The 56,078-nt window shown below is 64.9% G+C and carries 52 protein-coding genes (2 of these 52 only partly in view); 29 read left to right on the forward strand and 23 right to left on the reverse strand.

The genetic code is table 11. The features are described 5' to 3' along the window. Positions 1-654 carry the 3' portion of a LysR family transcriptional regulator gene (locus AC07S4_RS08275; RefSeq protein ID WP_494986183.1) on the forward strand. It extends 246 nt beyond the left edge of the window, so the window shows 654 of its 900 coding nt (coding positions 247-900); its start codon lies beyond the left edge, outside the window; the stop codon is at positions 652-654. An 84-nt stretch (positions 655-738) separates the two neighbouring features. Here AC07S4_RS08275 and pcp read toward each other — a convergent pair whose 3' ends face one another. The 4 genes from pcp to AC07S4_RS08295 all read right to left on the reverse strand — a co-directional run bounded on the left by pcp (position 739) and on the right by AC07S4_RS08295 (position 5,402). Beyond that, on the reverse strand, positions 739-1,386 hold the full coding sequence (gene pcp / locus AC07S4_RS08280) for a pyroglutamyl-peptidase I (protein WP_494986184.1): 648 nt from the start codon (positions 1,384-1,386) through the stop codon (positions 739-741). Position 1,387: 1 nt separating this feature from the next. Further along, positions 1,388-2,344, reverse strand: a complete 957-nt coding sequence (locus AC07S4_RS08285; RefSeq protein WP_494986185.1) for a DUF979 domain-containing protein — start codon at positions 2,342-2,344, stop codon at positions 1,388-1,390. Next, positions 2,341-3,081, reverse strand: a complete 741-nt coding sequence (locus AC07S4_RS08290; RefSeq protein WP_494986186.1) for a DUF969 domain-containing protein — start codon at positions 3,079-3,081, stop codon at positions 2,341-2,343. Before AC07S4_RS08290 ends, AC07S4_RS08285 begins: the two co-directional genes overlap by 4 nt. Positions 3,082-3,149: 68 nt before the next feature. Next, complete coding sequence (locus AC07S4_RS08295) at positions 3,150-5,402, reverse strand: TonB-dependent receptor (RefSeq protein ID WP_494986451.1); 2,253 nt, start codon at positions 5,400-5,402, stop codon at positions 3,150-3,152. 518 nt (positions 5,403-5,920) lie between these two features. Here AC07S4_RS08295 and AC07S4_RS08300 point away from each other — a divergent pair. The 8 genes from AC07S4_RS08300 to AC07S4_RS08335 all read left to right on the forward strand — a co-directional run bounded on the left by AC07S4_RS08300 (position 5,921) and on the right by AC07S4_RS08335 (position 12,434). Then, a complete protein-coding gene (locus AC07S4_RS08300) occupies positions 5,921-6,916 on the forward strand; it encodes a BMP family lipoprotein (RefSeq protein WP_494986187.1) in 996 nt (331 codons plus the stop codon). A gap of 85 nt (positions 6,917-7,001) precedes the next feature. Next, positions 7,002-8,531: an ABC transporter ATP-binding protein gene (locus AC07S4_RS08305; RefSeq protein WP_494986188.1), complete on the forward strand. Its 1,530-nt coding sequence runs from the start codon at positions 7,002-7,004 to the stop codon at positions 8,529-8,531. Then, a complete protein-coding gene (locus AC07S4_RS08310; protein ID WP_494986189.1) occupies positions 8,528-9,607 on the forward strand; it encodes an ABC transporter permease in 1,080 nt (359 codons plus the stop codon). Before AC07S4_RS08305 ends, AC07S4_RS08310 begins: the two co-directional genes overlap by 4 nt. 4 nt (positions 9,608-9,611) lie before the next feature. Further along, positions 9,612-10,583 (forward strand): ABC transporter permease, encoded by a 972-nt coding sequence (locus AC07S4_RS08315; RefSeq protein WP_494986190.1) that lies wholly within the window; start codon positions 9,612-9,614, stop codon positions 10,581-10,583. A gap of 34 nt (positions 10,584-10,617) precedes the next feature. Continuing rightward, positions 10,618-11,340, forward strand: coding sequence for a glycine-rich domain-containing protein (locus tag AC07S4_RS08320; protein ID WP_494986191.1), 723 nt, complete (start codon positions 10,618-10,620; stop codon positions 11,338-11,340). Positions 11,341-11,365: 25 nt separating this feature from the next. Continuing rightward, complete coding sequence (locus AC07S4_RS08325; protein WP_494986192.1) at positions 11,366-11,677, forward strand: hypothetical protein; 312 nt, start codon at positions 11,366-11,368, stop codon at positions 11,675-11,677. Positions 11,678-11,748: 71 nt separating this feature from the next. Further along, positions 11,749-12,159 (forward strand): VOC family protein, encoded by a 411-nt coding sequence (locus AC07S4_RS08330; protein ID WP_494986193.1) that lies wholly within the window; start codon positions 11,749-11,751, stop codon positions 12,157-12,159. Positions 12,160-12,179: 20 nt separating this feature from the next. Then, a complete protein-coding gene (locus tag AC07S4_RS08335) occupies positions 12,180-12,434 on the forward strand; it encodes a VOC family protein (protein WP_494986194.1) in 255 nt (84 codons plus the stop codon). Here the strand turns inward: AC07S4_RS08335 and AC07S4_RS08340 are convergent. After that, positions 12,373-13,026, reverse strand: a complete 654-nt coding sequence (locus AC07S4_RS08340; RefSeq protein WP_494986195.1) for an NUDIX domain-containing protein — start codon at positions 13,024-13,026, stop codon at positions 12,373-12,375. The two genes, AC07S4_RS08335 and AC07S4_RS08340, sit on opposite strands and share 62 nt — an antisense overlap. A gap of 23 nt (positions 13,027-13,049) precedes the next feature. Here AC07S4_RS08340 and AC07S4_RS08345 point away from each other — a divergent pair, with 23 nt between their 5' ends. From AC07S4_RS08345 to AC07S4_RS08355, 3 genes are all read left to right on the forward strand, one after another. Further along, positions 13,050-13,808 carry a DeoR/GlpR family DNA-binding transcription regulator gene (locus tag AC07S4_RS08345; protein WP_494986196.1) on the forward strand — a complete coding sequence of 253 codons (759 nt, stop codon included), beginning with the start codon at positions 13,050-13,052 and terminating at the stop codon, positions 13,806-13,808. A 53-nt stretch (positions 13,809-13,861) separates the two neighbouring features. Further along, entirely contained in the window at positions 13,862-14,677 is an 816-nt protein-coding gene (locus AC07S4_RS08350) for an isocitrate lyase/PEP mutase family protein (RefSeq protein WP_494986197.1), read from the forward strand. Positions 14,678-14,831: 154 nt separating this feature from the next. After that, positions 14,832-15,680: a hypothetical protein gene (locus tag AC07S4_RS08355; protein ID WP_494986198.1), complete on the forward strand. Its 849-nt coding sequence runs from the start codon at positions 14,832-14,834 to the stop codon at positions 15,678-15,680. A gap of 9 nt (positions 15,681-15,689) precedes the next feature. Here the strand turns inward: AC07S4_RS08355 and AC07S4_RS08360 are convergent, their stop codons facing one another. The 10 genes from AC07S4_RS08360 to puuE form a co-directional block, all read right to left on the reverse strand. Next, the gene (locus AC07S4_RS08360) at positions 15,690-16,781 is read right to left on the reverse strand and encodes a S1/P1 nuclease (protein ID WP_494986452.1); all 1,092 of its coding nucleotides are present in this window, start codon (positions 16,779-16,781) and stop codon (positions 15,690-15,692) included. Then, a complete protein-coding gene (locus AC07S4_RS08365; protein ID WP_494986199.1) occupies positions 16,781-17,998 on the reverse strand; it encodes a phospholipase D-like domain-containing protein in 1,218 nt (405 codons plus the stop codon). The genes AC07S4_RS08360 and AC07S4_RS08365 overlap by 1 nt, the downstream gene beginning before the upstream one ends. Positions 17,999-18,013: 15 nt before the next feature. Beyond that, the gene (locus AC07S4_RS08370; protein ID WP_494986200.1) at positions 18,014-19,705 is read right to left on the reverse strand and encodes a bifunctional metallophosphatase/5'-nucleotidase; all 1,692 of its coding nucleotides are present in this window, start codon (positions 19,703-19,705) and stop codon (positions 18,014-18,016) included. 160 nt (positions 19,706-19,865) lie between these two features. Next, on the reverse strand, positions 19,866-23,267 hold the full coding sequence (locus AC07S4_RS08375) for a TonB-dependent receptor (RefSeq protein ID WP_494986201.1): 3,402 nt from the start codon (positions 23,265-23,267) through the stop codon (positions 19,866-19,868). Between the two features lie 541 nt (positions 23,268-23,808). Then, positions 23,809-25,296: an adenosine deaminase family protein gene (locus tag AC07S4_RS08380; protein WP_494986202.1), complete on the reverse strand. Its 1,488-nt coding sequence runs from the start codon at positions 25,294-25,296 to the stop codon at positions 23,809-23,811. A gap of 17 nt (positions 25,297-25,313) precedes the next feature. Further along, positions 25,314-26,618 carry a guanine deaminase gene (guaD, locus tag AC07S4_RS08385; protein ID WP_494986203.1) on the reverse strand — a complete coding sequence of 435 codons (1,305 nt, stop codon included), beginning with the start codon at positions 26,616-26,618 and terminating at the stop codon, positions 25,314-25,316. 10 nt (positions 26,619-26,628) lie between these two features. Beyond that, positions 26,629-27,660, reverse strand: coding sequence for a xanthine dehydrogenase accessory protein XdhC (gene xdhC / locus AC07S4_RS08390; RefSeq protein WP_494986204.1), 1,032 nt, complete (start codon positions 27,658-27,660; stop codon positions 26,629-26,631). Between the two features lies 1 nt (position 27,661). Then, a complete protein-coding gene (gene xdhB / locus AC07S4_RS08395) occupies positions 27,662-29,992 on the reverse strand; it encodes a xanthine dehydrogenase molybdopterin binding subunit (protein ID WP_494986205.1) in 2,331 nt (776 codons plus the stop codon). Positions 29,993-30,002: 10 nt separating this feature from the next. Then, positions 30,003-31,481, reverse strand: a complete 1,479-nt coding sequence (gene xdhA, locus AC07S4_RS08400; RefSeq protein ID WP_494986206.1) for a xanthine dehydrogenase small subunit — start codon at positions 31,479-31,481, stop codon at positions 30,003-30,005. An 85-nt stretch (positions 31,482-31,566) separates the two neighbouring features. Further along, positions 31,567-32,520, reverse strand: a complete 954-nt coding sequence (puuE, locus tag AC07S4_RS08405) for an allantoinase PuuE (RefSeq protein ID WP_494986207.1) — start codon at positions 32,518-32,520, stop codon at positions 31,567-31,569. Between the two features lie 82 nt (positions 32,521-32,602). On the opposite strand from puuE, the gene uraH reads away from it, so the two are divergent. Beyond that, positions 32,603-32,956 carry a hydroxyisourate hydrolase gene (gene uraH, locus AC07S4_RS08410; RefSeq protein ID WP_494986208.1) on the forward strand — a complete coding sequence of 118 codons (354 nt, stop codon included), beginning with the start codon at positions 32,603-32,605 and terminating at the stop codon, positions 32,954-32,956. Continuing rightward, a complete protein-coding gene (bla, locus tag AC07S4_RS08415) occupies positions 32,956-33,819 on the forward strand; it encodes a class A beta-lactamase (protein WP_494986209.1) in 864 nt (287 codons plus the stop codon). The genes uraH and bla overlap by 1 nt, the downstream gene beginning before the upstream one ends. A gap of 76 nt (positions 33,820-33,895) precedes the next feature. Here bla and AC07S4_RS08420 read toward each other — a convergent pair whose 3' ends face one another. Then, entirely contained in the window at positions 33,896-35,113 is a 1,218-nt protein-coding gene (locus AC07S4_RS08420) for a glutamate carboxypeptidase (RefSeq protein ID WP_494986453.1), read from the reverse strand. 155 nt (positions 35,114-35,268) lie between these two features. Between AC07S4_RS08420 and AC07S4_RS08425 the strand changes: the two genes are divergently transcribed. Continuing rightward, the gene (locus AC07S4_RS08425) at positions 35,269-35,523 is read left to right on the forward strand and encodes a type II toxin-antitoxin system Phd/YefM family antitoxin (protein WP_494986210.1); all 255 of its coding nucleotides are present in this window, start codon (positions 35,269-35,271) and stop codon (positions 35,521-35,523) included. Further along, positions 35,513-35,806 (forward strand): type II toxin-antitoxin system RelE family toxin, encoded by a 294-nt coding sequence (locus AC07S4_RS08430; protein WP_494986211.1) that lies wholly within the window; start codon positions 35,513-35,515, stop codon positions 35,804-35,806. Before AC07S4_RS08425 ends, AC07S4_RS08430 begins: the two co-directional genes overlap by 11 nt. A 6-nt stretch (positions 35,807-35,812) precedes the next feature. On the opposite strand, the gene AC07S4_RS08435 is transcribed toward AC07S4_RS08430, so the two are convergent. After that, positions 35,813-36,244 carry an META domain-containing protein gene (locus AC07S4_RS08435; RefSeq protein WP_494986212.1) on the reverse strand — a complete coding sequence of 144 codons (432 nt, stop codon included), beginning with the start codon at positions 36,242-36,244 and terminating at the stop codon, positions 35,813-35,815. 114 nt (positions 36,245-36,358) lie between these two features. Here AC07S4_RS08435 and AC07S4_RS08440 point away from each other — a divergent pair, with 114 nt between their 5' ends. Together AC07S4_RS08440 and AC07S4_RS08445 are read left to right on the forward strand one after the other, a co-directional pair. Next, on the forward strand, positions 36,359-36,682 hold the full coding sequence (locus AC07S4_RS08440) for a PsiF family protein (protein ID WP_494986213.1): 324 nt from the start codon (positions 36,359-36,361) through the stop codon (positions 36,680-36,682). A gap of 6 nt (positions 36,683-36,688) precedes the next feature. Then, the gene (locus AC07S4_RS08445; RefSeq protein WP_494986214.1) at positions 36,689-38,002 is read left to right on the forward strand and encodes a sodium/glutamate symporter; all 1,314 of its coding nucleotides are present in this window, start codon (positions 36,689-36,691) and stop codon (positions 38,000-38,002) included. On the opposite strand, the gene AC07S4_RS08450 is transcribed toward AC07S4_RS08445, so the two are convergent. Further along, entirely contained in the window at positions 38,003-39,235 is a 1,233-nt protein-coding gene (locus AC07S4_RS08450) for a right-handed parallel beta-helix repeat-containing protein (RefSeq protein WP_494986215.1), read from the reverse strand. It abuts the gene before it with no gap. Between the two features lie 170 nt (positions 39,236-39,405). Between AC07S4_RS08450 and AC07S4_RS08455 the strand changes: the two genes are divergently transcribed. The 3 genes from AC07S4_RS08455 to AC07S4_RS08465 all read left to right on the forward strand — a co-directional run bounded on the left by AC07S4_RS08455 (position 39,406) and on the right by AC07S4_RS08465 (position 43,770). Continuing rightward, complete coding sequence (locus AC07S4_RS08455; protein WP_494986216.1) at positions 39,406-40,680, forward strand: HlyC/CorC family transporter; 1,275 nt, start codon at positions 39,406-39,408, stop codon at positions 40,678-40,680. Positions 40,681-40,805: 125 nt separating this feature from the next. Continuing rightward, positions 40,806-42,536 carry a type IV-A pilus assembly ATPase PilB gene (pilB, locus tag AC07S4_RS08460; protein WP_494986217.1) on the forward strand — a complete coding sequence of 577 codons (1,731 nt, stop codon included), beginning with the start codon at positions 40,806-40,808 and terminating at the stop codon, positions 42,534-42,536. A gap of 10 nt (positions 42,537-42,546) precedes the next feature. Further along, positions 42,547-43,770 carry a type II secretion system F family protein gene (locus AC07S4_RS08465; RefSeq protein WP_494986218.1) on the forward strand — a complete coding sequence of 408 codons (1,224 nt, stop codon included), beginning with the start codon at positions 42,547-42,549 and terminating at the stop codon, positions 43,768-43,770. A gap of 16 nt (positions 43,771-43,786) precedes the next feature. Here the strand turns inward: AC07S4_RS08465 and AC07S4_RS08470 are convergent, their stop codons facing one another. Both AC07S4_RS08470 and AC07S4_RS08475 read right to left on the reverse strand, forming a co-directional pair. Further along, positions 43,787-44,566 (reverse strand): 3-hydroxybutyrate dehydrogenase, encoded by a 780-nt coding sequence (locus AC07S4_RS08470; protein ID WP_494986219.1) that lies wholly within the window; start codon positions 44,564-44,566, stop codon positions 43,787-43,789. Between the two features lie 10 nt (positions 44,567-44,576). Next, positions 44,577-45,968, reverse strand: a complete 1,392-nt coding sequence (locus tag AC07S4_RS08475) for a GntP family permease (protein WP_494986220.1) — start codon at positions 45,966-45,968, stop codon at positions 44,577-44,579. 264 nt (positions 45,969-46,232) lie between these two features. Here AC07S4_RS08475 and AC07S4_RS08480 point away from each other — a divergent pair, with 264 nt between their 5' ends. From AC07S4_RS08480 to yacG, 5 genes are all read left to right on the forward strand, one after another. Further along, complete coding sequence (locus AC07S4_RS08480; RefSeq protein ID WP_494986221.1) at positions 46,233-47,642, forward strand: sigma-54 interaction domain-containing protein; 1,410 nt, start codon at positions 46,233-46,235, stop codon at positions 47,640-47,642. 52 nt (positions 47,643-47,694) lie between these two features. Then, positions 47,695-48,564: a prepilin peptidase gene (locus AC07S4_RS08485; RefSeq protein ID WP_494986222.1), complete on the forward strand. Its 870-nt coding sequence runs from the start codon at positions 47,695-47,697 to the stop codon at positions 48,562-48,564. A gap of 12 nt (positions 48,565-48,576) precedes the next feature. Then, entirely contained in the window at positions 48,577-49,212 is a 636-nt protein-coding gene (gene coaE, locus AC07S4_RS08490; protein WP_494986223.1) for a dephospho-CoA kinase, read from the forward strand. 64 nt (positions 49,213-49,276) lie between these two features. Then, the gene (zapD, locus tag AC07S4_RS08495) at positions 49,277-50,032 is read left to right on the forward strand and encodes a cell division protein ZapD (RefSeq protein WP_228895110.1); all 756 of its coding nucleotides are present in this window, start codon (positions 49,277-49,279) and stop codon (positions 50,030-50,032) included. A gap of 9 nt (positions 50,033-50,041) precedes the next feature. Then, entirely contained in the window at positions 50,042-50,212 is a 171-nt protein-coding gene (yacG, locus tag AC07S4_RS08500; protein ID WP_494986224.1) for a DNA gyrase inhibitor YacG, read from the forward strand. A gap of 1 nt (position 50,213) precedes the next feature. On the opposite strand, the gene mutT is transcribed toward yacG, so the two are convergent. From mutT to argJ, 3 genes are read right to left on the reverse strand one after another with little or no spacing between them, the layout of a single operon-like run. Next, on the reverse strand, positions 50,214-50,639 hold the full coding sequence (gene mutT / locus AC07S4_RS08505; protein WP_494986225.1) for an 8-oxo-dGTP diphosphatase MutT: 426 nt from the start codon (positions 50,637-50,639) through the stop codon (positions 50,214-50,216). Next, positions 50,640-51,521 (reverse strand): ATP-binding protein, encoded by an 882-nt coding sequence (locus tag AC07S4_RS08510; protein WP_494986226.1) that lies wholly within the window; start codon positions 51,519-51,521, stop codon positions 50,640-50,642. A gap of 1 nt (position 51,522) precedes the next feature. Continuing rightward, entirely contained in the window at positions 51,523-52,761 is a 1,239-nt protein-coding gene (gene argJ, locus AC07S4_RS08515) for a bifunctional glutamate N-acetyltransferase/amino-acid acetyltransferase ArgJ (RefSeq protein WP_494986227.1), read from the reverse strand. 312 nt (positions 52,762-53,073) lie between these two features. On the opposite strand from argJ, the gene AC07S4_RS08520 reads away from it, so the two are divergent. From AC07S4_RS08520 to AC07S4_RS08530, 3 genes are all read left to right on the forward strand, one after another. Then, entirely contained in the window at positions 53,074-54,291 is a 1,218-nt protein-coding gene (locus AC07S4_RS08520; RefSeq protein ID WP_494986228.1) for a porin, read from the forward strand. Between the two features lie 9 nt (positions 54,292-54,300). After that, complete coding sequence (locus tag AC07S4_RS08525; protein ID WP_494986229.1) at positions 54,301-54,708, forward strand: type 2 periplasmic-binding domain-containing protein; 408 nt, start codon at positions 54,301-54,303, stop codon at positions 54,706-54,708. A gap of 173 nt (positions 54,709-54,881) precedes the next feature. Further along, positions 54,882-56,078, forward strand: the 5' portion of a protein-coding gene (locus AC07S4_RS08530; RefSeq protein ID WP_494986230.1) for a porin. Its footprint extends 24 nt past the window's final position; the window shows 1,197 of its 1,221 coding nt (coding positions 1-1,197); its start codon is at positions 54,882-54,884; its stop codon lies off the right edge, out of view.

Consider the following 56,078-nt stretch of genomic DNA (forward strand, 5'->3'; position numbering starts at 1 on the left):
ACCATCCGCCAGATCGACCGTGGCGAAGTGGGCCGGCTGCGCGTGGGCATCGTCGGCTCGGCGATGTGGGGACCGATCCCCTCGCTGCTGGAGGAATTCCAGAGCAAGTTCCCGCGCGTGACGTGGACCATCCATGAATTCGGGCCGACGGTGCAGTACGACGCGCTGCGCGCCAAGCAGATCGACGTGGGTTTCTGGCGCGAGCCGAAACTGAACGAGGACGACCTGCGCAACGACAACCTGCGCCAGGAGCTGTGCTTCCGCGAGAACGTGTGCGTGGCGCTGAACGAACACCACCCGCTGGCCAAGCAGGACGCGATCGAGCTGACCGACATCGCCAACGAGCCCATGCTGACACTGGCGCTCGACAAGTCGGCCTTCCCGCGCTACCTGATCCAGTGCTGCGTGAAGGCGGGCTTCCAGCCCACCATATTCCAGGAGGCGTCCGAGCCGCAGACGCTGCTGGCCATGGTGGGCGCGGGGCTGGGCGTGGCGCTGCTGCCCGAGACCACCAGCCGCATCGGCTGGCCGGGCGTGGTGTTCGTGCCAATCCGCACCAACCCGCCGTCGGCCAACCTGTACATCACCTACACCACGCTGGACGACGCGCCGGTGGTGCGGGCCTTCCTCAACATCCTCAAGCCCGCCGCCTGATTCCACCTCGCCAAGCAAGCTGAGCCGCATTCGGGGTCTGACCCCGAATGCGGCTCAGGCCGCTTGGTGCCGGCGCGCAGCCGGCTACTGCGTCGCCCCGCCCTGCTCGCGCAGGTCGCCGCTGGTCGCGAGCGCAGTGCGCACTGCAATGCGCATACCCTCAACCATATTCGCCAGCGACATGCTGGCCGCGCCCGGATGCGCGGCAGCCTGCTGCGGCAAATATGGAATATGAATGAAGCCGGCGCGCATCGGCCGCTTGCTGGCGGCGGCCAAATGCATCAGCCCATAAAACACATGGTTGCAAACGAAGGTGCCCGCCGTCTGCGAAACCGACGCCGGCAGCTCCGCAGCGCGCAGCGCGTGCACGATGGCCTTGATCGGCAGCGTGGAAAAATACGCCGCAGGCCCGCCCGGCACTATCGCCTCGTCCACCAGTTGCTGCTGCCGGTTGTCCCTGATCGGCGCGTCGTCCACATTGATGGCCACGCGCTCCACCGACAAGTCGCAGCGCCCGCCCGCCTGCCCCACCGCGATCACCACGGCCGGATGGAGTTCGGCCACGGCCTGCGCCATCGCCTCGTTGGCTTCGCCGAATACGCAGGGCAGCTGGCGCGCCACCACCCGGAAGCCTTCCTCGCTCCAGCCGTCCAGCGCACGCACGGTTTCCCAGGCGGGGTTGATGGTCTCTTGGTTAAACGGCTCGAAGCCGGTCAGCAGTATGGTTTTCATCTCAGTAGTTCATCAGGAAGTACAGCAGCAGTATATTCGCCCCCAGCAGCGGCAGCGCGGTGGGGATCTGGGCCTTGATGACGGCGTGCTTGTCGTGCAGGTCCAGCAGCGCGGCGGGCACCATGTTGAAGTTGGCGGCCATGGGCGTCATCAGCGTGCCGCAATAGCCGCTGAACATGCCGATGGCGGCCATGACCGCCGGATTGGCGCCGTACACATTCACCAGCACGGGTATGCCGACGCCGCCCGCCATCACGGGAAAAGCGGCGAAGCCGTTGCCCATGACGATGGTGAACAGCGCCATGCCGCCGCAGTACACCGCCACCGCCGCCAGCTTGTAGTCCATATTGATGTAGGAGGTGCTGACGTGGGCCACGGCCTTGCCCACGCCCGCCTCCGTGAACAGCAGCCCAAGCACGGCCAGCATGTGCGGCAGCACGATGGCCCAGCCCATGGCGTCGACCAGGCGCCGCTGCTCGCGCGCTGCCTGCAGCGGCGTGGCGCGCAGCATGGCGCAGGCAACCGCCACCGCGATCACCGAGGCGCAGCCCAGCGCGGCCAGCGTGAGGTGCTTCTGCTCGAACAGGAACAGGCCGCCCAGCTTGACGTCCTTGAGCAGCGTGGCGCAGGCCATGGTGACGCCGGGGATGATGAGCGCGGGTACGAACAGCTTGTTGCCCAGGCGCTGGGCGCTGCTGCGGCGCTCGGCTTCGGGCAGGTGCTTGGCCGCTCCCATGCGCACGCCGCCGAAACCGGCCAGCAGCGCCATGGTGATCATGATGGCGCCCGCCGTGGCTTCCGGCAGCGCTTCGCCGGCCAGGTAGATGGCCGCGTACAGCGCCCAGAACAGCGCCGTCGTGTGGCGGCGCGGGTTGCTGCGGTCGGCCAGCGTGAGCAGCGCAATCAGCGCCAGCACGGCGCCCAGCAGCAGGTAGAAGTAATCCAGCTTGAAGATCATGGCTGGCCTCCGGGCTGCGCGGACGACTGTGCGGACGACTGCGCTGCGGCGGCAAGCAGTTCGCGTTCGATCTCGCGGTCCAGGCGGCGCAGGCGCCAGGCGTGGATGATGTAGGCCGTCACGGCGGTGGGAATGCCCCACATGGCCACGTGCAGCGGGTCCACCTCGATGCCTTCCGCGCGCAGGATGGTCTGCATCAGCACGATGGCGCCGAAAGCCACGAAGATGTCCTCGCCGAAGAACAGGCCCACGTTGTCGGTGGCGGCGGCCATGGCGCGCACGCGCTGGCGCAGGCGTTCGCTCAGGCCCGGGTGGCGCAGCTCGGCCGCCGCTTCGGCCATCGGCGCCACCAGCGGCCGCACCATGTTCGGATGCCCGCCCAGGCTGGCCAGCCCGCCGGCCGCCGACAGTTCGCGCACCGTCAGGTAGACTATCAGTATGCGCCCTGCGGTCGCCGCCTTCACGCGCGCGATGGCGGCTTGCGCGTGCTCGCGCAAGCCGTAGCGCTCCAGCAGGCCGATGGCGGCCAGCGGCAGCAGGTAGATCAGCGGCAGGTTGCGGGTCTTGACGAAGGCGCGGCCCAGCGACGCCAGCAAGACCTCCACCGGCATCATGGCCGCGAAGCCCGTTGTGAAGCACGCCGCAGCCACCACCAGCACCGGATGCGCGCGCAGCAGAAAGCCCGCCACGATCACCGCCACGCCCAGCAAGGGCCATAAACTCACCGCTGTCTGCATCCGCCGCTCCTGAAAGTAAAAAAGCCCGCACATCTTACGATGCGCGGGCTTCGCTGACGAAGAACTAATTAGAAGTTCGCTTTGAACTGCACGCCGTACGTGCGCGGTTCGTTGACGATGCCGGTCAGGTTGTTGAAGTCGATCGCGGCGATGACTTGCTCGCGGCCGGTGATGTTGCGGCCGTAAGCGGCGACTTCGTACTTGCCGTCAGCCCATTTGTAGCCGGCGCGCAGGCCGCCTTCCAGCATGGATTTGGCTTTGTATTCCTTCGCTTCGTACAGGAACATATTGTACTTGTCGCGGTAGGCCCAGTCGGTGTAGGCGTAGAACTCGCCGTTGGCCACAGGGGTGCTATAGCGCAGCGTGAAGTTGCCGACCCACTTAGGTGCGCGTGGCAGTGGATTGCCGTTGATCAGGGCAACGGTGCTGCCGCCGATGGTCTTGGTCGGGTTGGTCACGCTGCAGCCGTTGCCGCATGGCGCCACGAACAGGCCTGCATCCTTGATCTCGGTGTCGTTGTAGCTGCCGCCGATGGTGGCGCGCCATTCTTCCGAAATGATGGCTTGCATGTCCAGCTCGAAGCCCTGGCCTTCAGCCTTGTCCGCATTGACCAGGCGGTTCTGGTTGACGGCGCCCGAACCTGCGGTCAGCTGCAGGTCTTTCACGCGGTACTTGAAGACCGAAGCCGACAGGCGTGCGCGCTTGTTCAGGAAGTCCTGCTTGATGCCGGCTTCCACCGACAGGTTCTTCTCCGAATCGCCCACCGAGATGGTGTCGCCGAACAGCACGCGGCCCTGGATGGAAGGCGCGCGGTAGCCGGTCGCAATGCGGCCGTACACGTTGGTGTTCTTGTCGATCTCGTAGTTGGTGCTCAGGTCCCAGCTGATGTTGGTGTCTTGCGGGTTGGCGCGCAGCGGGCCGACGTTCTTGCCGCCGAACGGGGTCAGCGTGCGGGCTGCCACGAAGTCTTTCTTGTCGTCGGTGTAGCGCACGCCGGCGCGCACTTTCCAGACGTCGCTCAGCGCATAGTTGACGGAGCCGAAGGCCGCCCACGAGCGCGAGTTCTGGGTCTGCTGCGCGTAGCCGTTGACTACGCCGCCGCCCAGGGTGTCGAAGTTGAAGCTGTCGACAACGATGTCTTCCTTGAAGTAGTACACGCCGCCGATCCATTGCAGGCGGTCCTTGGTGTTGGACTCGATGCGGAACTCTTGCGAGATCTGCTTGTGGTCCGGCAGGCCGTCGGCGGTTTCGGAGGTGAACGGGATGAAGGCGGGAGCCGGGCCGGAGGTGGCGCCGGAACCGTAGCCGCCGTCCACGTCGGCGCGGCTGTAGAACTTGGCCTTCTCGTAGCCGGTGATGGAGTGCAGCGTCACCGTCGGCAGGTCGTAGCGCATGGTCAGGCTGGAGCCGGTGACTTTCAGCTTCTGGGTGTTGAAGCCGTCGGTCGGGTAGCGGCCGTAGTCGAAGCCGTCAACGATGTCGTTGGTGCCCTTCTTGATGATGCCGGCGCGGAACAGGGTGGCGCTGCCGTCCATGTCGCGGTGGTGCACATTGAACAGGGCGCTGAAGTCCTTGTTAGGCTTGAACAGCACCTGCACGCGGGCCGCGTTGTCCTTGTAGCCTTCGAAGTCCTGGGTGCCGGTGATGCGCGGGTTGTGCACGCGGTCGTCGCGCGACTGCGATTGCAGCGAGACGCGGGCGCTGATCATGTCGTTGACCGGCAGGTTGAAGGCGCCTTCGGCATTGAACACGCCGTCCTTGCCGAAGCCGGCAGACACATAGCCTTCCTGCTTGTTCGACGGCTTGACCGAGTCGAACTTGATCACGCCGGCCGGCGAGTTGCGGCCGAACAGGGTGCCTTGCGGGCCGCGCAGCACTTCAATCTGTTCCACGTCGAAGACCGGGAAGCCTTTCAGCATCGGCGATTCCTGCACCACGCCGTCGTACACCAGGCCCACGGGCTGGGAGGCGTTCAGGTCGAAGTCGGTGTTGCCCAGGCCGCGGATGTAGAAGCGCGGGAAGGAACGGCCGAAGTCCGATTCCACGTTCAGCGACGGGGTGCGGCCGGACATGAAGCGGATGTCGTCGCCGCCGGCGGTCAGCACGTCCAGCTTTTCGCCCTTCATGGTGGAGATGGCCATAGGCACATCCTTGATGTTTTCCGAGCGGCGCGCTGCCGTCACGATTACCGTCTCCAGCTGGCCGGCTTGCGCCTTGGCGTCGGCTTGGGCGGCTTCCTGGGCCATCGCGCCTTGCAGCGGGAAGGCGCCGGCGATCGCCAGGGCGATCAGCGTGCGGGACGCGTACTTACTTTTTGTCATCATGAACCAGCTCCTAGCAGGGATTGCTTTACAAAAAACCAATAAAATCGTTACAAGGGCGAATCCTAGCATGAAACCTTTTAACTGGAAATTACGACACAATAGATTCCATTTATATGATCCACATATAAATAAACAATAAAAAACGTATTTGCCATACATATACCGGCTCATGCATAGTAAGTGGCTATCCAACCGTCATGCGGACCACTTATATAGAGCGCTGCGGCTAGAGTGCCGCACAGGGTGGCAAGGCGGTGGCGGCGAGGTGGTGGCGGCGTGCCGAATTGGCAAGAACAATCGGCAACAGCATGAAAAAGCAACAACGTAAAATAAATTTTGGGCTTTACACAATGTTGCACCAGCACGACAAGGCGGCGACACAATATGACCAAGTTTCACGTTTTCGGTGCGATGCAAGAGAAACAATAAAACGGGGCATTGCCTCTAAAAAACAGCCCAAGTTACATGTTCTGGCCGCAAAAAATATACAATATCGAACTTCCAGGAGCCTACTCATGAAAATCAAACAACTCAGTCTGACGATCGCCGCCATGTGCGTGGCAGCTGGCGCCTGCGCCGCTGACCCGAAACTGGCCATCGTCTACGACGCGGGCGGCAAGTTCGACAAGTCGTTCAACCAGTCCGCTTCCGAGGGCGCCGCGCGCTTCAAGAAGGAAACCAACATCAGCTTCCTCGAAGCGCAAGCCAGCAGCGACACGCAAGCCGAGCAGGTGCTGCGCGGCCTGGCCCGCAAGAATATGGACCTGATCGCCTCCATCGGCTTCGCGCAGACGCAAGCGGTGCAGAAGGTCGCCAAGGAATTCCCGAAAGTGCGCTTCGTGCTGATCGACGGCGTGGCGCAAGGCGCCAACGTGAACTCGATCACCTTCAAGGAAGAAGAAGGCTCCTACCTGGTGGGCGTGGCCGGCGTGATGGCCTCGAAGAGCAAGAAGCTGGGCTTCATCGGCGGCATCGACATTCCGCTGATCCGCACCTTTGCCTGCGGCTACGCGCAAGGCGCGAAAGCGACCGACAAGAAAGCGGAAGTATTCCAGAACATGGTGGGCACCACCTCGGCCGCGTGGAACGATCCGGCCAAGGGCGGCGAACTGGCGCGCTCGCAGTTTGAACGCGGCGTGGACGTGGTGTTCGCGGTGGCCGGCGGCTCCGGCATGGGCACGCTGCAGACGGCCAAGGAAAAAGGCAAGCTGTCGATCGGCGTCGATTCCAACCAGAACAGCCTGTACCCCGGCAGCGTGCTGACCTCCATGGTCAAGCGCATCGACAATGCCGTGTATGATTCCTTCATGCAGATGAAGAACGGCACCTGGAAAGCCGGCGTGGCGGCCAAGGGCCTGAAAGAAGGCGGCGTGGATTGGGCGCTCGACGAGCACAACCGCAAGCTGATCACCCCGGAAATCGAAAAGAAGGTCCTGGGCGTGCGCAAGGACATTATCGACGGCAAAGTAAAAGTGATCGACTACCGTACTGGCAACAGCTGCCCGGTCTAATCACGTGATTCAAAAAGAGAACGCGCCGGCGGGTTTTCCCGTCCGGCGCGTTTTTCAGTCATAGCAACCATCATCCAGTGATCCTATGCACCCAGCAGTAGAATTTCGCGGCATCTCCAAGCACTTCGGAGCGGTCAAGGCGAACACGGACGTCAGCTTCAGCATCGCCAAGGGCGCCATCCATGGCCTGGTGGGCGAGAACGGCGCCGGCAAATCGACCCTGATGAGCATCCTGTACGGATATTACCGCGCCGACGGCGGGGAGATCCTGCTCGACGGCCAGGCCCGCAACATCCACAGCAGCCACGAGGCCATCAATCTCGGCATCGGCATGGTGCACCAGCACTTCATGCTGGTCGAGAACATGACCGTGCTCGACAACGTCATGCTGGGCGCGGAAGGCGGCTTCAAGCTGGCCAACAAGCGCGCGGCCGTGGAGGCGCAGCTGCGCGAGATCTGCACGCGCTACCGCCTGGACGTAGATCCGCTGGCCACCATCCACGACCTGTCCGTGGGCGCGCAGCAGCGCGTGGAGATCCTCAAGCAGATCTACCGCAGCGCCAACATCCTGATCCTGGACGAGCCGACCGCCGTGCTGACCGCGCAGGAGACCGAGTCGCTGTTCGACATCCTGCGCCTGTTCAAGGAACAGGGCAAGACCATCATCCTGATCACGCACAAGCTGCAGGAAATCCTCGACATCACCGACACCGTGACCGTGATGCGCGGCGGCCGCGTGGTGGGCGCGGTGGAAACCGCGCAGACCTCGAAAGAGGCGCTGGCCAATATGATGGTGGGCCGCCCGATCGAAAACAACCTGCCGCGCGGCGCCTACAATCCCGGCGCGCCGGTGCTGGAGGTGCGCGACCTGCAGCTGACCGACGACCAGGGCGTGGTCCTGCTGAACAAGCTCAATTTCACGCTGCGCGCGGGCGAGATCGTCGCCATCGCGGGCGTGTCCGGCAACGGCCAGAGCGAGCTGATGGAAATCCTGTCCGGCATGCGCTTGCCCACCTCGGGCCAGGTGGACTTCGAGGGCAAGCCCCTGCCCTACGCGGGCCGCTCGGACGCCGACGGCCTGCCGCTGGAGTTCCGCCGCCTGGGCATAGGCCATGTGCCGGAAGACCGCCTGCGCGACGGCGTGGTGAAGAACTTCTCCGTCATGCACAACACCTTCTTCGGCTACCAGGACCGCGTGAAAAACGGCTGGGGCCTGATCGACTTCAAGGGCGTGGCCGAGCGCTGCGCCGGCCTGCTGAAGGCCTTCGACGTGCGGCCGGCCAATCCGGACCTGCGCATCGGCCTGCTCTCCGGCGGCAACCAGCAGAAAGTGGTGATCGCGCGCGAAGTGCTGGCCAAGCCCAAGCTGATGCTGGTGGGCCAGCCCACGCGCGGCGTGGACATCGGCACCATCGAATCCATCCACACCCAGCTGCTCGCCCTGCGCGACGCGGGCGTGGCCATCCTGCTGGTTTCCGTGGAGCTGGAGGAAGTGCGCGCGCTGGCGGACCGCATCCTGGTCATGTGCGGCGGCAGCATCACCGGCGAACTGAAAATCGACGAATTCGACACCACCCGCATCGGCTTGCTGATGGGCGGGATGCATAAATCATGAACACTAACGATATGCCACGCTGGGCGACAGCCTTTGTCCTGCCCGTACTGAACCTGCTCTCGGCGCTGCTGGTGGCGGCCCTGGTGATCCACCTGCTCGGTGAAGATCCGCTGGACTCCCTGCGCATCCTGATCAACAGCGCCATCGTCAACCCGGAAGGCCTGAGCTACACGCTGTTCTACGCCTCCACCTTCATCTTCACCGGCCTGTCGGTGTCGATCGCCATGCAGGCCGGCCTGTTCAACATCGGCTCCGAAGGCCAGATGTATATCGGCGGTCTGGGGCTGACCATCGCCATGCTGACGCTGGACGCCTCGCTGCCGTGGTGGCTGCTGATCCCCTGCGGCATCGTCGGCGCGGCCGTCTTCGGCGCGCTGTGGGGCTTCCTGCCCGGCTATCTGCAGGCCAAGCGCGGCAGCCACATCGTGGTGACCACGATTATGTTCAACTTCATCGCCGCCTCGCTGATGAACTTCTTCATCGTCAAATACATGATACCGGCGGGCGAGCAGAACACCGCCAGCCGCGTGTTCTCGGCCGCCGCCGAAATGCCGCGCCTGAACACCTGGTTCCCGGTGCTGGGCGACACGCCGCTCAACGTGAGCTTCCTGCTGGCCATCGTGGCGCTGGCCATCTACGGCCTGGTGGTCACGCGTTCCGCCTGGGGCTACAAGCTGCGCGCCACCGGCTTGAACAAGCACGCCGCCCACTACGCCGGCATCCGCATCAGCAAGATGATCATCGTCGTGATGCTGATTTCGGGTGCGCTGGCTGGCCTGGGCTCGGTCAACTCCATCATGGGCTCGACCCACTACCTGTCGCTCAACTTCGTCGGCGGCGCCGGCTTCGTCGGCATCGCGATTGCGCTGATGGGCCGCCAGCATCCGGTCGGCATCTTCCTGTCGGCGGTGCTGTTCGGCGCGCTGATCCAGGGCGGCTTCGACCTGTCGCTGGAAAAACCGAACATCCCGACCGAAACCTTTATCTTCATCCAGGGCCTGATCATTCTGTTCTGCGGCGCCATGGAGAACTTCTACGCACCAGCCATCATGAAGCTGATCAAGGCCAAGGGGTAATGACATGACTTTTGAAGACCTGCATATCGGCAGCATCCTGGTATCGACCGTGCGCAACGCGCCGGTGCTGATTTTCGCGGCCATGGCCGGCCTGTTCGCGGAACGCTCCGGCGTGATCGACATCGGCCTGGAAGGCAAGATCCTGGCCTCGGCCTTCGTCTCGGCGGCAGTGGCCTTCGCCACCCAGAACCCGTGGTACGGCGTGGCCGCCGGCGTGGCCGTGTCGGTGGCGCTGGCCACGCTGCAAGGCTACGTCAGCATCACGCAGAAGGGCAACCAGCTGGTGGCCGGCATCGCCATCAACATCGCCATGAGCGGGCTGACCTTCGTGGTGGCCCAGTTCTTCTTCCAGCAGGGCGGCCGCACGCCGGACCTGGGCCAGGCGCGCCTGTTCGACGTGGTGCTGCCGGGCAGCGCCGCCATCGTGGACGTGCCCTTCCTGGGCTGGCTGTACACCAAGCTGATCGGCGGCCATTCGGTGCTGGTCTACCTGGCCTTCGCGCTGGTGCCGCTGGTGCACTGGGTGCTGTACCACACCCGCTTCGGCCTGCGCCTGCGCGCCTGCGGCGAAAATCCGCACGCGGCCGACGCGGCCGGCGTGTCGGTGGAGTGGACGCGCTACAAGGCCATGCTGATCGCCGGCGTGCTGTGCTCGTTCTCGGGCGCGTATCTGGCCATCGTGCAGAGCGGCTTCTTCCTGCGCGACATGTCGGCCGGCGCCGGCTACCTGGCGCTGACCGCCATGGTGTTCGGCAACTGGCGTCCGCTGTACACCTTCTTCGGCTGCCTGATGTTCGGCTTCTTCGGCGCGGTGCAGATCCAGATCGAAGGCGTGGACCTGCCGCTGGTGGGCCGCATTCCCGGCTCGCTGATCCAGATGGTGCCGTATGTCGTCACCGTGATCGTGCTGGCCGGCCTGATGGCCAAATCGGTGGCGCCCAAAGCCATCGGCGTACCGTTCGTCAAGTCGCGCTAGCGCGCACGCAAGGGCGGGTTACGGAGTTGCGCTCATGACCTTCGGCGTTTACCTCTCCTCCTTGGCTTTCGCCTTGCTGTCCGCCTACCTCTGGCGGCGCCAGCGGGTGCTGCGGCGCGAGGCCTTTATCCGCAGCTATGTGCTGCCAAAAGGCCTGTTCGAAAAGCTGATGAAGAAGCATCCGCAGCTCACCATCAAGGATTGCCAGCTGGTCGCGCACGGCTTGCGGCAGTTCTTCCTGGCGCACCTGAAAAGCGGCCGCCAGTATGTGTCGATGCCGTCGCAAGTGGCCGACGACCTGTGGCATGAGCTGATCCTGTACACCAAGAATTACCAGCAGTTCTGCCAGCAGGCCTTCGGCCGCTTCCTGCACCACACGCCGGCCATCGTGCTGAGCAAGGGCCAGCGCGGCAACGACGGCATCCGCCGCTGCTGGCGCTATGTGTGCATGGAAGAGAACATCAATCCGAACGCGCCCACCCGTTTGCCGCTGCTGTTCGCGCTGGACGGCAAGTTCAGCATCAACGAGGGCTTCCTGTATGTGCCCGACTGCCATGGCGTGCGCCGCAGCGATGACGGCAGCGGCGTCTATTGCGGCGCGGACCTCGGCAGCGGGCACTCGCTCAGCGACGGCGGCAGCGGCTGCAGCAGCGATTCCGGCTCCTGCGGCAGCGGAGGCAGCGACAGCGGGGGCGGCGGTGATGGCGGCGGCGACAGTGGCTGCGGCGGGGGCGGCTGCGGCGGGGGTGGCGATTGACGGCGCTGGCCGTATAATGCCGCCCATGGAAAAAATCAAAACCCATCTGCTGGCCCGCATCTGCTGGCTCACCTTCGGCGGCGTCATGGCCGCCACGCGCCTGCTCGACGGCGTGCAGCACAATTCCACCGGCATGACGGTCACCGGCATAGGCTGGCTGCTGCTGGGCATACTGTGGTTCCTCAGCCCGCTCATCATCGGCAAGAAGAAAAGCGAGATGGCGCAGCAGCAGCGCGAGGCGGCGATAGGCTCGGACAGCCTGCGCAACAAGCTGCTGTTCGCCGCCGCAGGCTGCGTGGCCGTGGGCATGGTGCTGCGCTACGGCTTCGGAAATTAACCAGGTTCAAGCTGGCGCGCCCGCCGCGCCAGCGCTTCTATACTGGCGCCTACCCTTTCAAGGAGCGCGCCATGGAATTCCATCGAGGCAGACTTTTTGACCACGTGCATCTGCGCGTGGCCGACGTAGACGCGAGCAAGCGTTTCTACCGGGCGGCGTTCGGCGCGCTCGGTCTGGCGGACAAACTGGTTGAAGGCGAAGGCAACTTCTATCTCGACGATTTGTATGTCGACAAGGCCGACGGTCCCGTCTCCCACGTCCACCTGGCCTTTATCGCCAAGGACCGCGCCACCGTGCAGGCCTTCCACCAGGCGGTGCTGGCCGCAGGCGGGCGCGACAACGGCCCGCCGGGGGAGCGCGACTACCATCCCGGCTACTACGCCGCCTTTGCCTTCGACCCGGACGGCAACAACATCGAAGCCGTCTTCCACGGCCCGTTCACGCGCTCGGCCGAATCGGTGGTGTTCACGCCCACGCAATAGCGCTTACACTCAATGACGGCGTGGGCGAAGTGAGCGGCGCCTGGGTGACCGGCTGCCCGCCCGCCACGCAAGCGGGCCTGCTGGTCTACCTCATGGTCGCCGACGCCGAAGCCACGCTGCAGCTGGTGGCCGCCAGCGGCGGCGGCGTCGACATGCCCGTCACCACCTTCGGCCCCACCACGGTCGCCAAATTCATCGACCCGGCCGGCAACATCATGGGCCTGTACCAGGAGCCCACCCTGGCAGATGCAGCTGCGCGTATTGCAGCAGCATGATGGTCTTGGCGTCGCAGATTTCGCCGCTCGCGATCATTTGAACCGCGCGCTCGAGCGGCAGTTCCAGCACTTCGATGTCTTCGCCTTCGGCCGCCAGGCCACCACCTCCGCCCGGGCGCGAGGCGGGGTCGTATTCGGCGACGAAGAAGTGCAGCCGCTCGGTGACGGAGCCGGGGCTCATGAAGGCCGAGAACACCTTGTGCACTTCCGCCACGCGGTAGCCGGTTTCTTCCTCCACCTCGGCCTTGATGCGCTCCTCGGGGCTGGCCTGGTCCAGCAGCCCGGCCGGCGCTTCGATCAGGAAGCCGTCGTGCCCTTCGTGCCCATAGGCCGGAAAGCGGAACTGCCGCACCAGGATCACGCTGCGCTGCGCGCGGTGGTACAGCAGGATGACGGCGCCGTGGCCCCGGTCATAGGTCTCGCGCGACATGGTCTGCCAGCTGCCGTCGCCACGGCGGTAGTCGAAGGTGGTTTTGCGCAGCAGATACCAGTCGTCCGACAGGGTTTCCACGGCGCGTATCCTGACGCGGTCTTCCGGCATGCTGCACTCCTGGTTCAATGATGGGGTTTCCATGATAGTATGCAAATTCATGCAATATCAAGAAAATTCGTGCAATGCTGACACGCCAACGCAAAGAGCTGCTGCTCAAGATCCTGCGCGAGGACGGCCAGATCGTGGCCAAAACGCTGAGTGAAAAACTGGGCCTGTCCGAGGACACCATACGGCGCGACCTGCGCGAGCTGGCCAAGGAAGGCCTGCTCGAGCGCGTGCACGGCGGCGCCCTGCCCGCCTCGCCGGCCATGGGCAACTTCGCCCAGCGCCAGCAGATTTCGGCCGACTGCAAACCCGCCATCGGCCGCGCCGCCGCCGCCATGGTGCGTCCCGGCCAGGTGGTGTTCATCGACGGCGGCACCACCGCGCTGCAGGTGGCGCGCCACTTGCCGCACGACCTGCGCGCCGTGGTGGTGACGCACAGCCCCAGCATCGCGGTGGAGCTGGCCGAGCATCCCACGGTGGAAGTGATCATGCTGGGCGGCCGCCTGTTCAAGCATTCCATCGTCGGCGTGGGCGCGGCCACCATGGAGGCCATCTCCCAGATCCGCGCCGACATCTTCTTCATGGGCGTGTGCAGCGTGCATCCGGAAGCGGGCGTGACCACCGGCGACTACGAGGAAGGCTGCGTCAAGCGCGCCATCAGCGCCGCCTCGCAGCGCACCATCGTGCTGGCCTCGCCGGAGAAGCTGGACACGGCCGCGCCCTTCCACACCGTGCCGCTGGCGCAGGTGAGCGGCATCATCGTCAACGCGGGCGTGGACGAGGCCCTGCTGGCGCCTTACCGCAACATGGGAATCGCTATCACATTAGCAACTTAAATCCTTAACAATGTAAAATAGGCCATTCTTCCGCCACCCATATGGAGCCAGACATGAGCCACGCTGCGACCGCCTTCCGCCAACTGCACCAGGGGCCGCAGCTGCTGCGCCTGGCCAACGCCTGGGACGCCGGCAGCGCCCGCCTGATCGAGAGCCTGGGCGCGTCCGCCGTGGCCACCACCAGCGCCGGCCTGGCCTGGTCGCTGGGCTATGCCGACGGCCACAACATGCCGGCCAGCGCCGCCATCGCCGCCACCCAGAACATCGTGCGCGGGCTGCGCGTGCCGCTCACGGTGGACATGGAAAACGGCTATTCGGACAACCCGGCCGCCGTCGCCGCCTACATCATGCTGCTGTCGGACAGCGGCGTGGCCGGCATCAATATCGAAGACGGCGGCGATGCGCCCGAGCTGCTGACGCGCAAAGTGGAGGCCATCAAGAATGCCGCTGTCAAAGACGGCGTGGACATCTTCGTCAACGTGCGCACCGACGTCTACCTGCGCGGCCTGGCGCCGGAAGGCAAGCGCGTGCAGGAAGTGCTGGCGCGCGCGCAGTCCTACCGTTCGGCCGGCGCGGACGGCCTGTTCGTGCCCGGCATCTGCCTGCCGGAGGAAATCCGCCAGGTGGCCGCCGGCGCGGGCCTGCCGCTGAACGTGATGGACTGGCCGGGCGTGCCGCCGGCGGCGGAACTGGCGGCGCTGGGCGTGCGGCGTTTCAGCGCCGGCTCCGGCATCGCGCAGGCGCTGTGGGGCGCCGCGCGCGAAATGGCGCAAGGCTTCCTCGACAGCGGCAACACCGGCCCGCTGGCGCAGAAGGCCATGAGCTATGCCGATATCCAGAATCTGTTCCTGAACCGGCCCGCGAAGTAGGCCAAGGGGAAGAGGAGGAACTGCGGCGTTAGCAACGCGCGCGTGCGCGGTGCTTGCTGGCGGCCAGCCGCGCTGGCACACTGGCTGCATGGCCAGTTCCTCCCCTCCCCGCAGACGTTTTCTTCAAGGTACGCTGAGCAGCTGCCTGCTGCCGATGCTCGCCGACGCCCATGCGGGCAAGGCGGTGCAGGTGGTGACGTATCCGCGCCATCTGGACACGGTGAACGAGCGCTACGACTACGACTGGCTGGTGCTGCGCACCGCGCTGGAGAAGTCCGCGCACGCCTTCGGGCCGTTCGAACTGCGGCAGCTGGACGAGGCCATGTCGCCGCAGCGTGTCAAGCAGGAGCTGGCCCTGCCGCAAGGCCGCATCAATGTGCTGGCGCGCGCCTCCACGCCTGAGATGGAGCACGACCTGCTGCCGGTCCGCATCCCCATCGATAAAGGCCTGCTGGGCTTCCGCGTGTTCTTTGTGCGCAGCGCCGATCTGCCCCGCTTCGCGGCCGTGCGCAGCGTGCAGGACTTGCGCGCCCTGAACGCGGGCCTGGGCAAGGACTGGGCCGATGTGTCCATCCTGCGCGCGGCCGGCATCCCGGTGGTGGAAGGATCGTTCGAGAGCCTGATCCCCATGCTGATGGCGGGCCGCTTCGATTTCTATTCGCGCGGCGTGGACGAAGCGCCGCTGGAATTGCGCCAGTACCAGCAGCGCTTTCCGCAATTGGCGCTGGAACCCACGCTGATGCTGCGCTATCCGCTGCCGCGCTACATCTTCCTGCGGCGCGATGCCGAGGGCGAGCGGCTGGCCAGGCGCATCAAGGCCGGACTGGAGACGATGGTGCAGGACGGCACGCTGAACGCGCTGTTCCGCCAGCACAAAGGCCCCGTGATAGAGCGCTGCAAGCTGGACAAGCGCCGCCTGCTGACCATACGCAATCCCGGCATCTCGCCCACCGCCCCGCTGAACCGGCCGGAACTCTGGTACCGGCCGCTGGAGGGGAAGTAGGCGACCGGCTTACTTGGCTGCCGGCTCCGGCCAGATGGCCTGCAGCAGCGACGCCAGGTGGTAGCCGCCTTTAACCAGCTGCTCCTTGGCGATGGCCGACGACGGCACCGGGTAGTTGTCCGGCACGTTCAGCTGCCATACGGTGTAGACCGTGCCGTTGCGGCTGGTCTGCTTGCCGGCCGGGCCCACCGTCACGTCGGCGTGGGCGGCCTTGGCCACCACCAGCGCGTCGTTGGCCCACTGGTAGGGCCAGCTGGCAGGGTCGCCCGTGTTGCCCGCCACGACGGGCTTGCCGGCGATGGCGATCTGCGCAAACTGCTCCGGCGTGCGCGCGCTCACGCGGCGCATGGCATAGTCCACCACGGTGGTGTCCCAGTAGGAGTGGAAGGGCTTGGTCTTCGGACCTGGCTTGGCATCGGCAGCGGCGGCCGGCTTGGCGGCCTCGCCCTCTTTCGGCGGCGCCGCCGGAATCAGCGCGGTGCCGCTGGCGTTGATCTTCTCGTCGTCCAGCAGCATATTGTTGCCGCCCTGCGGATTGAAGACGTTCACGCCGTCGATCTGCTCCTGCTTGAGCGGCACCACGAACACGCCTTCCTTGCTGATGAAGGCCGAGCCCACGTGCAGCGGCTGGTGCACATCGCCGGCCAGGTGGGTCAGCAGCAGCAGGGCCTGGCGCTTGGTGAACTTGTGCGGGTTGACGGCCGCGCCGTCCTTGCCCTGCAATACCCAGATCGCCTGGCGCAGCGACTGCACGATGTCATGCTCCTCGGTGCCCACGCCGTGGTCGTGGTACTCGTCCAGCTGGAAGGGCACGTCGGTGTAGTGGTATTCGCTGTGCTTGGGATTGGCGGCCGTGTAGTCGGTCATCTCCGTGGTTTGCGGGCCGCAGTAGGTGCCCTTCACGCAGTCCATCCAGCTGGCGACCTTCTCCAGGCTCTCGCCCGGCAGCAGCAGCGCGCGCACCTGCTTCTCGGCGTAGCTGCCCTTGATCAGCTGGTCGGCGATGGAGCCGACGATGCGGTGGCCGTCATTGCCCCAGGCCAGCGCGTTGGTCGATACAAAGGCGGCGCCCAGCGCCAGCACACATGCGAGCTTCTTCATCATTCTTCTTTTCCTTTACTTGGTTTCGGATAGTTCTTGTTCACGTCCAGCGCCGCCGCGTAAGGCGAGTCCCACAGCTGCTGGTGCAATGCGGCCACGCGCTGCGCCATCTTCTCGTTGCGCAGCACCACCTCCAGGTTGCGCGACAGGTCGAAATAGCCGCCCGCCCAGTTGCTGGTGCCCACCCAGGCCAGCTTGCCGTCTATGCTCATGGTCTTGCTGTGGATGACGCGCGCGAACGGAATGAAGCCGTCCGAAGCCTTGGGCAGGGTCACCACGCGGATCTCCACATTGGGCAGCAGCGCCAGGCTTTTCAGGTAGGCGATGGCGGGCGCTTCGGTGTTCCAGTTGGAGACCATCAGCTTGATCTTCACGCCGCGCTGCGCGGCGGCGCGCAGCGCGTTGTCCACCACCGGATAGTAGGGGCGCGTGCCTTTCGGCCCGTAGCTGAGGGGCGCGTAGTCCAGCAGCTGCACCCGCACTTCGCTTTGCGCTTCTTCCAGCAGGGCCGGCAGGCCGCGCTCGGAGTCGGCCACGCCGGGCGGGTTGTAGGCATAGGGGCTGGCCATCAGGAAGGCGTCCGGCGCGTAGTTGGCGCTGGCCGAGGCGGTGCCGATTTCAGTGGCGCGCAGGCCGCGCGCCAGGCGCGCCTGGGCGTTCCAGTCCTGGTCGAAAATGGCCTGGATCTGCTTGACCACTTTGCCGTCGCTGATGCGCAGACCGGTTTCGTGGATATGGGTGAAGGAGCGCCAGTCGAAGTTCTGGCTGCCCACGTAGGCGGCGGCGTGGTCCACCACCAGGTACTTGGCGTGGATGATGCCGTTGCCGGTGAGCTGGTTGAAATCGAGTATGCGCAGTTCCAGGTTGGGGATGGCTTTCAGGCGCTCGATGGTGGGCGCTTCGGACAGGCCCACGCCCTTCTTGTCGAGCAGGAAGCGGATCTTCACTCCGCGCTTGCCCGCCGCTTCCAGGCGCTCGAACACTTTCTCGAAGGCGCTGCCTTCGCGCACCACGGCGTAGAACTGGCCGATGGCGATGTCGTGTTTCGCGTTGTCGAACAGCTCGCTCCACACGGTGGCGGGATCACGCAGGTCCGGATTGGCGAGCGCGGTTTCCACCGGCGTGGTCAGCACCAGCTCGTAGCCGGGGATGCTGAAGTCGGCGTGGGCGCTGCCGACGCCTGCCGCCAGCATTGCGGTGAGTAAGAGTTTGCGCATGGTGTGGCTCCTGGTTTACTTGATACGCTGGATGCGGCCCGCATGCTGCTCGGAACCGGCGGGCTTGCCGTCGCGGTCGCGCTGGGCCAGGTAGGCGGCCAGGGCGTCGATGTCGCGGATCGGTGTCGGTGCGCGGCTGGTGCCGCGCGCAAAGGTCGGGAAGTAGTCGCCGCCTTCGGAAAGGAAGTGGTTGGTCACCACGCGGTAGCTGGCGCCGTCCTCGATCCGCACGCCGTGCAGCAGCACGCTGCCCGGCACCAGGCGCTGGCCTTCCGGCTGCTTGGCGTCCCACTGGTAGGTGAAGCCGTCCGACACCTGCAGCAGGCCGCGCGTGACGCTGCGCCCTTGCAGCCACTGCTCTTCCAGCAGCGCACGGATCTGCGCGCCGGTCAGGTTCATCACGTCCAGCGTATTACCGAAAGGCAGAACGGCGTGCAAGTGCGCCAGCGTGGCGTTGTTGCCCTGGCTGGTGAGCAGGTCCTGGCGCAAGCCGCCGCGGTTCATGAAGGCGATCTGCGCGCCGAAAGGCTTGCCGGCGGCCAGCATGGAGTCCGCCACCAGGTCGCCGATGGCCGACTCGCTGCTGTCGTCGCCGCTGGCGCGGGCCACCTTGGCCACGGCCAGGCGCGCCACCGGCTTGCCCAGCACCTCGTCGCTGCGCCGGCGCACGCTGTCCATATAGGCCACCATGGCCGGATCGGCCGGATACTGGTCCTGCTTCATCACCACGTTGCGGGCGCTGGTTTCCAGCACGGTGTTATTGGCCGTGTCCACGCTCAGGCGGATGCGCGACATCACGTGGCCCGCCGTTTCGGCCTGCGTCACCAGGCGGCCGTCCACGCGGCACAGATAGCCTTTGTGCGAGTGGCCGCTGATGACCACCTTGATAGCCGGGTCGAGGCGCTTGACCACGTCCACGATCTCGCCCTTCAGATTGGGGCAGTCCGGCTGGTCCAGCGCGTCGGTGGTGCGGCCGCCCTGGTGGATCAGGGCCACGAACACGTTCACGCCCTGGGCGCGCAGTTCGGGCAGCGCGCGGTTGATGGCTTGCGCCTCGTCGCCGAACTGCAGGCCGGCGATGCCGGAGGCCAGCACCACCTGGGCGGTGTCCTTCAGCACGGCGCCGATAAAGGCCACCTTCACGCCGTGCGCTTCCTGCACGCTGTAGGCCGGCAGGAAGGGTTTGTTGGTGACCATGTCCACCACGTTGGCGGCCAGGTACTGGAATTTGGCGCCGGGGTAGACCGGCTCGAATTTGCAGGCCTTGTCCGGGCGCGGCGAGGCGCAGCCGCCCTTCTGCTGGCGCAGCAGCTCGGCGCGGCCGGCGTCGAATTCGTGGTTGCCCACCGAGGTCGCCTGCAGGCCCAGCAGGTTGAGCGCGCCCAGCGTGGTTTCGTCGGCCCACATCGAGGAGATGGCCGGGCTGGCGCCGATCAGGTCGCCCGCCCCCACCAGCAGCAGCTCGCGGTCTTCCTCGCGCCAGGCTTGCAGCGCGGCGGCGATGGTGTCGATGCCGCCGGCCAGCTCGCTGCGCTCGAAGCCCCAGGAATTGGTGTAGCTGAATTTGCTCGGCATGATATTGCCGTGGAAGTCGTTCAGCGTGGCGATGTTGATGTCCACCACGGTGGCGGGACGCTGGCTGGCGCAGCCGGCAAGCAGGGCCGCCAGGGCCAGCGCCAGGGCGGAGGATTTAAATGGATGGTTCATTGCAGGGACGAGGCCGGTAATCGGATATTGTACCGCCCGCAGCGGCCCGCAGGCAGGCGCCGGGGCTGGCGAAACGTTACGTTACAGATCAAAAAGCGGAATAAAAAAACGGCTGGTGTTGCCACCAGCCGTTTGTGTTCAGACTACGTCAGTAGCGAGCTTAGAACTCGTACTTCACGGTAGCCTGGATCGCCCACTGGGACTCGCCTTTTTCCTGACGGGTCACCAGTTCTTCGGTGGTGCGGACGTTGTAGATGTAACGGCCTTGGGCGTCGATACCTACGTAGTCGACAAAGCTGCGCACCTGGCCGCCGGCGGACTGGAAGGCCACTTCATTGATACGGCCCCACTTCTTGTTGATCATGTTGCCAACGTTCAGGAAGTCCAGCGAGAAGATGCCTTTGTGGCGTGGCCAGAAACCTGGCACTTCTTGCGTGACTTTCATGTCGATGCTGTTGGTCCATGGCGAGAAGTCGGTGTTGCGGCCAACCACACCGCCCTTGTATTTCGACAGGGCGCCGTTGGCGTCGACCACTTTCCAGAATGCTTCCTCGGTGGCAGCGCGGGCAGCCGGGGTGGCGCCGAAGAAGGCCACTTCACCCGAACCTGGTGCTTTCGGGATGTACATCAGGTCGTTGCCAGCCAGGCCGTCGCCGTTCAAGTCGTTGTTGATGGTCCAGCTGAACGGTTTGCCGGTGCGGCCTTCGTAGAACAGACCGAAGCCGGTCTTGTAGCTGCCGAAGAACGCTTTCTGCCAGCTCACGTTGGCCGAGATGCGGTCCTTGACCAGGTAGTTCGAGTTGGAAGCGACGTTCTCGTTCGGATCGAACGATGCACGGCCGCCCCAGTTCGAGCTGGAGGTCGAGGAGGTCAGCGGCGACACTTCGGTGGCGTCGGTGTAGGTGTACGCTACGCCCCAGCCCAGGCCGGCGCGCATAGGCGCTTTCACCGACAGGGTCAGCAGGTTGCCGGCGCCGCCCGAAGTACGGGTGGCTTGCAGCACCTGGCCGAAGGACGCGTTGCTCTGCGCCTTGTTGCGGGTGTCCGGGCAAGCTGCACCGCCCACTGCGCCGCCGGTGGCGGTGTAGCAGGTCGGCAGGTAGCCGGAGTTGGTCCAGAACAGAGGACGGCCGTCGCTACCGGTCTTGGTCGGTGCGCCCAGGTTCAGCTCTTTGTAATAGATGCCGTCCTTGGTCTTGGTGCGCAGGTATTCCGCGCCGAAGACCAGGCCCATGAATGGCAGCTCATGTTCGAACGCCAGGTTGCCCTTCCAGACCGATGGCTGCGCCATGTCGCTGCTGATGGTGTCGACCTTCATTGCAGGAATGGTGCTGACCACGTTGGTCGGCTGCTTGGTCGGATCGGCGCTGAAGAAGCCACCGGTGGTCGGGCAAGTGCCGGCCGCGAACGTGCAGGTGATGTTGCGGATAACCATGCCGGTGTTCTGGAACGGGTTGCCCAGCCAGACCGACAGGGCCGCGCCCTGGAACAGGCCCGCGCCGCCGCGCAGCTGCGTTGGACGCTCGCTGTCGAACTTGTAGTTGAAGCCGACGCGCGGCTGGTACAGGTTCTGGCCGTCGATGGTGCGGGTGTTGTCGATGCCGAAACCGCCGGTCTGGCGGCCGCTGACCAGCGGGCCGGTGGCCAGTGCTGCGGTCGGGTTGGCGACCGGCACGTCGCCGATGCGGGAGCCGTCCACGCGCAGGCCGGCCGTAACGGTCAGCTGGCGGTTGACGGTCCAGGTGTCCTGCAGGAACAGGCCGATGTTTTTCAGCTCAAAGCGGGCGATCGCGTCGTCCAGCGTTTTGCCCGGGATGGCGGCTTGCAGCGTGTACGACGAAGGACGGCCCTTGCTGAAGTTCTCCAGCACGGCGGCAGCGTGTGCGGCCGACGTGGCGGTGGCGCAGTTGATGGCGCCGAAGGAGTACGTGAACGTCGTGCTGCTGTTGATACAGGCGAAGGTGTAGTTGCCGTTGACGTTCTGCAGGAAGGCGTTGTAGATCTCGTTCTTGCTGTAGTCGGTGCCGAACTTCAGGTCGTGCTCGCCCAGCTGCCAGTTGGCGCCTGCGTAGAAGTCCTGGGTCTTGGTGTTGAGCACGTTCATCTGACGGCTCAGCTCGGTGCCGAAGTTGGCGAAGCGGTTGCCGGTCGACAGGCCAGCCGGCGAACCCTCAGGCAGCGCGCCCGAGAACTGCAGGCCGATGGCTGGCAGGTAGGCGTTGTTCTTCGGCACGGAGTCGTACTTGCGGGTGGACGCGTTCACTTCGGTCGAGAAGGTCGGGGTCCATTCCGCGGTCCAGCGGCCGACCAGGGTGGTCAGCGACTTCTCTTGCGCGTACCAGTAGGAGCTCAGCGACACGCCGGTAGCCGAGAAGCCTGGGAAGATAGGCTCGGACTGTTCGGTTTTGGTGTAGCGCAGCATGGCGCGCTGGTCGTCGGTGATGTTCCAGTCCAGCTTCAGCAGCTTGTCTTCGGACTTGAACTTGGTGCCGGTCGGCACCTCCGAGGTGCCGATGTCCATGCCGTAGTTGTTCTTGGCGATGGTGGCGGCGCTGTCGAGCACCGACTTGGAGATCGCCACGGTGGTCAGGCCGCTGCCGACCACGCCGAAGGCTGGCGAGTTGCGGCTGCTTTCAGATTTTTCGTAGTTCGCGAACAGGAACAGTTTGTCCTGGATCAGCGGGCCGCCCAGGGTGATGCCCTTGGTCGTGTCTTTCGACGGCGGCGCGTCGAAGTAGGAATCGGTGGCGCTGTTGTAGCGGTCGCCAGCCATCTTGTTGTTGCGGAACACGTAGTAGACGCTGCCCTTGACCGTGTTGGTACCGGACTTGGTCACCGCGTTGATGTTGGCGCCGGTGTAGCCCTTCTGGGTTACGTCGTAGTTGGCTACGTTGACCTGCACCGACTGGATTGCTTCGACCGAGATCGGCTGCTTGCCGGTGGCGGTGCCGCTGGCTTCCAGGCCGAAGGTGTCATTCACGGCCACGCCGTCAATGGTCATCGAGTTGTAGCGCGAGTTCTGGCCGGCCACGGAGATTTCGCCGCGTTCCTTGTCGGTCTGCGACAGGCGCGGGTCGACACGGGCGTAGTCCTGCAGGCTGCGCGAGATCGAAGCCTGGGTTGCCAGTTCGGTCGCGCTGATGCTGGTGCCGGCGCCCATATTGGTGCGGTTGAAGGTTTCCGAACGGCGGCCGGTAATGGCCACGGTCTGGATAGACGCGCCCAGCACTGCGTCCACGGCGGCCGTTTCAGCCACTTCCACGAACACGTTTTCACGTTTTTCGCTGACGCCGTTTTTGGTGATGGTGATCGTGTAAGGACCGCCGGCGCGCAGGCCGCGGGCTACATAACGGCCATCCGCGTCGGTCACCACGCTGCTGACCGAACCCGATTCCGTGTGAACGATGGTCACGGCTGCGCCAGCGGCTGGCTTGCCGTCGTTGGACGAAATGCGGCCGGAAATGGCCGACGTGGTGTTCTGAGCGAACGACGGTGCCGCCGCGAGCGCGATAGACAGACTGAGCGCGATCTGCGTCAATCGTAGCCGTTTGTGCTTGATCATTGTATAACCCCAAAAAAGACTAATATTATTGAAGTGCTGACGGCCATCCGGTAGGCCGGCCGGGCACCCTCTTTACTGTGCTGCAAACCGGGACCGGCGCCGCGCTGGCAAAGCGCCGGGAAAAATTCTTCTGTAGCGTAACGAATGAGTCTACTTTGGCAATGTTTCAGGAGCGTGACATCGCCCACTGCAGGTATGACAAAAAACAATTGCAACATGGCACTTTTGCAATGCTGATCTCACTATGCATGAAGCAAAAATGCATGACAAATTCGTTTTTCTTCGTGGATTCAGATCCAAAAACTATAAATCCGACGATTTAAGTCGGATGGCTGAACTCGGAGTAAGGGATTAGGCGAAATTATAAAGTTGGCTGAAATTAATTCATGGACTAAATAACAAAAGGACGCAGAAAAGCGTCCGAAGTGTGGCGCTGCAACCACAATGTTTCAGGAAAAATATTGCAAAAATACCACCCGGCACGCTAGGCGCGCCCGGGTTTGCCGTATGTTACCGCCTGATTACAAGTGTTTTACAACCGTTAATTCCCAGCCTTGTGCAGCGAAGACGCAACATCGGCCTCGAATTTGGCGAACTTGCCGTCCAATGCCTTCAGCAGGCGCTGCTTGTCCGGGGCGGACAGGAAGCTGTAGCGGATGCTGTCATATGACAGTTTTTTGACTTCGGCGTAGCTGGTCTTGTAGCGGCTGGCGAACAGCACGTACTCGTTGGCCAGATTGTTACGCGATACACCCGCGTCGTCGGTGGAGATGACAAAGGGCACGCCGTACTTGCGGTACAGGGTGACGGGGTGGGCGTCGCCCTTGATGCCCAGGATGAAGTCGTTGCTGGTCAAATTCACTTCCACCGCGATGCCGCGCTCGCGCATGGCTTGCATGGTGGCCAGCGCGTTGGACTCGTGGGCGATGTCCATGCCGTGGCCGATGCGGCTGGCGCCGGCCACGTTGATGGCGTCCGCGATATGCGACTGCAGCCCTTCCGGCGGCACCATGCCGAGCGCCAGCTCGCCCGCGTGCAGCGCCAGCTTCACGTCCGGGTATTTGGCTTTCAGGAACTTGAACATCTGCATGTGCAGCTTGTAGTCGCGCATGGAGACGTAGGTGCTCTCCTGGCCCACGATATTCACGCCCACCACTTTCGGATTTTCGCGCGCCAGCTTGAAGGCCGACACCATGGACGAGAACACCTGCGACGGGGACAGGAAGCGCAGCACGAAAGGCTGGTAGCGCATGGTGAACTGCGCGTCGTCTATGCCGGCGGTGGAGGTGTCGACGTTTTTCTTGTAGGCGTCCAGCCAGCCGTTCCAGCCGGCGTCCTTGTCCAGCACCGGCAGCAGCGCTTCCAGCCGGGCGTTCAGGGCGGCGGCGTCCTGGCCAGCGGCCAGCACGGCCTTGTCGAAATCGGCGTTGGCGGTGAACGGCGCCAGCTCGAACACGGTCTCGATATAGCTCAGGTTTTCATTGATGGCGCGCTGCTTGAGCGTGCGCAGGCCGTCGGCGGTGTTGGTCGAGGCGACGGCGTTGAAGTAGCCGAAGGTGTCGAAGAAGGTGCGGTCGGGCGGGGTTTGCTGGCCGCTGTGGTTGTAGAAGTCCTTGGTGCCCCAGCGCTGCAGCAGTTCGGCCAGCATGGTGTTGTCCAGCATGACGGCTTCGCCCGTGATGCAGGTGCGCGTGGCCGGCGTGGCTGCGCGCTCCAGCTTCAGCTGACCGGCGTCGGTTTCGATCTGATAGCTGTTCTTGTGGACGCAATAGCCCTGCTTGTCCACCCATTGCAGGAACTGCTCGGCGTAGATGGCGCCGGAATAATGGTGATGCAGGTCGCCGCCCTTGGGCATCATGGTGAAGAATAAAGTCAGCTCGGCCGATTTCGGCTGGGCGCCCGAAACCAGGGACGCGAAGTGGCGGCTGGTGGCCTGCTCGTTGGCCGCCGGCGCCGCCTTCTGCGCGTGCGCATTGCAAGCGGCAGCCACGGCCAGCGCCATCATCAGTTTCGGGAAAGTGTGCTTCATCGAGTGCCCTTGGTTGGTTATGCGCGGCGGTGAACCTCCCGGCCGGCGGAATAGGTGGCGGCTATGGTGCGGTCGTCGCCCAGCAGGGCCAGCGCGAACAGCAGCTCTTCCAGGCTTTCGGTGTGGCCCGTGCGGCGCGCCAGCAGCGGCGTCGCTTTCGGGTCCAGCACCACGAAGTCCGCCTCCGCGCCCTGCGCGAAACTGCCTATCGTGCCTTCCAGCTGCATGCTGCGCGCCGCGCCCAGCGTGGCCAGGTAGAACATGCGCAGCGCCGGCAGATAACTGCCCTTCAAGCGCGCTACTTTATAGGCTTCGTTCATGGTTTGCAACATGGAGAAGGAAGTGCCCGCCCCCACGTCCGTCGCCAGCGACAGCAGCATGCCCGCCTGGTCGGCGCGCTCGAAGTCGAACAGGCCGCTGCCCAGGAACAGGTTGGAGGTCGGGCAGACGGCGGCGGCGGCCTGGGTCTCGGCCATGCGGCGGCGGTCGCCCTCGTCCAGCCAGATGCAGTGGCCGTACATGGCGCGCGGACGCAGCATGCCGTAGCCGTCGTACACGTCCAGGTAGCTGCGCGCCTGCGGGAACAGCTCGCGCACCCATTTCACCTCGTCCTCGTTCTCGGACACGTGGGTCTGGATGTAAGTGTCCGGATAGGCGCGCGCCAGCTCGCCGGCCACGCCCAGCTGCGCCTCCGTGGAGGTGGGCGCGAAACGCGGCGTGATGGCGTATTGCGCGCGGCCCCGGTTGTGCCAGCGCTTGATCAGGTCCTCGCTCTCGCGGCCGCCGGTTTCCGCGCAGTCCTGCAGGAAGGTGGGGCAATGGCGGTCCATCAGCACCTTGCCGGCCACCATGCGAAGGTTGCGCTTCTCGCTCGCTTCAAAAAAGGCGTCCACCGATTGCGGATGCACGGTGCAGTACACCATGGCCGTGGTGGTGCCCACGCGCAGCAGCTCGTCGAGGAAGAACTCCGCCGTGGCGGCGGCGTGCGCCGGGTCTTCGAACTGGCGCTCGGTAGGGAAGGTGTAGGTGTTCAGCCAGGGCAGCAGGCCGGGCGCCGGCGAGGCGATCATGTCGGTCTGCGGGTAGTGCACGTGGGTGTCGATGAAGCCCGGCGTGATCACCTTGCCGCGATAGTCGTGCACCTGCGTGCCGGGCGGCAGCGTGGCGTGCAGCGCGGCGTAATCGCCCGTAGCCTGCACCTTGCCGTCCGCGACGACCAGCAGGCCGTCCTCGTGCCAGTGGTGGGCTTCGGGCGTGAAGGCCGGATCGGCGTGGAAATGCAGCAAGCCTGCTCGGTAGGCTTGCACCTGGGTCGTTTGCATAGGGAGCTTTCTAAACTTTGTATTGCGTGGAACCGGCTGCGCGCAGCAGGGTCGCGGTCTGGCTGAGTGGTTTCGGCATGCGTTCGGCGTCCTGCTGCTCCCACACGCCCAGCAGCTGGGCGCACACGGAGGCGGCGATGACGGCGGGCGCCTTGTTGGTGATGCCTGCAATGCCGATCGGGCACACCATGGCGTCTATGCGGGCCTGGTCTATGCCTTTGGCCTGCAGGCGGTGTTCGAACTGCATGCGCTTGGTCTTGGAGCCGATCAGGCCGAACCAGTACACGTCCTGGCGCTGCAGGATGGTTTCGGCCAGGCGCTGGTCGAGCGCGTGGTTGTGGGTCAGCACCAGGTAGCTGCTGTTGGGCGGCGCTTCGGCCACGCAGGCTTCGGGCAACTCGCTCGCTTCCACCGTGACGTTGGCGGGGATATCGGCAGGGAACATGTCCTCGCGCTCGTCCACCCAGGTGACGGTGCACGGCAGCGCGGCCAGCGCGCGCACGATGGCGGCGCCGACGTGGCCTGCGCCGAACAGGGTGAGGTGGGCGCGCGGCGCCAGGATGGGATCGACCATCCAGCGGCGGCCGGCGGCGTCCTGCATCAGGTGGGCGCCACGGTCGCGCGCGAACTCGAGACCGGAACCGGACATGGGCTGGCCATGCATGTCGAACAGGGCAACGGCGGCGGGGCCGTCGACGGCGGTCAGGCGCCAGCAGTCCTCGCGGCGGCGCTCGCGCAGGGCCGCCAGCACTGCGCCCAGGCGCGTGTCGACACGCTCGAACAGCAGGTAGACCACGCCGCCGCAGCACTGCCCCAGGCTGGGGCCGAGCGCAAAGCGTTCGTAGCGCACCGCCTGCCCCGCCAGCATTTCGCGCGCAATATCGATGGCGCGCATTTCCAGGTGGCCGCCGCCTATGGTGTCGAATTCGCGGTCCGCCGTCACCAGCATCTTGGTGCCGGCCTCGCGCGGGCCGGAGCCTTCCACGCGCGCCACGGTCACCAGCACCGACGGCGCCGAGGGATCTGTCAGCCAGTCGCTCATATCAATTCATTTCCGCTTCAACAGCGGCAATGGCCTTGAGGATTTCTTCGGACGTGGCCGGCGCGTTCAGCGGCGGATTGACCTTGTGGCCGCCCACCGAGGAAATCGCGTCGCGGATGGCGAAGAACACCGAGAACGGCAGCAGCAGCGGCGGCTCGCCCACCGCCTTGGAGCGGTGGATGCTGTCCTCCACGTTGCGGTTCTCGAACAGGCGCACGCGGAAGTCCTCCGGGCAGTCGGACACGCCGGGAATCTTGTACGTGGACGGCGCATGCGTCATCAGCTTGCCGCCCTCGTTCCACCACAGCTGCTCGGTGGTGAGCCAGCCCATGCCCTGGATGAAAGCACCCTCCACTTGGCCGATATCGATGGCCGGATTCAGCGACTGGCCCGCGTCGTACAGCGCGTCGGCGCGCAGCAGCTTCCATTCGCCGGTCAGCGTGTCCACCACCACCTCGGATACGGCGGCGCCGTATGCGTAATAGGAGAAGGGGTGGCCGTTCATGGTCTTCGGGTCCCAATGCAGATGCGGCGTGGCGTAGAAGCCGTCCGACCACAGCTGCACGCGCGCCAGGTAGGCCTTCTGCACCAGTTCCGGGAAGGGCACGGCGTGGCCGTTGACGTGGATCTTGTTATCGAAGAACAGCACCTCCGCCGCATCGCCGCCGTACAGCTTGACCGCGTAGGCAGCCAGCCGCTCGCGGATCTGACGCGCTGCGTCCTGCGCGGCCTTGCCGTTCAGATCCGCACCGGTGGAGGCGGCGGTGGCCGAAGTGTTGGCGACCTTGCTGGTGTCGGTGGCGGTGATGCGCACGTGCTCCATGTCCAGGCCCAGCTCATGCGCCACCACTTGCAGCACCTTGGTGTTGATGCCCTGCCCCATCTCCGTGCCGCCGTGGTTGACCAGCACCGAGCCGTCCACGTAGACATGCACCAGCGCGCCCGCCTGGTTCAGATGCGTGACGTTGAAGGCGATGCCGAATTTGAGCGGCGTGAGCGCCAGCCCCTTCTTCAGCAGCGGACTGGCGGCGTTGTACGCGTTCACGGCTTCGCGGCGCGCGCGGTATTCGCTGCTCTGCTCCAGCTCCGCCGTCAGCTCGGCGATCACATTGTCCACGATGACCTGGCCGTAAGGCGTGACGTTGCGCTCGTCCTTGCCGTAGAAATTCAGGCGCCGGATATCGTAGGCGTCCCGCCCCAGGTCGCGCGCGATCTCGTCGATGATGTACTCGATGGCGATGGCGCCCTGCGGGCCGCCGAAGCCCCGGAAAGCGGTATTGGATTGCGTGTTGGTCTTGCCGCAGGCGGCGCGGATGTCCACGTCGCTCAGGTAATAGGTATTGTCGAAGTGGCAGACCGCGCGCGTGGCGACGGGACCGGACAGGTCGGCCGAATAGCCCGCGCGCGACACCATATCCACCTTGGCGGCGATGATCTTGCCGTCGTCGCCGTACCCCACTTCGTACTCATAGTAGAAGCAGTGGCGCTTGCCGGTGACGAGCATGTCGTCGTCGCGGTCGGCGCGCAGCTTGACCGGGCGGCCGGACTTCTTCGCCGCGATGGCGGCTGCCGCGCACCACAGCGCGGATTGCGACTCCTTGCCGCCGAAGCCGCCGCCCATGCGGCGGCACTCGACCTGCACGTTATGCGAATGCACGCCGAGCGCATGCGCCACCACGTGCTGCATCTCGCTCGGATGCTGCGTGGAGCACAGTACCTGCATGCCGTTCTGCTCTTTCGGAATGGCGTAGGCGATCTGGCCTTCCAGGTAGAACTGCTCCTGGCCGCCGACGTACAGCGTGCCTTTCACCGTGCGCGGCGCGTGCTCGAACGCGGCCTGATAATCGCCGCGCTGCAAGCGCATGGGCGGCAGCACATAGGACTGCGCCGCCTTCGCGGCCTGCGGCGTCAGGATGGCGGGCAGTTCTTCATATGTGACGCTGGCGCGGCGCGCGGCGCGGCGGGCGTTGTCGTGCGTGTCCGCCACCACGATGAAAATGGGCTGGCCCACGTATTCCACCTTGCCTGCCGACAGAATGGGATCGTCATGGATGATGGGGCCGCAGTCATTGGTGCCGGGAATGTCCTGCGCGGTGTACACGGCCACCACGCCGGGCGCGGCGCGCACGGCGTCCAGGTCCATGGCGGTGATGTTGGCGTGCGGCTTGGACGACAGGCCGAGCGCCGCATGCAGCGTGCCGCGCAGCTCCGGGATGTCGTCCGTGTAGGTGGCCTGGCCGAGCACGTGCAGCGCGGCCGATTCATGCGGCTTGCCCAGGCCGACGGCGGTCCACGCCATGGCTTTGATATCGCTTGCGCCGGGATGGTTCATGATTTTCCTTTCAGGCGCAGTGTTGAGCACGGCATGCGAAAGCGTTGACGGCGTTGGCCGCAAGCGGCGCGTCCAGCCGGGTTTCGAACCAGAAGCGGCGCAGCAGATTCTGCGCCGTCTTCATGCGGTAGGCGCTGGAGGCGCGCATATCGCTCAGCGGCTGGTAGTCCTGCGCCAGGGCGTCCATGGCCAGGGCGAGATTCGCTTCGCTCCAAGGCTTGCCGTTCAAGGCGGCTTCCGCCAGCGCGGCGCGCTTGGGGGTGGCGGCCATGCCGCCGAAAGCGATGCGGGCCTCGCGCACCACGCCGCCGTCGAGCGCAAAGGCAAAGGCGGCGCACACGGCGGAGATATCCTGGTCAAAGCGCTTGGCCAGCTTGTAGGTGCGGAACTGCACATCCGCGCGCGGCAGCGGCACGCGCACGGCTTGCACGAATTCGTCGGCGCGCAGATCCTTCTTCTGGTAGCCGAGATAGAACGCTTCCAGCGGCAGCGTGCGCGTGCCAGCAGGTCCGCGCAGCACCACCTCGCTGCCCAGCGCTATCATCCACGGCATGGAATCGCCGATGGGCGAGCCGTTGGCGACATTGCCGCCCAGCGTGCCCGCGTTACGGATCGGCAGCGAGGCGAAGCGCTGCCACATTTCGCCCAGCTGTTCGGGGTAGTGCCGGCACAAGGCCGCGTAGGCGTCGTTCAGCGAGACGCCGGCGCCAATTTCCAGCATGCCGCCGTCCACGTTCACGGTTTTCAGCGCATCCACGTGGCCCAGATAAATGATGTCGTTCAGCTCGCGCATCTGCTTGGTCACCCACAGGCCCACGTCGGTGGAGCCGGCCAGTATCAGTGCGGACGGGCGGCTGGCGCGCAGCGCGCTCAGTTCATCCAGCGTGCGCGGGGCGTGGAAGTGGCGTTCGCCTACGCTGTAGGTGGCCAGCTTGTCGCGCTTGAGGGCTTCCAGCTGCTGCGCCAATGCGGCGCGGTCGAATTCCACCTTGGGCAGTTCGGTCATGCGCTGGGCGGCATCGATAATCGGGCGGTAGCCGGTGCAGCGGCACAGGTTGCCGGACAGGGCGTCGTCCACTTCCTTGCGGGCGCAGGGCTGGGCGTCGTTTTTCAGGTACATGCCCCACAGCGACATGGCGAAGCCGGGCGTGCAGAAACCGCATTGGGAGCCGTGGCATTCCACCAGCGCCTGCTGCACCGGGTGCAGCGCGCCGTCCGGCTGCTGTAGGTCTTCCACGGTGAACAGGGCTTTGCCGTCCAGCGTGGGCGTGAACTGGATGCAGGAGTTGACCGCCTTCAATTCGACCTGGCCGTCCACCAGCGAGCCGACCACCACGGTGCAGGCGCCGCAGTCGCCCTCGGCGCAGCCTTCCTTGGTGCCCGTGCAATGCAGATCCTCGCGCAAATGCTGCAGCACGGTCTGCGTCGGCGAGGCCGTGCTCACTTCGTGCACGGCGCCCCGGTAGTAAAAACGAATCGGTTCTGACATTGTAGCCTCGGCGTTATCCCAGATTACAAGATTAGCAGTTCACGGGCCTCGTTACTTATATTATTCCGATGATGTCGGATATTCGTCAAACTGAATAAGGATGGGTCGCGTGCCAGTGCTCGGCGATATCGATGCGGCGCGTGATCCACACTTTGTCGTGGCTCTGCACGTAGTCCAGGAAACGCGCCAGCGCGGCGGCGCGGCCGGGGCGGCCCACCAGGCGGCAATGCAGGCCGATGGACAGCATCTTCGGCTGGTTCAGGCCGTTCGGATCGCCCTCGGCGTACAGGGTGTCGAAGGCATCCTTCAGATAGTCGAAGAACTGGGTGCCGGAGTTGAAGCCCTGCATGGCGGCGAAGCGCATGTCGTTGGTGTCCAGCGTGTAGGGCACGATCAGTTGCTGGCTCACCACGTCCAGGCCCGCCGCGTCCCTGTGCGCCACCGGCAGCCAGAACGGCAGGTCGTCGCCGTAATGGTCGGCGTCGTAGCGGAAGCCGCCGTGCTCCAGCACCAGCTTGTGGGTGTTGGGTGAATCGCGGCCCGTGTACCAGCCCTGCGGCGCGCTGCCGGTCAACTCCTTGATGATCTCGACCGCCTCCTTCATGTGGGCGCGCTCGGTGGCCTCGTCCACGTTCTGGTAGGAAATCCAGCGCAGGCCGTGGCAGGCGATCTCGTGCTTCAGTTCCAGGAAGGCCGCCACCGCCTCCGGATTGCGCTTGAGCGCCATGGAGACGCCGAATATGGTCAGCGGCAGCTTGCGGTCCTCGAACATGCGCAGCAGCCGCCACAAGCCGGCGCGCGAGCCGTACTCGTAGATGGTCTCCATGCTAAGGTGGCGCATCGGAAACGCGGCAGCGCCTATGATCTCGGACAGGAAGGTTTCGGAAGCGGGGTCGCCGTGCAGCACGTTGTTCTCGCCCCCCTCTTCGTAGTTGAGGACGAACTGCAGCGCCACGCGGGCGCCGCCCGGCCATTGCGCATGGGGTGGCGTGCGGCCGTAGCCGGTCATATCGCGGGGGTAGTTGTCGTAAGTGCTCATCCGCCAATAATATATGGCATTGCCGACATCAGTATAAGATTTATACGATATCGTGATTCACTCAACGGATATAGGATGCATTATGGGAAAACTCAGTACGCACGTGCTCGACACATCGGCCGGCAAGCCGGGCGCGGGGGTGAAAGTGGCGCTGTTCGAGGTCAAGCCTGAAGGCAAGGTCTTGCTGAAGATGGACATCACCAACGCCGACGGCCGCTGCGCCGGCCCGCTGCTGGAAGGCGACACCATGAAAGCCGGCCAGTACGAGCTGGTGTTCAACGCGGGCGACTACTTCGCCGCCCAAGGCGTGGACCTGCCGTCGCCGCGTTTTATCGACCTCGTCACGCTGGCCTTCGGCATTGCCGATCCGGCGCAGAACTACCATGTGCCGCTGGTGGTGTCGCCGTGGTCCTACTCCACCTACCGGGGCAGCTGATGCAGCGCCGGGACTTCCTGGGCGCAGCCGCCCTCGCCCCCTTTATCAGCCTGGACGCGTTCGCCGCCGACGCGGCCGTGCCCGCCTTCGCGGCGCTGGAAAAAGACCTGGGCGGGCGCCTGGGCGTGGCCGCCATCAACCTGGCCAACGGCAAGCAGACCGGCCACCGCGCCGGCGAACGCTTTCCGCTGTGCAGCACCTTCAAGGCCATGCTGGCCGCCGCCATTTTGCAGCGCAGCGCCGGCGAGCCCTCGCTGCTGCAGCGGCGCATCCACTACACCGAAAAAGACCTGGTGCCGCATGCGCCCGTCACTGAAAAAAACATCGCCAAGGGCATGACGGTGGAAGAGCTGTGCGCCGCCACGGTGCAATACAGCGACAACCCCGCCGCCAATCTGCTGATGAAAGTGCTGGGCGGTCCGGAAGCGGTGACGGCCTTTGCGCGCAGCGTCGGCGACACCGAATTCCGCCTGGACCGCTGGGAGACCGAGCTCAACAGCGCCATCCCCGGCGATCCGCGCGACACCACCACGCCGCAAGCCATGATGCGCAGCCTGCAAGCGCTGGTGGCGGGCGAGGCCCTGCCCGCGCCGCAGCGCCAGCAGCTCAAGGACTGGCTGGTGGGCAACACCACCGGCGGCAAGATGATACGCGCCGGCACGCCGGCCGGCTGGACCGTGGGAGACAAGACCGGCGGCGGCGCCTACGGCGCGCGCAACGACATCGCCGTGATCTGGCCGCCCGGTAAAGCGCCCATCGTCATCGCCATCTACACCGCGCATGCACAAGAGGACGCCAAGTACCGCGAAGACATCATCGCCGGCGCCACCCGCGCCGCCATCGCGCTGGTGGCCGAAGCATAAGCCGGTGCGCTCGTCATAAGCGCAGGAACGTAGGGCGGGTTAGGCGCACCGCGCCGTAACCCGCCGAGCGCCGCCACTACCTGCCGTATTCCTGTATCAGCCGCGCCAGCAGATAAACGCGCGGCGCGATGCTGTCCACCTCCGCGTATTCCTCCGGCGTATGGATGGCGCCGCCGACGATGCCCAGCCCGTCTATGGTCGGCACGCCGGCGGCATAGGTCAGGCTGGAATCAGCCGCGCCGCCGGAGCTTTCCAGCGTCAGCTTGCGCCCCAGCTCCGCGTAGACGGCCTGCGCCTTCGCGGCGACGGCGTCCGTGACCGGGCTTTTCGGCATGGGCGGGAAGCCCCGGCGCAATTTGGCGCTGACCTTGGTGTCCGGTATCAAATGGTTGGCCGAGATGCGCGCCAGGTCCTGCTCGACGCGGTCGAATTCTTCCGGCACGGCCACGCGCACGTCCGCCTGCACCGCCGCGTGGTCCGGGATCACATTGCTGCGCTCGCCCGATTTGATGACGGTGAAATTGACCGTGGTCTGCTTGCTCGCGTCCGCCAGTTTGGACAGCTGCAGCATCTGGTGCGCCGCCTCCATGGCCGCGTTGCGGCCCGAGTCCGGCGCCACGCCCGCGTGGGCCGCCTTGCCGCTCACCTCCAGCTCGATTTCGCCGCTGCCCTTGCGCATCACCACCAGGCCGTCGGCGGGACGGCCCGGCTCCAGGTTCAGCGCCACGTCGTGCTCCCTGGCCAGCTTCTCCATCAGCGTGCGCGTGCCGTGCGAGCCGGTTTCCTCGTTGGTGTTGAGCAGCACGGTGATCTTGCCGTAGCCGGTGTGCCCGGACTGCTTGAGCACTTTCAGCGCCGCCAGCGCCACCACGATGCCGCCCTTGTCGTCCATGATGCCGGGGCCGTAGGCGCGCGCGCCGTCGATGCGGAAGGGGCGCGCGGCGGCGGCGCCGTCCGGGAACACCGTGTCCATATGCGCCACCAGCAGGATGCGGCCCTTGCCGGTGCCGGTCAGCGTGGCCTGGATGTTGCGGCTTTGCGCAGGCGCGGCCGGGAAGGTTTCCACCTTGAAGCCCAGCCGCGCCAGTTCCTCCTGCGCGATAGCGCCGACGCGGTCCAGCCCGGCCCCGTTGAAGGTGCCCGAGTCGATATTGACCAGCCGCTCCAGCAGCTTCAAGGCCTCCGGCCTGGATTGCTCGGCCTTGGCCAGCAGCGCCTGGTCCGCTTTGCCTGCTTCGGCCGCCAGAGCTCCTCCCACCGCGAGCGCGGCCAATGCCATCACAGCCCCCTTCAACACTCCAGCTCGTTTGCCCATCTTTGCTCCCAGAAAAAGTTGGTGGAAATGTTCCTACCCTTGCGGATGCTGCTTGCGGCCGGGCCAGGTCGAGCATATTATTAAACGAAATAAAACATCAAATAATGCACCAAATAATGTCATCTTAGGTATATATGGCACTTACAAATTCCATCTTCGCTTCCACCACGGTCAGCATTACCGAGCTGCGCCGCAATCCCGGCGCCGTCATTGAGGAGGCCGGAGGTATGCCGGTTGCGATACTGAACCACAATCGCCCTGCCGCCTACCTGGTTCCTGCAGAAGCGTTCGAAGCCATGCTGGAAAAACTGGAAGATCTCGACCTTGCCGAATTAGTCCGCCAGCGAAGAGGGGGCAAGACTGTGAAAGTCTCCCTCGATGACTTATAGCCTGGAATTCAACGAAGACGCGCTTAAGGAATGGCAGAAACTGGATCATTCAGTTCGGGCGCAGTTCAAGAAACAACTGGCTCGCCGCCTCATCGAGCCGCACGTGCCTTCGGCCAGGCTGCACGGGCCGGATATGCACAATGTGTACAAGATCAAACTGCGAGACCTCGGATACCGCCTGGTCTACGAAGTCATAGACCAGACGATTACAGTGCTGGTATTGAGCGTTGCCAAACGCGACAAGAGCCAGGCATATGAGCGGGCAGCGCGGAGGCGAACCTGATCCTCGTTATTGCGCGGTGAACCGCGCCAGTTGGCCGCTGTCGCCGCTCAGGATGAGTGTTTTGCCTTCGACTTGCCAGGTGCGGGTGGCGTCCAGCGCTTGCAGGTAGGCGTACTCCTGCTTGCCGCTGGCGTCGTCCATGCAGGCGCGGCGGGTGGAGGCCAGCGGGCCCATCTTCAGGGACTTGCCGCTCCACTGGTAGGCGCCGGTGAAGTTGTTGCAGCCGCCGCTGCCCGATACCATGCCTTTCGCCGCGTCGAAGTTCAGCGACTGCTTGCCGCCCGGCTGGCCGCCCAGCTCGGCGAGCTGCCACGAGGTGCCGGTCAACGAAGCAACCGGCCCTGCGGCCCCGCCGCCTCCGCTGGTGCTGCAGCCGGCGGCCAGCGCCAGGATGCCGCCAGCGGCGGCGGCCATCATCGATTTGCCCAAAGTCTTCATAGCGCGCTCCTTTCAGATGTGTTGCATACGAAACACTTAGATACCATGGAATGGGAAATACTGTCGTATAGTTAGCCTTAGCAGTTCCGCCACTCAACTTTACAGGAATACGACATGAAGAAAATTATTGCTGTTATCGCTGCTTTCGGTTTCGCCGCTTCCGCGTTTGCCGCGCCCGCTTCGGCATCGGCGTCCGCATCGGCGGCCGCGTCGGCGCCGAAGAATTCGCAGCAGTCCAAAATGGCGACCTGCAATGCCGACGCTGCCGGCAAAAAAGGCGATGAGCGCAAGGCCTTCATGAAGGAGTGCCTGAGCGCCAAGCCGGCCGCTCCGGTCACGCAGCAGGACAAAATGAAAACCTGTAACGCCGACGCCACCGGCAAGAAAGGCGATGAACGCAAAGCCTTCATGAAGGAATGCCTGAGCGCCAAGAAGTAAGCGCCTATGACGCCAGCATACTCCCCCTGTTTTTTGCTGCTGCTCGCCATCCCCATCCTGTTGCTGGGGGAATGGCTGTTGAAGCGGATACCACTGCTGGCGCGCATTAATATTCCTGTCCCCGTCGCAGGCGGGCTGCTGTTCAGCGCGGCCTGCCTGTGCATCAATTTATCCGGACTGGCCACGGTCAGTTTCGGCACCAAGGTCAGCGCCGGATGGTGGACCTGGCTGGTGACACCCGATATCGAATGGCTGGCGCGTCCGGCCAAAAACCTCAATTTGCCGCTGCTGATCGCCTTCTTCACTTGCGTGGGACTGGGCGCGCCGCTGCGCATGCTGCTGGGCGGCGGACGCATGCTGGTGGTGCTGCTGCTGGCGACCACGGTGCTGGCGGCGGTGCAGAACGCGGCGGGCGTGGCGGTGGCCGTGGCGCTGGGCGCGCCTGCCCTGCTGGGCGTGGCTTGCGGCTCGCTCACGCTGGTGGGCGGGCACGGCACGGCGCTGGGATTCGCGTCGCGCTTCGAGCAGGCCGGGCTGGCGTCGGCCGCCGCCATCGGCGCTTCCGCTGCCACCTTCGGACTGGTTGCCGGGGCGCTGCTGTCCGGGCCGCTGGGCGCGTGGCTGCTGCGCACGGTCTCGCCGATTCCGGCGCGGGACACGGCGGCCGGCGCCGTGCGTCAGGACGGCGCAAGCGGCAAGCCCGCCACGGCGGCGCCAGCGGTGGCGAATTTTTTGGCGGACTTGCGCGCACTGGCGGCGCTGGGACGCGGCGCGCTGCTGCATCTGCTGTTGGTGGCGGCCTGCGTGAAAGCCGGCGCCTGGGTGAGCTTCGGCCTGGACCGCGCCGGCGCCGCCCTGCCCGCCTATATGGGCGCGCTGCTGGTGGGCTTTGCGGTGCGCGCCATCCATGACGCGCTGGGCAGCGGCTGGCTGCGCGGCGAGACCATCGCGCGCATCGCGGCGGTGCTGCTGCCGCTGTTCCTGGCCGTGACGCTGGCCTCGCTGAACCTGGCCGACCTGGCCACGGTGGCCGGCCCCATGCTCGCCATCCTGGCCGTCAATATCGCCCTCACGCTGCTGTTCTGCGCCGCCGTGGTGTGGCCGCTGCTGGGGCGCAATCACGAAGCGGGCGTGGCCACGGCGGGCCTGGCCGGCTACGGCATCGGCTCCACCGCCACCGCGGTGGCGGCGATGGACGCCATTACGCGCCAGCGCGGCCCGGCGCCGCGCGCCACCACCATCGTGCCGCCGACCGGCGGCTTCCTGATCGACCTGACCAACGCGCCGGTGATCAGCGCCTTCCTGCGCATGCTGGGCTGATTACTTCAGCAGCCCCTGGTACCAGCTCTTCTTGCTCTTCTCCACGATCACGGCCTGGTAGGCGCCGATGTCCAGCGCGCCCACCGCCGGACGCTGCATGCCGCCGGCCGGGTGCTTGTACTGCATGATGGGCCGCAGCGCCACGCCGGACGGCAGCATGGGCGGCTCCGCGCCCGCGTTGATGATTTTTGCGTTCTCGGTCGGCACCAGCACGTAGTTGGCGCGGTCGACGAAATCCACCTCCAGCGCCGCATAGTTGTGCTTGTCCACCGCGCTGCCCTGGTTGGTGATGATGCCCTTGCCGGCGAAGATGTTGTTCTGGATGTGGGCGCGCGCCTTCACGCGTTCGTGCACGCGCACAAACACGCCGTTGCGCTTGTCGTCGTTGAGGAAGGTATTGTTCATCACGTACAGCATGTCGTTCGCGCCGCTGCCCTCGTTGCCGTAGGCGAGCAAGGTGTTGTTGTCGTTGTCGGCCGGCTGCTCGATGATGTTGCCCATCACATAGGCCGCGCCCGCGTTGGGCAGGTCGATCTCGAAGCTGGGCCGGCCGGCGGCGGTGGAGCCTTTTTCACCCGGCGCCAGGCTGGAAAAGCGGTTGTAGATGATGGTGTTGATGCGCGCACGCGACTTCAGGTTGTGGCCGATGTTGGCGTCGTGCGAGAAGTTAAATCGGAAGGTCAGGCTGGCCACATCGCCCACGTAGACATTGTGGGTCTGGCCGCTGCCGTCGCCGTTGTGGCCGAACTCGCTGTTTTCAATCACGATGCGGCTGGTGGGCGAGGCCCCGGTCAGCACGCCGTTCTCGTTGTCGTGCAGGAAGCTGTTCTTGAGCGTGAAGTTGCTGCCTTCGATGCGCAGCGCGGCGCCGTTCTTGTCGGCCACCTTGGTGTTGAAGATCTCCACGTTCTCCACCGTCACGTCGTTGCCCGCGATAATCCAGGCCCCCTTGCCTTCCGCGCCGCGCCCCTGCGCGTCGATGCGGACCCGCCCGCGCATGCCGCGAATGGTGAGGAAATTGGGCGCGATGCGGCACAGCTCGCCCGGATACGCCCCCGCTTCGATCTCCACCGTGTCGCCGCTGCGGGCGGCGGCAAAGGCCAGGCAGGGCCGCGCATACGCCATGCCGGGGCCCACCGTCAGGGTAGCGGCCTGGGCGGCCGGCGCGCAGCACAGCGCAGCGGCGAGAGCCAGGACAGACGGGGCCAGGGAACGCGCGCATGGTCGATTCATACCGAAGCTCCTTTCGTGGTGGGATAGGCAATTGTAACCTTGCGGCTTGCACCCCGGCTGGGCTTGACTTAAAATCCACAACTCTGAAGCAGCATTGTGCTGCTTCCCGCTCTGGGCCGGTCACGCCTGACCAGTTACACCCCATCATGCCTGTTTCTTCACGGTGACCCTTGGATACCGTTCCCATATGGGCGCAATTTCTTGCGCTTGCTTTCCTGATACTATGCTCGGCGTTCTTCGCCATGGCCGAAACCGCCCTGATGGCGGCCAACCGCTACCGTTTGCGCCACCAGGCCAAGCGCGGCAGCCGGCGCGCCGTGGCCACCCTGTGGCTGCTGGACCGCACTGACAAGCTGCTGTCGCTGGTGCTGATCGCCAATACGCTGATCAACGCCACCGCCATCGCCCTGGTCACGGCCATCGTCATCCACACCTTCGGCTACGACGAATGGCTGATCGTGGCCTCCACCGCCTGCATGACGTTTTTGCTGGTGGTGTTCGCCGAGATTTCGCCGAAAATGATAGGCGCCACCTATCCCGAGCAGATCGCCCTGCCCACGGCCACCATCTTGCGGCCCATGATGGCGGCGGCCAAGCCGGTGATCTGGTTCACCAACCTGTTCGTGGGCGTGGTGCTCAGACTGTTCCGCATCAAGATGGGCACGCCGCTGCGCGACACCCGCCTGTCGCCCGAGGAGCTGCGCTCACTGGTGCTGGAAGGCGGCAACTTCATTCCGCAAAAGCATAAGAGCATCCTGCTCAACCTGTTCGACCTGGAAGCCATTTCGGTGGAGGACGTGATGACGCCGCGCGCCCAGATCGAGGCGCTGAACCTGGCCGCGCCGGTGGACGAGATCAAGCAGCAGCTGACCACCTGCTACCACAACAAGCTGCCGGTCTACGAAGGCGAGATCAACCAGATCATCGGCATCCTGCATGTGCGCAAGGCGATGGCGCTGCTGACCCAGGACGAGGAACTGAGCGCCGAACACTTCCGCGCGCTGCTGTCCGAGCCCTATTTCATTCCGCAGGACACCGGCGTGTTCGCCCAGCTGCAGTACTTCCAGGAGAACAAGGAACGCCTGGGCATCATCGTCGACGAGTACGGCGAAGTGCAGGGCCTGGTGACGCTGGACGATATCATCGAGGAAATGATCGGTGAATTTACGACATCAACGCCGGGCGCCGCACGCGCCGACAGCTTCAACTGGACCGCGTCCGGCGACTGCCTACTGGAGGGCACCACGGCCTTGCGTGACATCAATAAGCGTCTGGGATTAAACTTCCCGCTGGACGGGCCGAAAACATTGAATGGCGTGCTGCTCGAATATTTGCAGGAAATTCCGGAGGCGGCCATCAGCGTGCGGCTCGGCGGCTGCGTGGTGGAAGTGGTGCAAGTGCAGAACCAGGCCATCAAAGTCGTGAAATTGATACGGGCGGGCTAGGAAGGTGGCCCGCTAGCCGCGCACGGTACGCATCCCGCTTTACAAAAGTGATGCCCACGGGCATCATCCGGTGGATGGCCCCAGAGCCAGCCTCCTTATGTAGTCTTTCCTGACAGCGCGCTTCTATGGCAGCAGTTCAACCCAATACAGCGTCCAGCGCCCCCATGGCGGGACTGGCGCGGGCCTTGATGCAAGCCGGCCGGCTTACGCCCGCGCAGGCGGATGCGCTGCAAAAGAAGGCGCAGGCCGACAAGCTGCCGTTTATCGACACCTTGTTGGCCAGCAACACCATCCAGGCCCGCGAGCTGGCCTACTTCTGTTCGGAAACTTTCGCCTATCCGCTGATGGACCTGGCCGCGTTCAGCATCGACGCGCTGCCGCCCAAGATCATCGACGCCAAGCTGATGCAGACGCAGCGCGTGGTGGCGCTGGCCAAGCGCGGCAACAAGATGTCGGTGGCGATTTCGGACCCGACCAATATCCAGGCGCTGGACCAGATCAAGTTCCAGACCGAGTCCTCGGTGGAACCGGTGATCGTGGCGCACGACGCCCTGCTGGCCATGCTGGCCAGCCTGAACCGCAGCGCCGAGCAAAGCCTGACCGAGCTGGCCGGCGACGAGCAGGACATCCAGTTCGCCGAGGAGAACGAAGCCCCGTCGGCCGCCGCCGAGCAGGCCGCCAACGAGGTGGAAGACGCGCCCATCGTGCGCTTCCTCAACAAGATGCTGATGGACGCGGTGGGCATGGGCGCCTCGGACTTGCATTTTGAACCCTTCGAAAAGTTCTACCGCATCCGCTTCCGCGTGGACGGCGTGCTGCTCGAGCACGCGCAGCCGCCGGTGTCGATCAAGGACAAGCTGGTGTCGCGCATCAAGGTGCTGGCCAAGCTGGACATCTCGGAAAAGCGCGTGCCGCAGGACGGCCGCATGCGCCTGATCGTCTCGCCCACCAAGACCATCGACTTGCGCGTGTCCACGCTGCCCACGCTGTTCGGCGAAAAAACCGTGATGCGTATCCTGGACGCGACCCAGGCCCAGATGGGCATCGACTCGCTGGGCTACGACCCGGACCAGAAGGAAATCCTGCTGGAAGCCATCCAGCGCCCCTACGGCATGGTGCTGGTGACCGGGCCGACCGGCTCGGGCAAGACGGTGTCGCTGTACACCTGTTTGAACATCCTGAACAAGCCCGGCATCAACATCTCCACCGCCGAGGACCCGGCCGAGATCAACCTGCCGGGCGTGAACCAGGTGAACGTGAACGACCGCGCCGGACTGACTTTCCCGGTGGCGCTGAAATCCTTCCTGCGGCAGGATCCGGACATCATCATGGTGGGCGAGATCCGCGACCTGGAAACGGCCGACATCGCCATCAAGGCGGCGCAGACCGGCCACATGGTGTTTTCCACGCTGCACACCAACGACGCGCCGTCCACGCTGACGCGGCTGATGAATATGGGCGTGGCGCCGTTCAACATCGCCTCCTCGGTGGTGCTGATCACGGCGCAGCGCCTGGCGCGCCGCCTGTGCACCTGCAAGCAGCCGGTGGAGATCTCCAACGAGCTGCTGCTGAAGGCGGGCTACAAGCCGGAGGAGCTGGACGGCAGCTGGAAACCCTACGGCCCGGTGGGCTGCGAGCGCTGCAACGGCGGCGGCTACAAGGGCCGGGTCGGCATCTACCAGATCATGCCGATCACCCCGGCGATCGAGAGCATCATCCTGGCGCACGGCAACTCGATGCAGATTGCGGCCCAGTCGGAAAGCGAAGGCGTGAAGTCCTTGCGCCAGTCCGGCCTGGTCAAAGTGAAAAACGGGCTGACCAGCCTCGAGGAAGTCCTCGGCTGCACCAATGAATAGGAAGTAAATCATGGCCACAACCAGCACCCCGGGCAGCCCGGTCAAGGAATCGGTCTTCGCCTGGGAAGGCAAGGACAAAACCGGCAAGACCGTGCGCGGCGAACTGCGCGCCGGCGGCGAGGCCGTGGTCAACGTGACTCTGCGGCGCCAGGGCATCATGGTGACCAAGGTTAAGAAAAAGGTCTACCGCAGCGGCAAGAAGGTCAGCGAGAAGGATATTTCCCTGTTCACGCGCCAGCTGGCCACCATGATGAAGGCCGGCGTGCCGCTGCTGCAGTCCTTCGACATCGTCGGCAAGGGCCACGCCAACCCGTCGGTGGCCAAGCTGGTGATGGACCTGCGCGCCGACATCGAGACCGGCACCAGCCTGAACCAGGCTTTCCGCAAGTTCCCGCTGTATTTCGACCCGCTGTTCTGCAACCTGGTGGGCGCCGGCGAACAGGCCGGCATCCTGGAAGACCTGCTCACGCGGCTGGCCATCTACAAGGAAAAGACGCTGGCCATGAAGGGCAAGATCAAGTCCGCCCTGACCTACCCGGTGTCCATCCTGGGCGTGGCCTTCATCGTCACGGCCGTCATCATGATCTGGGTGGTGCCGGCGTTCAAGCAGGTGTTCGCCAGCTTCGGCGCCGACCTGCCCGCCCCCACCCTGGCGGTGATGGCGATCTCCGAATTTTTCGTGTCCTACTGGTATCTGATTTTCGGCGGCCTGTTCGGCTCGCTGTACTTCTTCTTCCAGGCCTGGAAGCGCTCGCCGCAGGTGCAGCGCTTCATGGACGTGACGCTGCTCAAGCTGCCGATCTTCGGCGAAGTGATACGCAAGGCCACCATCGCGCGCTGGACGCGCACGCTGGCCACCATGTTCGCCGCCGGCGTGCCGCTGGTGGAGTCGCTCGACTCGGTGGGCGGCGCCTCCGGCAACATCGTCTACCTGGAAGCGACGCGCCGCATCCAGAAGGAAGTGAGCACCGGCACCAGCCTGACCGTGGCCATGCAGAACGCCGACGTGTTCCCGAATATGGTGACGCAGATGGTGTCCATCGGCGAGGAGTCCGGCTCGCTGGACGCCATGCTGGGCAAGGTGGCCGACTTCTTCGAGGAGGAAGTGGACGAGGCCGTGGCCTCGCTGTCGAGCCTGATGGAGCCGCTGATCATGGTCATCCTGGGCGTGCTGATCGGCGGCTTGGTGATTGCCATGTATTTGCCGATCTTCAAGCTCGGTTCCGTGGTGTAAGAGCGCGGCGCCGCCATCACTGCGCCGCCCATCCCCCATCCATATTGAGCGCGGCGCCGCGGATCTGGTCGGCCGCCGCGCTGCACAGGAACATGGCCAGCGCGCCGATCTGCTCCGGCGTGGCGAATTCCTGCGAAGGCTGCTTTTCGCCCAACAGCTGGGCGCGCGCCTGGTCTGCGCTCAGGCCGGCGCGCGCGGCCAGGTCGTCGATCTGCTTCTGCACCAGCGGCGTCAGCACCCAGCCCGGGCAGATGGCGTTGCAGGTCACGCCGCTGCGCGCATTCTCCAGCGCCACCGCCTTGGTCAGTCCCACCACGCCATGCTTGGCCGCCACATAAGCCGATTTGTTCACCGACGCCACCAGCCCGTGCACCGAGGCCACGTTGATAATGCGTCCCCAGCCGCGCTGCTGCATCTGCGGCAGCGCCGCGCGGATGGCGTGGAAGTTGGACGACAGGTTGATGGCCATGATGCGGTCCCACTGCTCCAGCGGAAACTCGTGCACCGGCGCCGTGTACTGGATGCCGGCGTTGTTGACCAGGATATCGACCGCGCCGAAGGCCGCCGTGGCTTCGGCCACCATGGCGGCGATCTGCTCCGGCTGCGCCATGTCAGCCGCGCTGTGCCGCACCTGCACGCCCAGCGCGCGCAGTTCGGCGGCGATGGCCTCTATGGCGGCCGCGTCGCCGAAGCCGTTCAGCATGACGTTGGCCCCCTGCGCGGCCAGCGCGCGGGCGATGCCCAGGCCGATGCCGCTGGTGGAACCGGTGACGATGGCGGATTTATTGTTCAACATGGCAAGCTCCTTAGTAAATTCCGAACGCGTAGTAGGTGCCGATGACCACGAACACGGCCATGGTCTTGATGCAGGTGACGGCGAAGATGTCGCCGTAGGACACCTTGTGCGTCAGCCCGCTGACGGCCAGCAGGGTAATCACGGCGCCGTTGTGCGGCAGCGTGTCCATGCCGCCACTGGCCATGGCCGCCACCCGGTGCAGGACCTCCATCGGAATATGCGCAGCGGTGGCGGCCTGGATGAAGGTGTCCGACATGGCGGCCAGCGCAATGCTCATGCCGCCCGAGGCCGAACCCGTGATGCCGGCCAGCGAAGTGACCGCGATGGCTTCATTGACCAGCGGATTGGGCACGGCGCGCAGCGCGTCGGCCACCACCAGGAAGCCCGGCAGGCCGGCGATGACGGCGCCAAAGCCGTACTCGGAGGCGGTGTTCATGGACGCCAGCAACGCGCCCGAAATCGCCAGTTTGCTGCCCTCGGCGAAGCGGCGGCGCACGGTGCCGAAGGCCAGCAGCAGCACGCTGGCGATGCCCACCAGCAGCGCCGCTTCCACGGCCCAGATGGCCGCCACTTTCGACACTTCGGTCACGACGGGCTTGGCCGCGCCCGCCAGCTGCAGGCTGTGGCTCTTGCCGTAGTAGAGCGGAATCATCACGGTGAAGACCTTGTTCAGCACGCCCACCAGCACCAGCGGCAGCAGCGCCAGCAGCGGATGCGGCAGGGTCTGCTCCGTGAATTCCTCCGGCTCGTTGCTGTGGCCGGTGCCATAGCCTTCGCCCTTGGCCAGCGCCTGGCGGCGGCGCCATTCCAGGTAGCTCAGGCCCACCGCCAGGATGAACACCGAGCCGATCACGCCCAGCCAGGGCGCGGCCCAGGTATCGGTCTGGAAGAACGAGGTCGGAATGATGTTCTGGATCTGCGGCGTGCCGGGCAGCGCGTCCATGGTGAAGGTGAAGGCGCCCAGCGCAATGGTGCCGGGGATCAGACGCTTGGGGATATTGCTCTGCCTGAACATCTCGGCAGCGAAGGGATACACGGCGAACACCACCACGAACAGCGACACGCCGCCATAGGTCAGCACCGCGCATACCAGCACGATGGCCAGCATGGCGCGCTCGCGCCCCACCAGCCGGATAATCAGCGCCACGATGGACTTGGAAAAGCCGGACAGTTCGATCACCTTGCCGAACACCGCGCCCAGCAGGAAGACCGGGAAATACAGTTTGACGAAGCCCACCATCTTGTCCATGAAGACACTGGTGAACATGGGCGGCACTAGGCCGGGATCGGTCAGCAGCACGGCCAGCATGGCCGCCACCGGGGCAAACAGGATGACGCTGAAGCCGCGGTAGGCGACCACCATCAGGAAAACCAGCGCCAGCAGCACAATCAGAAAACTCATACACACTCCAAGGCATAACGTAGAACGTTGTCTAAAGCACTATCCATGCCTGGCGCATAAAGTCCTGAAAATTCAAGCAGTTAGATATAAGCGCTGGTGATGCCGGGGTAAGGCTGGAACGCATATTGTCTGGAAAAGCAGACAGACTACGCAAAACTACGCAGAAAAACGTCTGGAAATCCGGACATTCTGTACGGAATACTGGACAGTTCAGGCGGCCGGGGCCAGAATCAGCCTTTTTGCCGGGCCGCCGCAATGGACTTGATGCACTGGTTTACCGAAAACCCGGGCGCGGGCGGACTGCGCCACCTGGCCATTCCCAAGCTGCTGGAGCGGCTGGACGCGCTGTGCGAAGGCACCATCGCGGTCGACACCGAAGCCCGCATCGTCTGGTGCAACGATAAATACCTGCAAATGCTGGGCTACAGCGACCCGCAATCGCTGCTGGGCCGCGACGTGGAGGAGATCATCCCCAACAGCCTGATGCGCCAGGTGGTCAAGAGCGGCGAGCCCATCCTGCTGGACCTGATGGCCTTCGGCAGCGAAACCTTTGTGGTGTCGCGCCTGCCGCTGACAGGGCCGGACGGCAAGGTGATAGGCGCGGTCGGCATCTGCCTGTACGACAAGCTGCACCATTTGAAACCGCTGCTGGGCAAGTTCGCGCAGCTGCAGGACGAGCTGGCGGAAACCCGGCGCCTGCTGGTGCAGGACCGCCGTCCGCGCTACACCCTGGCCAGCTACGTGGGCAACAGCCCGGCCAGCCTGGACGTGAAACGCCAGGCGCGGCGCGCGGCGCAGCTGGGCAGCACCGTGCTGCTGCTGGGCGAAACCGGCACCGGCAAGGAGCTGCTGGCGCAGGCCATCCACGCCAGCTCGGCGCGCGCCAGCCAGCCCTTCATCGCCGTGAACGCCGCCGCCATTCCCGAAGCGCTGCTCGAGTCCGAGTTCTTCGGCGTCGCGCCGGGCGCCTACACCGGCGCCGACAAGCGCGGCCGCGACGGCAAGTTCAAGCTGGCGCACGGCGGCACCCTGTTCCTGGACGAAGTGGGCGACATGCCGCTGCAGATCCAGGCCAAGCTGCTGCGCGTGCTGCAGGAGCAGGAGGTGGAGCCGCTGGGCTCGAACAAGGTGATCAAGGTGGACGTGCGCATCATCGCCGCCACCAGCATCGACCTGGTGCAGGCGCTGGCGCAAGGCCGGCTGCGGCGCGACCTGTACTACCGCCTTAACGTTCTGTCGATCACACTGCCGCCGCTGCGCGAGCGCATCGCCGACCTGGAAGCGCTGTGCGAAGGCGCGCTCGAGCAGATCGCCGAGCGCACCGGCATGGCGCGGCGCGAGCTGACGCCGGGCGCCTTGCAGCGCCTGGGCGGCTACGACTGGCCCGGCAATGTGCGCGAGCTGCGCAATGTGCTGGAAAAGGCGGTGCTGCACAGCGACAACCGGCGCCTGGTGGCGGACGATTTCGACACCATCCTGCCCCGGCTGGCGGCGGCAAAAACAGGCGCGCCCGGCCTGGTGCAGCCGCTGGCGCAGGCGGTGGCGGCGGCCGAACGCGGCGCCATCGAAGCGGCGCTGGCGGCGGCCGGCGGCAAGAAAACCGAGGCCGCGCGCCTGCTCGGCATTTCGCGCGCCACGCTGTATGAAAAAATGGCGCTGCTGCAACTGTTTTGAGCCCCGCCCTGCCTTATACTGTCCCCACATAAAAACCAACGGAACCCTACCGATGCAGGATATCTTGCTGTTTGCCCCGCCCGCCACCCTGATCGCCGCCATCGCGGCCGGCATCTTCGGCCTGCTGATCGGCAGCTTCCTGAACGTCGTTATCCACCGCGTGCCCATCATGATGCAGCGCGAGTCGGATAACTACGTGGCGTCCGAAATGGGCAAGGAGCTGCCGCACACCGAACGCTACAACCTGGTGGTGCCGCGCTCGGCCTGCCCGCACTGCAAGCACCAGATCACCGCGCTGGAAAACATCCCCGTCGCCAGCTACCTGGTGCTGGGCGGGAAATGCAGCAACTGCAAGGCGCCGATCTCGCCGCGCTACCCCATCATCGAAGCGCTGACCGGCCTGCTGTCGGCGGCGCTGGTGTGGCAGTTCGGCAGCGGCTGGATGGGCCTGGCGACCCTGCTGTTCGCCTACATGCTCATCGCCATGACCTTTATCGACGCCGACACCCAGCTGCTGCCGGACGACCTGACGCTGCCGCTGCTGTGGGCCGGCCTGCTGATCAACATCAACGGCACCTTCGCGCCGCTGCAGGACGCGGTGATAGGCGCGGCGGCCGGCTACCTGGCGCTGTGGTCCATCTACTGGCTGTTCAAGCTGGCCACCGGCAAGGAAGGCATGGGCTACGGCGACTTCAAGCTGCTGGGCGCGCTGGGCGCCTGGCTGGGCTGGGCCACGCTGCCGACCATCATCCTGCTGTCGTCCGTGGTGGGCGCCGTGGTGGGCATCAGCCTGATGGTGTTTGCCAAGCGCGGCCGCAACAACCCGATACCCTTCGGCCCCTACCTGGCGGTGGCCGGCCTGATCACGCTGATGTACGGCGGCCCGCTGGCGGCCTTCACCTCCGGCGTGCTGGGCCATTAAGTGCACGGCGGCGTGGACACCAAATTCAGCGTCGGCCTGACCGGCGGCATCGGCAGCGGCAAGAGCGCGGTCGCCGCGCGCTTCGCCGCCCTGGGCGCCACCATCGTCGACACCGACCGCATCGCGCACAGCATGACGGTGGCCGGCGGCCCCGCCATGCCGGCCCTGGTGGCCGAATTCGGCCCCGAGTTCGCCAACGCCAGCGGCGCCATGGACCGCGCCCGCATGCGCGCGCTGGTGTTCGGCGACGCCACCGCCAAGGCCAGGCTGGAAGCCATTTTGCACCCCCTGATACGCAGCGCCGCCGAAGCGGCGGGCGCGGCCGCCACCGGCCCCTATGTGATCTACGACGTGCCCTTGCTGGTCGAGTCCGGCAGCTGGCGCAGCCGGGTGCAGCGCGTGCTGGTGGTGGACTGCCCGGAAGCGACCCAGGTGGCGCGCGTGATGGCGCGCAACCAGATGACGGCCAGCCAGGTGCAAGCCATTATGGCGGCGCAGGCGCCGCGCTCCGCACGATTGGCGGCAGCAGACGATATCATTAATAATGAGGGGGATTTAACCGCACTGGACCCGCAAATTGCGCGATTACACCATTTATACCTGGCATTTTCGGCAGGAACGATAACAATACCATCGCAACGTTTGTAATTTTGCTTCGCTTGGTTCAGAATCACGGAATTCTTTGCAGGCCCATCTATAGAGGGAAGTCATTTTGATTGTCTACGAATACCCTTTCAACGAGCGCATACGCACGTTGTTGCGGCTGGAAGACCTGTACGAGAAATTCAAGTTCTTTGTGCATCAAGAACACCCCATGCAGCACCACGTCGCGCTGGCCACGATCTTCGACATGCTCGAAGTGGCAGGCCGGGCGGACCTCAAGTCGGACCTGCTGCAGGAACTGGAGCGCCAGCGCCAGACATTGCTGAGCTACCGTTCCAATCCGAATGTACAGGCTGAAACGCTGGACGCCATCCTGTCCGAAGTGGACAGCGTGAGCAGCGCCCTGGTCGCCGCGCAAGGCAAAACCGGCCAGAACGTGCGCGACAACGAATGGCTGATGAGCATACGCGGCCGCACCATCATCCCCGGCGGCGCCTGCGAATTCGACCTGCCGTCCTATTACGCCTGGCAAAAGCGCAGCGCCGAGCAGCGCTTCAACGACATCGCCGGCTGGTTCGCCCCGCTGGCGCCGCTGTTCGACGCCCTGGCCCTGGTGCTGCGCCTGCTGCGCGACTCGGGCGGCCCGGTTAAAATGATCGCCAACGCCGGCAGCTACCAGCAAATGCTGCAAGGCAAGGTCTACCAGATGCTGCGGCTGACCCTGGATGAAAGCATGGGCGCGATACCGGAAATATCGGCCAATAAATATATGCTGTGGGTCCGGTTCACCACGCAAGGCGGCGATCTGAAACCCAAGCCGCTGGAAGAAGATGTACCATTCGAGCTCACGCTCTGTAATTTTTAAAGAATAGCCATGACCGTAGTTGATTGCCCGACCTGCTCCGCCAAAGTGGAGTGGAGTGAAAAAAACAAATACCGCCCCTTCTGTTCCGAACGGTGCAAACAAATCGACCTGGGCGCCTGGGCCGAGGAAAAATACGCCATTCCCGCCGCCCCGCCCCGCGATCCCCTCGACGAAGAATAAATCAGGGCAGCGCCGCCGGGTCGTGGCGGATCTGGTCCAGCCATTCGAGCAGCGGTATCGTGGCCGGCAGCAGCGGCTCCAGGCCGACCGTGCCCTGCCAGGCGAAAGCCTGCCCTTCCAGGCTTTGCGGCTCGCCGTGCCAGTCGCGGCTGATGTAGAAATGCAGCCGCACGTGGGCGTGCGGGTACACGTATTCCACGCCGCACCATTCCTGCGCGCTGTTGATCGTTAAACCCAGTTCTTCGACGAATTCGCGCTTGAGCGCTTCGAGCACCGTTTCGCCCGGATCGACTTTGCCGCCCGGGAATTCCCAGTAGCCGTCATAGGGCTTGCCCGCCGGGCGCTGGCCCAGCAGCACGTCGCCGTTCGGCTTGATCAGGATGCCGACCGCGACGTCCACCTTCGTATTGCTACCTGCTGCACTCATTCACTTGCTTTCTTCGGGGAGTTTGCCGGCGTAGTCCTTAGCGAATTGCCAGGCTACGCGGCCGGAACGCGAACCGCGCTGCAAGGCCCAGCGCAGGGCGTCGCCGCGCGCCGCTTCCACCTGCCCAGGCGTGCAGCCGAAGCCGGCCAGCCAGTGGGCGCAGATGTCGAGGTAGTCGTCCTGCTTGAAGGCGTAGAACGACAGCCACAGGCCGAAGCGCTCGGACAGCGAGATCTTCTCTTCCACCGTCTCGCCCGGATGCAGGTCGCCGTCCTCGTCGTGCTTGTAGCTCATATTGTCGGCCATGCGCTCCGGCATCAGGTGGCGCCGGTTGGAGGTGGCGTAGATCAGCACGTTGTTGGACTGGGCCGCGATGGAGCCGTCCAGCGCCACTTTCAGCGCCTTGTAGCCGCTCTCGCCTTCCTCGAACGACAGGTCGTCGCAGAAGATGATAAAGCGCTCGGGCCGGCCCGCCACCAGGTCCACGATGTCCGGCAGCTCGGCCAGGTCGGCCTTGTCGACTTCGATCAAGCGCAGCCCATCTTTCGCGAACTGGTTCAAACAGGCCTTGATCAGCGACGATTTGCCGGTGCCGCGTGCGCCCGTCAGCAGCACGTTGTTGGCCGGGCGGCCGGACACGAACTGGCGCGTATTCTGCTCGATGGCGGCTTTTTGCGGGGCGATGTTGTGCAGATCGTCCAGCGCGATGCTGGACACGTGCGCCACCGCCTGCAAATGGCTGACGCCGCCGTTCCGGCGCCGCCAGCGGTAGGCGTAGCCCAGCTTCCAGTCCGGCTCGCGCGGGGCCTGCGGCAGGATGGCCTCCACCCTTTGCAGCAGGGCCTCGGCGCGCACCAGGAATTGTTCGAGGGGCGTTGCCATCTCAGGAACGGTAGTCGGCGTTGATGCTGACGTAATCGTGCGACAGGTCGCAGGTGTACACGGTGGCCGCCGCATCGCCGCGCGCCAGCTTCACGCGCACCGCGATTTCGCTCTGCTTCATCACGCGCTGGCCGTCTTCTTCCTTGTAGTCCGGGTTGCGGCCGCCGTTCTTGGCCACCCACACGTCGTCCAGGTAGAGGTTGAGCTTGCTCACGTCCAGGTCGTCCACGCCGGCGTAGCCGATGGCGGCCAGGATGCGGCCCAGGTTGGGGTCGGAGGCGAAGAAGGCGGTTTTCACCAGCGGCGAGTGGGCGATGGAGTACGCGATCTTGCGGCATTCTTCCATGTTCTTGCCGTCTTCCACCGTGATCGTCATGAACTTGGTGGCGCCTTCGCCGTCGCGGATGATGGCTTGCGCGAGGAAGACCGACAGCTCGGTGACGGCGGCGGCCAGCGCCTGGTATTCCGGCGAGTCGACCGAGTTCACTTCCAGCGTGCCGGCGCCGGTGGCGACCAGCATGAAGGAGTCGTTGGTGGAGGTGTCGCCGTCGATGGTGATGCAGTTGAAGGACTGGTCGGCGGCCTGCTTGACCAGCACGTCCAGCACCGGCTGCGCCACTTTGGCGTCGAAGGCCAGGAAGCCCAGCATGGTGGCCATGTTCGGCTTGATCATGCCGGCGCCCTTGGAGATGCCGGTCAGCGTGACCTTGTGGCCGGCGATGTCCACCGTGCGCGAGCCGGCTTTCGGCTGCGTGTCGGTGGTCATGATGGCTTCGGCGGCGTTGAACCAGTTGTCGGCGGTCAGGTTGGCGACGGCGCTCGGCAGGCCGGCCACGATGCGGTCCACCGGCAGCGGCTCGAGGATCACGCCGGTCGAGAACGGCAGGATCTGGCCCGCTTCGCAGCCCAGCAGCTCAGCCAGCGCCGAGCAGCTCTGCTGCGCGCGCGCCAGGCCTTCTTCGCCGGTGCCGGCGTTGGCGTTGCCGGTGTTGACCATCAGTGCGCGGATGGGCGCAGCGCCGGCGTTGACGGCCGCCAGGTTGGCCTTCGAGATCTGCACCGGCGCGGCGCAGAAGCGGTTCAGCGTGAACACGCCGGCCACGGTGGCGCCCGGCGCCAGGCGCAGCACCAGCAAGTCCTTGCGGTTCGGCTTTTTGATGCCGGCTTCGGCAAAACCGATCTCGATACCGGCAACCGGCTTCAGATCTGCAGCGACAGGAATGGGGGAATTGACGGCCATGTGGGTTCTCGGGCTAGTGTAAGGGAAGCCGTTATTGTAATGCCTGTTGCCAGCGCACGCGGATTACTACTTTCGGTTAAAAGCCCGCGCCCAACTGTTTTTCTTGAAAATCCGAAAGTTCGGCCAATAAGCACAAAAACTTGCCTAATTATTCATAAATCCATACTAAAAAGCGACAAAAATCTAGAGGCTTTGTTCAGTACAACGTTTTCATAATCATGCCTTGAAGAAAATTCATCTAAGGTAGGCCACGCATGCGGCGCTACGGGCTGGCCGCTCTTTTGAAAAATAAAGTGATTGGAATCCTTACCGATGAAAAAGCAACTTCTAGTAGCATCCGTGCTCGCTGCCTGCAGCGCCATGCAGGCCCAGGCCGGCTCGCTGGACGACGGCAACCTGAGCATCAGCGGTTTCGGCACCCTGGCCGTGGCCAAGAGCGACACCGACAGCGCCCAGTTCGCGCGCTACAACCAGGCCACCGGCGTGGGCGACAGCCCGCGCATCGGCCTGGACAGCAACCTCGGCCTGCAAGCAAGCTACAAGATCAACGACTGGCTGTCCGGCACCGCGCAGGTGCTGACGCGCAAGAACACCAGCCCCAGCTTCACCAGCGACCTGACCTGGGCCTTCCTGAAAGTGAAGGTCAACGACGAGATCAGCGTGCGCGTGGGCCGCATGGTGATGCCGGCCTTCCTGATTTCCGACTACCAGAACGTGGGCTACGCCAACACCATGATGCGGCCGCCGATTGAAGTCTACGGCCAGGACCCGATCGAAAACGTGGACGGCGTGGACCTGAACTACCAGCACGCCTTCGGCGACACCAACTTCACCGCGCAGGCCTTCGCCGGCTCCAGCCGCGGCAAGCTGTTCGTGCCGACCGCCGGCGGCTCCGTGGCCAAGTACCGCGCGCCGGCCCAGGGCGTGAGCCTGGCCCTCGAGCACGGCCCCGTGACCGTGCGCCTGGGCCATCTGCGCGCCGAACTGAACAGCGACAACCTGCTGCCGATCAACAGCCTGGCCGCCACCCTGAAGCAAGCGGGCTTCGGCCAGCTGGGCCAGGACCTGGGCATCGTCGAGGGCAAGAAGATGAGCTTCACCTCGCTGGGCCTGGCGCTGGACTGGAACAATATCGTGGTCCAGACCGAATATGCGATGCGCCGCGCGCACGACCCGGTGTACATCCCGGAAACCAATTCCTGGTACGCCATGGGCGCCTACCGCTTCGGCAAAGTGCTGCCTTACTTCGCGCACGCGGCCAGCAAGGGCGCCGGCAGCTCCATCACCGTGCCGGCCGCGCTGGCCAAGATCCCTGCGCTGAACGCCGCCGTCACCAACCTGCTGATCTCGCCCGAGCAGTCGACCAACCTGGCCGGCGTGCGCTGGGACTTCGCCAAGTCGATCGCGCTCAAGGTGCAGGTGGACCGCGTCAAGCCCAAGGTCAAGTCGGGCCAGCTGATCTTCACGCCCGCCGCCGGCCAGAAAGACAGCGTGACCGTGGTCGCAGCCGGTCTGGATTTCGTATTCTAAGGTGACTTCATGAAAAAATTGCTCCCTGCCCTGCTTCTGGCCGCCTCCGGCGCCGCCGCCTTGCCCGCGTCCGCCGAAACGGTCGTCATCGTCAACAAGGCCAATCCGGCCACCCGCATGTTCTCCGAACAGGCGTCCCAGTTCTTCCTCGGCAAATCGACCATGTTCACCCCGGTGGACCAGGCCGAAGGCTCGCACATCCGCAACGAGTTCTACCAGAAGGTGGCGGACAAGGATGCGGCCCAGGTCAAGGCCATCTGGTCCAAGCTGGTGTTCACCGGCAAGGCCACGCCGCCCAAGGAATACAAATCCAACGCAGACGTCAAGAAGGCCGTGGCCGACGATCCGAAAGCCATCGGCTACATCGACAAGTCGGCCGTGGACGATACCGTCAAGGTCATCCTGACGCTGCCGTAAGCAGCGGCATGCCCGCGCAGCGCCCGCCCGAGCAATCCGGCGGGCGTTTTTCATCGTTGAGAAAAAACCACATCCGCCCCCGCTCCCCGCAAGTCTTTAATGCCTCCGAGAAAAATTTAGACTAAGGTGAACTACCGCGCCAGCCGGGCGCAGCCAACGAGAGCGAGGCCGGAATGAAAAGAACCCTCCATGTGTGCACCACCCTGGCCGCCCTGGCCCTGCTGCAGGCGCAGGCCCAGGCCGCGCTGGTGGACGACGGCAAGCTCAGCATCAGCGGCTTCGGCACGCTGGGCGTGGCCAAGAGCGACACCGACGTGGCCAAGTTCGCCCGCTACAACCAGGCCACCGGCGTGGGCGACAGCTGGCGCCTCGGCCTGGACACCAACCTCGGCCTGCAAGCGAGCTACAAGGTCAGCGAGCAGCTGTCCGGCACCGTGCAGGTGCTCACGCGCAAGAACACCAGCACCAGCTTCACCACCGACCTGACCTGGGCCTTCCTCAAGTACAAGGCCAGCGACGAGCTCAGCGTGCGCGCCGGCCGGGTCCAGATGCCCACCTTCTTGATTTCCGACTATCAGAACGTGGGCTACGCCAACACCATGATGCGGCCGCCCATCGAGCTGTACGGCCAGGTGCCGATCGAAAACCTGGACGGCGTGGACGTCAACTACCAGCATGCCTTCGGCGACACCAATTTCACGGCCCAGGCCGCCGTAGGCTCGGCGCGCGGCAAGCTGTTCGTGGCGGCGGCGGCCACGGTGGCGCACTACCGCGCGCCCAGCCACGGCATCAGCCTGTCGGTCGAACACGGTCCGCTGATGCTGCGCTACGCCCACCTGCAGGCCAAGATGAACAGCGACGACGTAACCCCGGTCAACACCCTGGCCAACACCCTGGCCGCCGTCGGCTTCGCCCAGCTGGGCCGCGACATCGGCTTTATCGGGGGCAAAAAGATCAAGTTCGACGCGCTCGGCGCCACGCTGGACTGGAACAACCTGCTGCTGCAGGCCGAGTTCGGCAAGCGCCGCTCGGTCGATCCGATCTACGTCGCCCAGACCGACGCCTGGTATGTGCTGGCCGGCTACCGCATCGGCGCCTTCCTGCCCTATTACGCGCACGCCAGCTACAAGGGCAAGGGCACTTCGGTGACGCTGCCGGCCAACTTCCCCGCCAGCGGCGCGCTGTCGAACGCCGTGCGCGGCCTGCTCACGCCGGCCGAGCAGGACTCCAACCTGGTCGGCCTGCGCTGGAACTTCGCCAGCGCCGCCGCGCTCAAGCTGCAGATCGACCAGGTCAAGCCCAAGGCCCGCACCGGCTCGCTGATCTTCGGCCCGGCCGCCGGCATGAAGGACAAGGTGACGGTGTTCGGC

Source organism: Pseudoduganella sp. GW821-FHT05F09 (genome assembly GCF_059419605.1).

Coding starts and splice junctions, on each gene's coding strand:
- AC07S4_RS08485 (WP_494986222.1), top strand. CDS start 47,695: ATGCAGGATATCTTGCTGTTTGCCCCGCCCGCCACCCTGATCGCCGCC.
- AC07S4_RS08520 (WP_494986228.1), top strand. CDS start 53,074: ATGAAAAAGCAACTTCTAGTAGCATCCGTGCTCGCTGCCTGCAGCGCC.
- AC07S4_RS08300 (WP_494986187.1), top strand. CDS start 5,921: ATGAAAATCAAACAACTCAGTCTGACGATCGCCGCCATGTGCGTGGCA.
- AC07S4_RS08295 (WP_494986451.1), bottom strand. CDS start 5,402: ATGACAAAAAGTAAGTACGCGTCCCGCACGCTGATCGCCCTGGCGATC.
- AC07S4_RS08370 (WP_494986200.1), bottom strand. CDS start 19,705: ATGAACCATCCATTTAAATCCTCCGCCCTGGCGCTGGCCCTGGCGGCC.
- AC07S4_RS08440 (WP_494986213.1), top strand. CDS start 36,359: ATGAAGAAAATTATTGCTGTTATCGCTGCTTTCGGTTTCGCCGCTTCC.
- AC07S4_RS08445 (WP_494986214.1), top strand. CDS start 36,689: ATGACGCCAGCATACTCCCCCTGTTTTTTGCTGCTGCTCGCCATCCCC.
- AC07S4_RS08345 (WP_494986196.1), top strand. CDS start 13,050: ATGCTGACACGCCAACGCAAAGAGCTGCTGCTCAAGATCCTGCGCGAG.
- AC07S4_RS08285 (WP_494986185.1), bottom strand. CDS start 2,344: ATGATCTTCAAGCTGGATTACTTCTACCTGCTGCTGGGCGCCGTGCTG.
- AC07S4_RS08305 (WP_494986188.1), top strand. CDS start 7,002: ATGCACCCAGCAGTAGAATTTCGCGGCATCTCCAAGCACTTCGGAGCG.
- AC07S4_RS08435 (WP_494986212.1), bottom strand. CDS start 36,244: ATGAAGACTTTGGGCAAATCGATGATGGCCGCCGCCGCTGGCGGCATC.
- AC07S4_RS08450 (WP_494986215.1), bottom strand. CDS start 39,235: ATGAATCGACCATGCGCGCGTTCCCTGGCCCCGTCTGTCCTGGCTCTC.
- guaD (WP_494986203.1), bottom strand. CDS start 26,618: ATGCAAACGACCCAGGTGCAAGCCTACCGAGCAGGCTTGCTGCATTTC.
- xdhC (WP_494986204.1), bottom strand. CDS start 27,660: ATGAGCGACTGGCTGACAGATCCCTCGGCGCCGTCGGTGCTGGTGACC.
- AC07S4_RS08310 (WP_494986189.1), top strand. CDS start 8,528: ATGAACACTAACGATATGCCACGCTGGGCGACAGCCTTTGTCCTGCCC.
- AC07S4_RS08360 (WP_494986452.1), bottom strand. CDS start 16,781: ATGAAGAAGCTCGCATGTGTGCTGGCGCTGGGCGCCGCCTTTGTATCG.
- puuE (WP_494986207.1), bottom strand. CDS start 32,520: ATGAGCACTTACGACAACTACCCCCGCGATATGACCGGCTACGGCCGC.
- uraH (WP_494986208.1), top strand. CDS start 32,603: ATGGGAAAACTCAGTACGCACGTGCTCGACACATCGGCCGGCAAGCCG.
- AC07S4_RS08525 (WP_494986229.1), top strand. CDS start 54,301: ATGAAAAAATTGCTCCCTGCCCTGCTTCTGGCCGCCTCCGGCGCCGCC.
- AC07S4_RS08355 (WP_494986198.1), top strand. CDS start 14,832: ATGCTCGCCGACGCCCATGCGGGCAAGGCGGTGCAGGTGGTGACGTAT.
- AC07S4_RS08340 (WP_494986195.1), bottom strand. CDS start 13,026: ATGAATTTGCATACTATCATGGAAACCCCATCATTGAACCAGGAGTGC.
- AC07S4_RS08470 (WP_494986219.1), bottom strand. CDS start 44,566: ATGTTGAACAATAAATCCGCCATCGTCACCGGTTCCACCAGCGGCATC.
- AC07S4_RS08480 (WP_494986221.1), top strand. CDS start 46,233: ATGCACTGGTTTACCGAAAACCCGGGCGCGGGCGGACTGCGCCACCTG.
- yacG (WP_494986224.1), top strand. CDS start 50,042: ATGACCGTAGTTGATTGCCCGACCTGCTCCGCCAAAGTGGAGTGGAGT.
- mutT (WP_494986225.1), bottom strand. CDS start 50,639: ATGAGTGCAGCAGGTAGCAATACGAAGGTGGACGTCGCGGTCGGCATC.
- AC07S4_RS08290 (WP_494986186.1), bottom strand. CDS start 3,081: ATGCAGACAGCGGTGAGTTTATGGCCCTTGCTGGGCGTGGCGGTGATC.
- AC07S4_RS08430 (WP_494986211.1), top strand. CDS start 35,513: ATGACTTATAGCCTGGAATTCAACGAAGACGCGCTTAAGGAATGGCAG.
- pilB (WP_494986217.1), top strand. CDS start 40,806: ATGGCAGCAGTTCAACCCAATACAGCGTCCAGCGCCCCCATGGCGGGA.
- AC07S4_RS08315 (WP_494986190.1), top strand. CDS start 9,612: ATGACTTTTGAAGACCTGCATATCGGCAGCATCCTGGTATCGACCGTG.
- AC07S4_RS08465 (WP_494986218.1), top strand. CDS start 42,547: ATGGCCACAACCAGCACCCCGGGCAGCCCGGTCAAGGAATCGGTCTTC.
- xdhB (WP_494986205.1), bottom strand. CDS start 29,992: ATGAACCATCCCGGCGCAAGCGATATCAAAGCCATGGCGTGGACCGCC.
- AC07S4_RS08475 (WP_494986220.1), bottom strand. CDS start 45,968: ATGAGTTTTCTGATTGTGCTGCTGGCGCTGGTTTTCCTGATGGTGGTC.
- AC07S4_RS08510 (WP_494986226.1), bottom strand. CDS start 51,521: ATGGCAACGCCCCTCGAACAATTCCTGGTGCGCGCCGAGGCCCTGCTG.
- AC07S4_RS08350 (WP_494986197.1), top strand. CDS start 13,862: ATGAGCCACGCTGCGACCGCCTTCCGCCAACTGCACCAGGGGCCGCAG.
- AC07S4_RS08375 (WP_494986201.1), bottom strand. CDS start 23,267: ATGATCAAGCACAAACGGCTACGATTGACGCAGATCGCGCTCAGTCTG.
- AC07S4_RS08320 (WP_494986191.1), top strand. CDS start 10,618: ATGACCTTCGGCGTTTACCTCTCCTCCTTGGCTTTCGCCTTGCTGTCC.
- AC07S4_RS08330 (WP_494986193.1), top strand. CDS start 11,749: ATGGAATTCCATCGAGGCAGACTTTTTGACCACGTGCATCTGCGCGTG.
- xdhA (WP_494986206.1), bottom strand. CDS start 31,481: ATGTCAGAACCGATTCGTTTTTACTACCGGGGCGCCGTGCACGAAGTG.
- pcp (WP_494986184.1), bottom strand. CDS start 1,386: ATGAAAACCATACTGCTGACCGGCTTCGAGCCGTTTAACCAAGAGACC.
- AC07S4_RS08380 (WP_494986202.1), bottom strand. CDS start 25,296: ATGAAGCACACTTTCCCGAAACTGATGATGGCGCTGGCCGTGGCTGCC.
- argJ (WP_494986227.1), bottom strand. CDS start 52,761: ATGGCCGTCAATTCCCCCATTCCTGTCGCTGCAGATCTGAAGCCGGTT.
- AC07S4_RS08365 (WP_494986199.1), bottom strand. CDS start 17,998: ATGCGCAAACTCTTACTCACCGCAATGCTGGCGGCAGGCGTCGGCAGC.
- AC07S4_RS08425 (WP_494986210.1), top strand. CDS start 35,269: ATGGCACTTACAAATTCCATCTTCGCTTCCACCACGGTCAGCATTACC.
- AC07S4_RS08325 (WP_494986192.1), top strand. CDS start 11,366: ATGGAAAAAATCAAAACCCATCTGCTGGCCCGCATCTGCTGGCTCACC.
- bla (WP_494986209.1), top strand. CDS start 32,956: ATGCAGCGCCGGGACTTCCTGGGCGCAGCCGCCCTCGCCCCCTTTATC.